The organism is Bradyrhizobium sp. ISRA436, from assembly GCF_029910015.1.
Classification (GTDB): Bacteria; Pseudomonadota; Alphaproteobacteria; order Rhizobiales; family Xanthobacteraceae; genus Bradyrhizobium.
In genome coordinates this window covers 5,457,310-5,514,980 of the sequence record NZ_CP094519.1, presented here as the reverse complement: position 1 = coordinate 5,514,980, position 57,671 = coordinate 5,457,310, and the positions used below count along the sequence as shown (strand labels likewise).

General features: G+C 59.5%; 41 protein-coding genes and 2 pseudogenes (1 of these 43 running past the window's edge). 23 read left to right on the top strand and 20 right to left on the bottom strand.

The features are described 5' to 3' along the window. Positions 1 to 222: 222 nt before the first annotated feature. Positions 223 to 1,815 carry an acyl-CoA dehydrogenase family protein gene (locus MTX23_RS25935; RefSeq protein ID WP_280973047.1) on the bottom strand — a complete coding sequence of 531 codons (1,593 nt, stop codon included), beginning with the start codon at positions 1,813 to 1,815 and terminating at the stop codon, positions 223 to 225. A gap of 1,237 nt (positions 1,816 to 3,052) precedes the next feature. Here MTX23_RS25935 and MTX23_RS25930 point away from each other — a divergent pair. Both MTX23_RS25930 and MTX23_RS36435 read left to right on the top strand, forming a co-directional pair. Beyond that, positions 3,053 to 3,802 (top strand): hypothetical protein, encoded by a 750-nt coding sequence (locus tag MTX23_RS25930; RefSeq protein ID WP_280973046.1) that lies wholly within the window; start codon positions 3,053 to 3,055, stop codon positions 3,800 to 3,802. 557 nt (positions 3,803 to 4,359) lie between these two features. Beyond that, a complete protein-coding gene (locus MTX23_RS36435; protein ID WP_348637515.1) occupies positions 4,360 to 4,629 on the top strand; it encodes an NEL-type E3 ubiquitin ligase domain-containing protein in 270 nt (89 codons plus the stop codon). Between the two features lie 659 nt (positions 4,630 to 5,288). On the opposite strand, the pseudogene MTX23_RS25920 reads toward MTX23_RS36435, so the two are convergent. Then, positions 5,289 to 5,823 (bottom strand): annotated as a pseudogene (locus tag MTX23_RS25920) (IS5/IS1182 family transposase); the annotation flags it as partial. Positions 5,824 to 5,879: 56 nt separating this feature from the next. Here MTX23_RS25920 and MTX23_RS25915 point away from each other — a divergent pair. From MTX23_RS25915 to MTX23_RS25900, 4 genes and pseudogenes are all read left to right on the top strand, one after another. Further along, positions 5,880 to 6,086 (top strand): annotated as a pseudogene (locus MTX23_RS25915) (enoyl-CoA hydratase); the annotation flags it as partial. Between the two features lie 154 nt (positions 6,087 to 6,240). Further along, complete coding sequence (locus MTX23_RS25910; RefSeq protein ID WP_348637514.1) at positions 6,241 to 6,399, top strand: hypothetical protein; 159 nt, start codon at positions 6,241 to 6,243, stop codon at positions 6,397 to 6,399. A 245-nt stretch (positions 6,400 to 6,644) separates the two neighbouring features. Continuing rightward, complete coding sequence (uppS, locus tag MTX23_RS25905) at positions 6,645 to 7,415, top strand: polyprenyl diphosphate synthase (protein ID WP_280973044.1); 771 nt, start codon at positions 6,645 to 6,647, stop codon at positions 7,413 to 7,415. Positions 7,416 to 7,816: 401 nt separating this feature from the next. Further along, positions 7,817 to 8,917: a hypothetical protein gene (locus MTX23_RS25900; protein WP_280973042.1), complete on the top strand. Its 1,101-nt coding sequence runs from the start codon at positions 7,817 to 7,819 to the stop codon at positions 8,915 to 8,917. Positions 8,918 to 9,116: 199 nt separating this feature from the next. Here MTX23_RS25900 and MTX23_RS25895 read toward each other — a convergent pair whose 3' ends face one another. Together MTX23_RS25895 and MTX23_RS25890 are read right to left on the bottom strand one after the other, a co-directional pair. After that, positions 9,117 to 9,359, bottom strand: coding sequence for a hypothetical protein (locus MTX23_RS25895; RefSeq protein ID WP_280973041.1), 243 nt, complete (start codon positions 9,357 to 9,359; stop codon positions 9,117 to 9,119). A gap of 3 nt (positions 9,360 to 9,362) precedes the next feature. Continuing rightward, positions 9,363 to 9,491, bottom strand: coding sequence for a DUF6516 family protein (locus tag MTX23_RS25890; protein WP_280973040.1), 129 nt, complete (start codon positions 9,489 to 9,491; stop codon positions 9,363 to 9,365). Between the two features lie 158 nt (positions 9,492 to 9,649). Here MTX23_RS25890 and MTX23_RS25885 point away from each other — a divergent pair, with 158 nt between their 5' ends. Together MTX23_RS25885 and MTX23_RS25880 are read left to right on the top strand one after the other, a co-directional pair. Further along, the gene (locus MTX23_RS25885; RefSeq protein ID WP_280973039.1) at positions 9,650 to 9,964 is read left to right on the top strand and encodes a hypothetical protein; all 315 of its coding nucleotides are present in this window, start codon (positions 9,650 to 9,652) and stop codon (positions 9,962 to 9,964) included. Positions 9,965 to 10,660: 696 nt separating this feature from the next. Then, positions 10,661 to 10,867 carry a hypothetical protein gene (locus MTX23_RS25880; protein ID WP_280973038.1) on the top strand — a complete coding sequence of 69 codons (207 nt, stop codon included), beginning with the start codon at positions 10,661 to 10,663 and terminating at the stop codon, positions 10,865 to 10,867. Between the two features lie 934 nt (positions 10,868 to 11,801). Here the strand turns inward: MTX23_RS25880 and MTX23_RS25875 are convergent. Both MTX23_RS25875 and MTX23_RS25870 read right to left on the bottom strand, forming a co-directional pair. Then, complete coding sequence (locus MTX23_RS25875) at positions 11,802 to 13,280, bottom strand: peptidase S10 (RefSeq protein ID WP_280978193.1); 1,479 nt, start codon at positions 13,278 to 13,280, stop codon at positions 11,802 to 11,804. A gap of 979 nt (positions 13,281 to 14,259) precedes the next feature. Further along, a complete protein-coding gene (locus MTX23_RS25870; protein WP_280973037.1) occupies positions 14,260 to 15,135 on the bottom strand; it encodes a sulfite exporter TauE/SafE family protein in 876 nt (291 codons plus the stop codon). A gap of 1,716 nt (positions 15,136 to 16,851) precedes the next feature. Between MTX23_RS25870 and MTX23_RS25865 the strand changes: the two genes are divergently transcribed. Beyond that, a complete protein-coding gene (locus MTX23_RS25865) occupies positions 16,852 to 17,394 on the top strand; it encodes a hypothetical protein (RefSeq protein ID WP_280973036.1) in 543 nt (180 codons plus the stop codon). 291 nt (positions 17,395 to 17,685) lie between these two features. Here MTX23_RS25865 and MTX23_RS25860 read toward each other — a convergent pair whose 3' ends face one another. Next, positions 17,686 to 18,852 carry an acyl-CoA dehydrogenase family protein gene (locus MTX23_RS25860; RefSeq protein ID WP_280973033.1) on the bottom strand — a complete coding sequence of 389 codons (1,167 nt, stop codon included), beginning with the start codon at positions 18,850 to 18,852 and terminating at the stop codon, positions 17,686 to 17,688. A 1,039-nt stretch (positions 18,853 to 19,891) separates the two neighbouring features. Beyond that, positions 19,892 to 20,191, bottom strand: a complete 300-nt coding sequence (locus MTX23_RS25855; RefSeq protein ID WP_280973032.1) for a hypothetical protein — start codon at positions 20,189 to 20,191, stop codon at positions 19,892 to 19,894. A gap of 1,424 nt (positions 20,192 to 21,615) precedes the next feature. Between MTX23_RS25855 and MTX23_RS25850 the strand changes: the two genes are divergently transcribed. Beyond that, the gene (locus MTX23_RS25850; RefSeq protein ID WP_280973030.1) at positions 21,616 to 22,314 is read left to right on the top strand and encodes a Crp/Fnr family transcriptional regulator; all 699 of its coding nucleotides are present in this window, start codon (positions 21,616 to 21,618) and stop codon (positions 22,312 to 22,314) included. A 338-nt stretch (positions 22,315 to 22,652) separates the two neighbouring features. On the opposite strand, the gene MTX23_RS25845 is transcribed toward MTX23_RS25850, so the two are convergent. Together MTX23_RS25845 and MTX23_RS25840 are read right to left on the bottom strand one after the other, a co-directional pair. Continuing rightward, positions 22,653 to 22,874, bottom strand: coding sequence for a hypothetical protein (locus MTX23_RS25845; protein ID WP_280973029.1), 222 nt, complete (start codon positions 22,872 to 22,874; stop codon positions 22,653 to 22,655). A 59-nt stretch (positions 22,875 to 22,933) separates the two neighbouring features. Further along, positions 22,934 to 23,389 carry a phasin family protein gene (locus MTX23_RS25840; protein ID WP_280973028.1) on the bottom strand — a complete coding sequence of 152 codons (456 nt, stop codon included), beginning with the start codon at positions 23,387 to 23,389 and terminating at the stop codon, positions 22,934 to 22,936. Positions 23,390 to 23,978: 589 nt separating this feature from the next. On the opposite strand from MTX23_RS25840, the gene MTX23_RS25835 reads away from it, so the two are divergent. Both MTX23_RS25835 and MTX23_RS25830 read left to right on the top strand, forming a co-directional pair. After that, a complete protein-coding gene (locus tag MTX23_RS25835; RefSeq protein ID WP_280973027.1) occupies positions 23,979 to 24,218 on the top strand; it encodes a DUF3551 domain-containing protein in 240 nt (79 codons plus the stop codon). 1,082 nt (positions 24,219 to 25,300) lie between these two features. After that, positions 25,301 to 26,134, top strand: a complete 834-nt coding sequence (locus MTX23_RS25830) for a Crp/Fnr family transcriptional regulator (RefSeq protein WP_280973026.1) — start codon at positions 25,301 to 25,303, stop codon at positions 26,132 to 26,134. 773 nt (positions 26,135 to 26,907) lie between these two features. Here MTX23_RS25830 and pabB read toward each other — a convergent pair. Together pabB and MTX23_RS25820 are read right to left on the bottom strand one after the other, a co-directional pair. Then, positions 26,908 to 28,317: an aminodeoxychorismate synthase component I gene (gene pabB / locus MTX23_RS25825; protein ID WP_280978192.1), complete on the bottom strand. Its 1,410-nt coding sequence runs from the start codon at positions 28,315 to 28,317 to the stop codon at positions 26,908 to 26,910. Between the two features lie 88 nt (positions 28,318 to 28,405). After that, positions 28,406 to 28,777, bottom strand: a complete 372-nt coding sequence (locus MTX23_RS25820; RefSeq protein WP_280973025.1) for a Dabb family protein — start codon at positions 28,775 to 28,777, stop codon at positions 28,406 to 28,408. A 1,003-nt stretch (positions 28,778 to 29,780) separates the two neighbouring features. On the opposite strand from MTX23_RS25820, the gene MTX23_RS25815 reads away from it, so the two are divergent. Next, on the top strand, positions 29,781 to 30,935 hold the full coding sequence (locus MTX23_RS25815) for an 8-amino-7-oxononanoate synthase (protein ID WP_280973023.1): 1,155 nt from the start codon (positions 29,781 to 29,783) through the stop codon (positions 30,933 to 30,935). 1,552 nt (positions 30,936 to 32,487) lie between these two features. Here the strand turns inward: MTX23_RS25815 and MTX23_RS25810 are convergent. The 6 genes from MTX23_RS25810 to MTX23_RS25785 form a co-directional block, all read right to left on the bottom strand. Next, positions 32,488 to 33,231, bottom strand: a complete 744-nt coding sequence (locus tag MTX23_RS25810) for a carbonic anhydrase (protein ID WP_280973022.1) — start codon at positions 33,229 to 33,231, stop codon at positions 32,488 to 32,490. A gap of 10 nt (positions 33,232 to 33,241) precedes the next feature. Further along, complete coding sequence (locus MTX23_RS25805) at positions 33,242 to 33,985, bottom strand: thermonuclease family protein (protein ID WP_280973021.1); 744 nt, start codon at positions 33,983 to 33,985, stop codon at positions 33,242 to 33,244. Between the two features lie 1,187 nt (positions 33,986 to 35,172). After that, positions 35,173 to 36,525 (bottom strand): oxygen-independent coproporphyrinogen III oxidase, encoded by a 1,353-nt coding sequence (hemN, locus tag MTX23_RS25800; RefSeq protein ID WP_280973020.1) that lies wholly within the window; start codon positions 36,523 to 36,525, stop codon positions 35,173 to 35,175. Positions 36,526 to 37,141: 616 nt separating this feature from the next. Further along, positions 37,142 to 37,774, bottom strand: coding sequence for a hemerythrin domain-containing protein (locus MTX23_RS25795; RefSeq protein ID WP_280973019.1), 633 nt, complete (start codon positions 37,772 to 37,774; stop codon positions 37,142 to 37,144). A 509-nt stretch (positions 37,775 to 38,283) separates the two neighbouring features. After that, positions 38,284 to 39,120: a universal stress protein gene (locus MTX23_RS25790; RefSeq protein WP_280973018.1), complete on the bottom strand. Its 837-nt coding sequence runs from the start codon at positions 39,118 to 39,120 to the stop codon at positions 38,284 to 38,286. A gap of 755 nt (positions 39,121 to 39,875) precedes the next feature. Continuing rightward, the gene (locus tag MTX23_RS25785) at positions 39,876 to 40,253 is read right to left on the bottom strand and encodes a hypothetical protein (protein WP_280973017.1); all 378 of its coding nucleotides are present in this window, start codon (positions 40,251 to 40,253) and stop codon (positions 39,876 to 39,878) included. Positions 40,254 to 40,605: 352 nt separating this feature from the next. Here MTX23_RS25785 and MTX23_RS25780 point away from each other — a divergent pair, with 352 nt between their 5' ends. Further along, on the top strand, positions 40,606 to 40,809 hold the full coding sequence (locus tag MTX23_RS25780; RefSeq protein WP_280973016.1) for a hypothetical protein: 204 nt from the start codon (positions 40,606 to 40,608) through the stop codon (positions 40,807 to 40,809). An 873-nt stretch (positions 40,810 to 41,682) separates the two neighbouring features. Further along, positions 41,683 to 42,168, top strand: a complete 486-nt coding sequence (locus MTX23_RS25775; protein ID WP_280973015.1) for a hypothetical protein — start codon at positions 41,683 to 41,685, stop codon at positions 42,166 to 42,168. 2,659 nt (positions 42,169 to 44,827) lie between these two features. Here the strand turns inward: MTX23_RS25775 and MTX23_RS25770 are convergent. Then, positions 44,828 to 45,343, bottom strand: a complete 516-nt coding sequence (locus MTX23_RS25770) for a MarR family transcriptional regulator (RefSeq protein ID WP_280973012.1) — start codon at positions 45,341 to 45,343, stop codon at positions 44,828 to 44,830. Between the two features lie 782 nt (positions 45,344 to 46,125). Here MTX23_RS25770 and MTX23_RS25765 point away from each other — a divergent pair. From MTX23_RS25765 to MTX23_RS25735, 7 genes are all read left to right on the top strand, one after another. Further along, the gene (locus MTX23_RS25765) at positions 46,126 to 47,361 is read left to right on the top strand and encodes a sulfotransferase (RefSeq protein ID WP_280973011.1); all 1,236 of its coding nucleotides are present in this window, start codon (positions 46,126 to 46,128) and stop codon (positions 47,359 to 47,361) included. A gap of 275 nt (positions 47,362 to 47,636) precedes the next feature. Then, complete coding sequence (cysD, locus tag MTX23_RS25760; RefSeq protein ID WP_280978191.1) at positions 47,637 to 48,536, top strand: sulfate adenylyltransferase subunit CysD; 900 nt, start codon at positions 47,637 to 47,639, stop codon at positions 48,534 to 48,536. Beyond that, complete coding sequence (gene cysN / locus MTX23_RS25755) at positions 48,536 to 50,422, top strand: sulfate adenylyltransferase subunit CysN (RefSeq protein WP_280973010.1); 1,887 nt, start codon at positions 48,536 to 48,538, stop codon at positions 50,420 to 50,422. The genes cysD and cysN overlap by 1 nt, the downstream gene beginning before the upstream one ends. A gap of 753 nt (positions 50,423 to 51,175) precedes the next feature. Beyond that, a complete protein-coding gene (locus tag MTX23_RS25750) occupies positions 51,176 to 52,156 on the top strand; it encodes a zincin-like metallopeptidase domain-containing protein (RefSeq protein WP_280973009.1) in 981 nt (326 codons plus the stop codon). A 203-nt stretch (positions 52,157 to 52,359) separates the two neighbouring features. After that, the gene (locus tag MTX23_RS25745) at positions 52,360 to 53,427 is read left to right on the top strand and encodes a toprim domain-containing protein (RefSeq protein WP_280973008.1); all 1,068 of its coding nucleotides are present in this window, start codon (positions 52,360 to 52,362) and stop codon (positions 53,425 to 53,427) included. Between the two features lie 435 nt (positions 53,428 to 53,862). Then, positions 53,863 to 54,051, top strand: coding sequence for an amidase family protein (locus MTX23_RS25740; protein WP_280973007.1), 189 nt, complete (start codon positions 53,863 to 53,865; stop codon positions 54,049 to 54,051). After that, positions 54,045 to 54,764 (top strand): amidase family protein, encoded by a 720-nt coding sequence (locus MTX23_RS25735; RefSeq protein WP_348637579.1) that lies wholly within the window; start codon positions 54,045 to 54,047, stop codon positions 54,762 to 54,764. The genes MTX23_RS25740 and MTX23_RS25735 overlap by 7 nt, the downstream gene beginning before the upstream one ends. A 463-nt stretch (positions 54,765 to 55,227) precedes the next feature. Here MTX23_RS25735 and MTX23_RS25730 read toward each other — a convergent pair whose 3' ends face one another. Beyond that, positions 55,228 to 56,067: a methyltransferase domain-containing protein gene (locus MTX23_RS25730; RefSeq protein WP_280973006.1), complete on the bottom strand. Its 840-nt coding sequence runs from the start codon at positions 56,065 to 56,067 to the stop codon at positions 55,228 to 55,230. Positions 56,068 to 56,363: 296 nt separating this feature from the next. Here MTX23_RS25730 and MTX23_RS25725 point away from each other — a divergent pair, with 296 nt between their 5' ends. Continuing rightward, positions 56,364 to 57,671 carry the 5' portion of an adenylate/guanylate cyclase domain-containing protein gene (locus tag MTX23_RS25725; RefSeq protein ID WP_280973005.1) on the top strand. 438 nt of this gene lie beyond the right edge of the window, so only the first 1,308 of its 1,746 coding nucleotides appear in the window; it begins with the start codon at positions 56,364 to 56,366; its stop codon lies beyond the right edge, outside the window.

Sequence of the window (57,671 nt, the reverse complement as noted above, 5' to 3'; positions counted from 1 at the left end):
TCCCGGTGGCGAGCGTATCAAGCGCGTCGGCGCCTTGACTGCGTCAAGCGGGCGGACGTTCTGGCCCAAGGCAATAGTGCAGCAAGCTGTTGCACAAATTCGCCATTCGACACGCCTCAGCGAAGGCGCTCATGTCTTTAACGTTTCGGGCAGACAGCCTGGTCAAACGAGGCCGAAGTCGTCTTCGGCCGGCCTCCCTCGCTCCCCTTGCCATCTGGGATGTCAGACATACTGCACCAATTTGAGGTAATCGTCCGTGAGGACTGGTGAGCGGATGGAAGAAGCCGCGTCGTGAAGGAAGGTATTCAGAGTCCGGCGAGCGCGAATGCGGTCTTCGAAAGATAGCCGCTTCGGCGCGCGAGTACGGAGAATCGCTAATTCGGAACTGACCAGGTCCGCTGCGGCCGCCGAACAATCTGAGGCCGAGAAGCAACCGGCAGACATGACAGCTTGTGCCAGTCCGAGTGTGGTGAGCCAACCCGCATAGACGAGTACGGCGCCGTCTGTCTCATTGAGCCCAGACAGATCCTCAATTGCAGCAGCGTGGACTTGTGCCGCACCGAGAGACCGAAAGAGAGCGGCTATTTCGTCACGTGTGGCTCGAGAGAGAAGGCAGCGGCCGAGATGTGATAGCAGCGTCTCGGTCGGACCTTCGAAGATGCGGAGAATGCGTGCGTCTCGATAGATCTTAGCGACAGGCGTTCCCTCATCGTAACCACGTCCGCCCAGCAGTTGGACGCATTGATCAGCGACGAGGCCGCACCACTCTGACGACAAAACCTTCGTTGCTGACGCAAGGTGGACGTTGGGTGCGCCCTGCGTTGAGACAAGTCGGCAGGATGCAGCCAGCATTGCCTTCACGATTTCCCGCCGCAGTACCATCTGTCCAAATAACTGCTCGATATAGCTGTTCTCGAGCATGCGCAGCTTGCCTAGTCGACGATGGCTTGCATATGAGGCTGCGACCTGGATGGCGCGTTCAAGCGCTCCAAGGCCCATGGCTGCCACACCGATGCGCCCGCGGTTCATACTGGATGCTGCCGCTCCCCAGCCGTCCTGATCGCGAGAGAGCACGTAAGCACTCGGCAGCTCGACGTCGTGGAACTCCAGGGTATTCTGAATAATTCCGCGTAGACCGAGCGTGCGATGCTCGTGCGTGACCTTTAGGCCAGGAGCCTGCCTATCAACCAATACGCCAACGACCCGGCCTTTCGCATCGGGACCGGAAGCGCGCGCAAAGCAAACGATCCAACGAGCCCAGTCAGCGAGGCCGATCCAAATTTTGCGGCCAGAGACGCGAACTCTATCTTCGTGCATGAAAGCCGAAGCCTCTATATGTCGCGGGGCGGAGCCAGCTCCAGGCTCTGTTAAAGCGAAAGCGCAAAGGTCGCCGCGTGTTGCGCCCCGCATGACCTGCCTCTGTTCAGGGATATGCGGTGCCGCTTCGATGCAGGGCAAGGCCAGGAAGTTATGGATCACGAGGGTAGAGGCAGCCGAGACGTCGAAGGACGCAGTGGCGGAGATGAGGTCGATGGCGTCTTGCAGGGGAAGAGCTAGCCCGCCATGCTCTGTTGGTGTCGTGAGCCCGAATAGCCCATGCTTTGCCAATACGCTGTGCAGGGTCGGAGGGAATGCTCGACGGTCATCCGCGTCTGCGAAATTCAACTGACTGAGGTCATCGATCAAACGGGAATATAGGGCAGTAGGTGCACCAAGTTCAGACGTGCGTTCCTGCGCCTCATCGCATAAGGGATAAGCTTGAGTGTACATAGCCATAAGAGCAGAATGATTGCGTGCGCGCTTCGTGCCAATCATCCGCGTGGCTAGCTCGTATAGACATTGGTATAGATGGATGCCAGCGTAACGTAAGCAGGCTATCCCGGATCGGGATTTATCGCGAATGCTGCTGGGCTGGCTTCAAGATGCCTCTTGCACGACGAACCCCAGCGTGTTCGCGACCGCGCAGTACCGCACGGTGCGCACCAGGGGCTCGTTGTGCAGACCACCGCCAGGCTGATGGTGTGATCGCCGCGTCAAGGATCTGGGGCAGCTCAAAGACACGGATCAGTTGCCGAAGCTCACTGCAGACGTCAGATTCGGATGTCGGCGAACCAGCCGCCTGAATAACCTCGTCACCTAAGATCCCGTATAGAAACCAGCGAACTGATTGGCGGCCAGCTCAAGTGCAAGACATTTATCGCAACTTCGTGAATCGCTCGACATGCCCAATTGCCATGGAGGCCTGTGGCCACGCGAAGGTTGATTACGTCGAGCCACGTAGTATCAGAGTGATGGCAGAAGGCTGGGAGGATCCGAACTATTGGGCGAGGTGGACGTGCGTACCGTTCCTCACTCGTCAGCTTCTCGAAAGCTCCCCTTGCAAAAATCTAGCCGAAACGACCCAACTCGACCCATGCCGAGATTTCATTGACGTTATGATCTCCTGCGCGAGCAACGACTATTGGAGCAACAACCGGGTGACTTTGACGCACACTATCCGCGGGCGGCGGCCGACGCCATTCCCCCGAGCGCCTCGGCGCGCTGTCAGCGCCGCTTCGAGGTCTGCGCTGATCACCTCATCCTCCGACTTCACCTCGCCCCGAGCTGAAGTGCTGGGTTCTTCACGGACGACCAATGAGGCTGGTCAGCTGATCGACAGCTAAGCCCTCTAGCATACGAACATCTCTATCCAGACAAGGGCCAAGTTTGATGGGCTCACCAAAATCTGGAAGAGAAGGACCTGCCCCCCCCTCAACATACCGAACCGTTCGAGAAACCAGATCCGATCATTTTACAGACATTTGCGCGCGTCTCGATTTCTGACTCGTGACTCGCTCAAATCGGATCAACTTTGTTGGATTGATGTCGATAAGGCTACCAAAGGAAAAATGGAATGGACCCATTTCACAATGTCGACCCATCCGCGGCTCGGACAAATTACGTCGAGTCGCAACAGGAAGAGACAGGGCAAGCAGACTTTGAGCGGCGGCTTAGAGAGCCTCAGCCAATCCTTCGAACATCAGCTTCACCCGGGGCTGGATCGACCCGCACTGTGACGGAAGGCAATGTGAGAGCGCAGTCTATCCAGGAGAACGAGCGGTGCGCAGCTGCATCCTTTGTCAGAACGCGCGCTCAGCTTGCCGCAACGCTGACCTGCGCAAACGTTGCGGAACTCAGAAGAGAAATCGAACTTGCTGCGCAAAGATCAGCACAATGGTCAAGCGCGACCAGGCCGTCAGCCAGCGGCGTCGATAGTGGTCGCGTTTACGACGACGTAGTGGCATCGTCGTACGCGGAGCTGCAGCGCTTTCAAGACCACGCCAGCCATTGCAAGCCACATGTGCTGGACCGTCAAAGCGCGTTGGACCATTTGCGTTCCATGGCGGCTTTGCGTTTCGACGCCGCTCCCTGGAATATTTGGGGAGGCCAACAACTTGATCTGGGTCGCGCAGCGGCAGAGCACATGAGAGGGGACACCAATTCTTCACCTTTTGTATCACTGTCCGAGGACGCTTCACAACTGCTCGTTTCGCCGGACGATGACGACGGGTATGGCGCCAAAGCAATCGCGGAAAACGCGAACGAGTTGCACACTTACACGGTGCCGAGGGTCACCACTTGGACGGCCGAAGAGATCGTCAGGATTCTTGAGGACGGGACTGAGAATGATGAACCCAGTCTAGCATGGGTGAGCGATACCCCAACTGAGGAGCGGGAGGTACTGTTTCTGGGCGGGAATCTGGATGACTATCGGACCGCTAGCGAATCGAATCCATACAGAAAGTCAGAGACAAGAGGCTGAGGTAGAAGATCCAGAGAGGCGATATGTCTTGTTGCGATGCTCGAAAAAATCGGAAGCAGCGTTTGCGGCATCTATGATAGTCCGATCGAAGTGGCGAGCGGTGGAGCTGGCCGCGTACCGCACTTCGACAATCAGAGTTTCCCCCGAAGCCTGTACCGTTTTCAGATTCGCCGCGCTTGTCGTCGGACTGAAGACAGGGTATTTCGCTCGCCAAGATCCCAATATAGCACCGCTATAGTCTGCAGAGCTTCATGCGCGAGTCTGACGGCAATGCCAGCAGAGCAACAACGAGCTTCGCGCGACGGTGACGCAGTCATCATTGCACGAGGTGTCGCAGACCAATCTGACGACGGTCATGCGTGGCGACGACTATGCCGGTTCGCAGATCCTTTTCTCGTTTGAACCGATGGAGGCCGGGCCCCTGCCGCTACACGAGGGCGTCGCAGGCTGGTTGAGCAGGTCTCCAGCATGGCCGTGTCATATTCCGTTTGGGGGCGCTGGACGAAATAGCGCGCTAGTGCGCCAGAGTGTAGCCCTTGGCCGGTCCGAGCCGATCAATGATATCGAGGTCTACCTCGCCTACCAGACCCCGTTGCGCGAGCCATTGGAGCTACGTGCGCTTTCTTACTGTCTCTCACGTCGCCCGAGACGACGTTGCCGGGGCCATGGCGACGGTGCCGGGCGAGGAAGCTAGAGGCTTTGCGGACTATTTGGCTACACGTTGGCATCCTTGGGGCACCGTGCTGAGGCGCATTGCCTCGGATGACCATGCAGAGATGGAAGATCGGCTCATCGCGCGATGGGCGATGAGTTTCAAACTCGCCTGAACCAGCGGCTCGCTGAAGAGGGTCTGACGGGCGACGCCGCTGCCGAGCGGACGCTTGACCTCAAATCGTCAGTGAGATCGCCCGGGAAATCAAAAGCAAGGTCATGCTGCCGGGCGGTTGGGAGGCTTAGTGTCGAACTGTAAAGATCGGCCAGACCCATGATACAGATTGCTGTCATGAGATCGCACCCCTACGCAATGACGGCCCTGCCGAGGTGATCGGCTACGGAGGCATCGTCTATCGGCGATGCCATCGTTACTTAAAGGGTGATGGCGACTGAAAGGTACATGGCTGCGGTACGCCTATGTAAGGCTTCGTACCGCAGTTGTACCTTGGCAGGAGCGCCTCGCCATCCGCTTTGAAGAGGAGCAGCTCCGACCTCATGGGCCGAAGGAACTTAAGGAAGAACGAAAAGCCCCAGCACGTTCTGCGAGCCGTGGAAGCCAAGGTGCTGAGGCCGTCGTAGCCTTATCCAAGAGATGCAAACGGATAGGCGGCGTCATTGTGCATCGCGAAGTCGATTCATCAAACCGGCGGGAATGATTATCTCGCTGGCTTGCCAACCATCCGAAAGCCAAGTCTCGCCGGACGTTTGCCCGTTGGGTTCACGGCGGACACAACCATAGACCCTTCACGCCGAGCGCGACGACACCGTTTGGCTTCTGCCCTGAGATGAACATCCTGAACTTGTAGTCGGGTGGCGCATCGTGGTCGCGATAGCCTTTGTCGAAAACGAGGCGCTCGATGATGTTGCCGATCAGCGCCTCCATGTCCGGATCACGGTTTTGAGCGTGTGGCCGTCATAGGGGTTGCCGGGCAAGGCCTTCACATGGGTGACGAACTGGCCGCCGCAGGCCGGCGATAGCGTCGTGGCGACCGAGACCTTGACGCCGAACTCGTAGGGCCGGTGCACCTTGCCTTGCCGATGCACTCTACCTCCGGCGCGTGCAGCGAGTAGACCTTCGGTCCTCGCTGGCGCTGCTTCTGGTCAAGCACCCCTCGCGCCAGCGCCAGCATGCGGTCGAGCGCGATCTCATGAAGCAAGCCGACGCTGCCTTCGAGCTTGCGGGTGATATCGCGGATGACGCGGCCGAGATAGGTTCGCAGCGTCCTCAAGGCCCGGTTGGCGCGCTTGAACTGCTTGGCGTGGGCATCGCGCTGGTGCTTGATCAGGGCGAACTTGCCCATCGACAAACATAGTATGGTCGGTGAGCCCGCCAGCCACGGTTGAGGCGACGCCCATGGCCCCGCTGGAGCTTGCCGAACGGGTCGCCGCGAACGCGCCGCTGACAAATTTCGCGGTGCTTCAGGCGTTGCCGATGATCGCGGAGGCCAATCCGCAGACCGGGCTTTTGATACAATCCCTGATGGCGACCGTCGCGCAGAGCGACAAGGAAGCCAAGCGGCGCATCCACGCGTTCCTTGATCGCAAGACCGCTAAGGTGAAGCCGACATGAGCGCAAAGCCTGATAGGCCTTCGCCGCTCGCCGGCGCGCATTTGCTTCGTCCGATCTCGTTCGGCAATCCCGAGATGACGGTCGAGCGTCGCGCCGACGGCACGATCTACCTTCGTCCGAGTCCTACATTCGCAAAGCCGAAACCGGAACGCTCGTGGTCTATGCCGACAAGATCATTCGCAAAGAGACGAATTCCGAGACCGGCGACGAAGCCGAACGGGCGATTCCTTTCATGAAGGGCTACACGGTCTTTAACGCTGAGCAAATCTACCAAGGGATGTGCAGGGTAGGTTCTGAACGTCGGTCGCTCTGAGGTTGGCAGTGCCGCTATTCGAATTTTAGTTCTATGGGCATCGCCGCAGTCGCGTTGGCCGGCGGCGGCGGAGCAATCGCTGCCCCCCCCCCATAGCTGGTAGTTTGTACCTGCCGCTGAATAGTTAAGATACTAGGAAGACCGTTCAATGATCAAGCGACGGTCACGCCGAGCTATCCCGCCCGAGCGCGCAATGCATTCGCGAAGGAAGCCTCTTGTCTTCGTGATCAATTGAGGGAGCGCTGATGATGCAAGTCACCGCTTTGGCTACTTCCGACGCGTGCGCGACGAACCGGGGCGATGCGCAGTTGTCCGATCGACCCGTAGCGATTCGGCATCTTGCCGTCATCCTCGACGGCAACCGGCGGTGGGCGGAACGACTCGGCCTGCAGTCGATCGAAGGCTACCGGGCAGGGGGACGCAACGTTCATGCCCTGTTATCGTGGTGCAGCGAGGCCGGCATTCCGATAGTCACTCTATGGCCGCTGTCCGCAGAAAACCTCACTCGCGATCCGGAAGAACTGCACGCACTGCTGACCGTCATCGCCGATGTTTTTGAGGAACTTGCATGCAGCCACCTCTGGCACCTGCGCGCGATCGGCGACCTGTCCCGTCTTCCGCCCGATGCGGAGCGCCGCATTCGCAACGCCGAGTGCCATACTGCAGGCATTGCCGGGCTCGACGTGAACATCGCCGTCGCATACAGCGGCCGCCTCGAATTGCTGCATGCCATCAGGACGCTGATCGCGGACCACCTCACGGCCGGCACCGTGGACACGCTGCAAACTGACCTGGGTCCTGAATCGATCGCGAGCCGGCTCTATACGGCAGGGCAATCCGATCCGGATCTCGTCATCCGGACGTCCGGAGAGCAGCGGCTGTCGAACTTTATGCTTTGGCAGTGTGCGTTCTCCGAGTTTCATTTTACGCCGGTCTGTTGGCCTGATTTCAGCCGCGCGGATTTCGAGGAGGCGCTCACGGTCTATCGGTTGCGGCATCGCAGATTCGGGCAATGACGTCTCCCTATCCCGAAGGATGGTTCGCGATCCTGGCCAGCGACAAGATCCGGCCGGGCGAAGTCGCCGCCGCGGGTCTGATGAACGAGGACGCATGCTCTATCGTACAGACGCGCGGGTATATGTGACGTAGTGTCTGCACCTCGACACGCATTTGGGCTACGGCGGTTGCGTCGACGGCGAAGATCACCTCGTCTCCCTGTTCCACGCATTCGCATACGACAAGCAAGGCGCATGCGCACGCACGGGGCGCGGCGACCGGCCGCGGCGCGTCTCGCTCGGGCACCGCCGGCCCGCGCACGAAGTCAACGGCCTGCTGTACATGTGGCATCGCCATACGGGCTCGCCGCCGGCGTAGAAGCGACAGAATCGACAGTAACGATACGTCCCGGAGATCGCATATGAATCAATCGGCACATCCGAGCAATCCCGAAAGCAGGCTCCTCCCCAACAGCACACTGCTCGGCAGCAAGCTGCGTCTTCCAGCGTTTTACTATCCGTTTCCGGAGGAGCGCGATCCGAATACCGACGCCGTGGAAGCGGAAGTCGTGGAATGGGCGGTCCGCTATGCGCTCGTCGGGCGCGGCGGCAAGGGTGAAGCCATGCTGCGCAGCCTCGGCCCAGCCGACGTATGCGGCCGGATGTATCATTGCAGGAACCGCGAAGCATTCCTGGCTGCATCGATCTGGAGTGCGTGGATGTTCCTGGTGGACGAGCACTTCTGCGAGACCGGCGCGTATCACGGTTCGCCGGGCCGACTTGCACAATTCCACCTCTGGCTAAGGGCGATCTTGACCGATCCGGGCGGATACGACTGGCGGTCGATGTACCGGGAGATTGTCCGCGGCCTTCCGGCTGAATATGCCGAACTTTGCATCAGGACGGGAGAGGCGACCACCGACATGGCGCAACGCATCGAGAAGGTGAGCAGCCCGATGCAATACGTGCGCTGGATGGAAAGTATGACGTGCTATTTTCTCAGCACCATCTGGCAGCTGGGACTCGACATGAGCGGGCCGCCGCCAAGTGTGCAGGAGTATTTGCTCGGCCGGGCCAGCTTTTCCGGCGCGCCACCTACCTGCGCGCTGGCCGATATCGTCGCCGGATACGAGGTGCCGGCCAACGAGCACCAGCGCGTCGAGGTCAGACGGCTACAGACTCTCGTGGGTATCGTCCTCAGTCTATGCAACGACGTCATGTCGTTCCCCCGCGAAATCGGCGTAATCTGGAATCTGCCGAACATCCTGATCGCACAGGGCATGTCGCAACAGGAAGCTATTACGAATACGGTGCGCATTCACAATGATGTGGTCCGCGAGTATCTAGACCTGGAGGCGCGGATCACGCCTTGGTCGGGTGCCGAGCTTCGGCGTTTCCTCCACGACATGGGCACGCTGATGCGTGGTCACTACGACTGGGCACGCCAGCAGAAGCGTTATGCCGCGACTGACAACTATTTCTTCGATGCTCCGGTCGAACCAGACGAATTTCGGGCCGCCTGAACAGGCCAGCGCACGGGCGGTCGGACGTCAAAGATAATTGAGCAGGGACGGCATTGTCTGACTGCCCGGTTCAACCTGACTATTGATACGGGCGGCGACGTCACGCCGCCATCATGTCAAACTCGACATGCACGCGGTCATAGGGGAATTCCACACCCCCACTTTCGGTGCGCTCCAAAATCCCCGCAGCAGGGTCACGTCAGAGTGGAACCCCCTTGAAGTCACGATCGACCCGACGTGCGACTTCCCGGATCGTCAGGGGGCCGGTTCCGGTCATAACGCGCACAATTTCCATGCGTTTGGGCGCAAGCACTCGCCAAAGATCGCTGACGCTCTCGAACGAAATTCGGTCGTCGCCGGCTTTACGCTGCCCGTGCGCACTCGCCAGGATGCGGCGCATCACGTCGCTTTGTGTCTCGACGCTCAGGATAACCGTCCGCATGCTCTATCTCCGTTTATTCACGTCGCGCGAAAAATCCGCCAGCAGCCGCTCCAGCCCACGAAACGCATATGGGCTTTCCTTGCCATCCAGATGGCGATGATCGCCCTTGCCGCGTTCATTGTCGTAACGCACGCGTCAGACGCCGTTCACCACATAGGCGAGCTGAACTGAAGCGCTCATTCACGATGTTCCAGTCGATCAGCGCTGCCGACCGCACCCGCGGATGACCCATGTCGATGATCTGATCAAGCGGCGGAAGCAACAAGTCTTTCTGGCGATCATCCCGCGGCTTGCTCATCGCAATTCGCAATGTCGACGACGCCGTCAGGGAATCACGAATCGCCCAAAAGCAAAACCAAAAACGCAAGAAAGCGAGGTCCAATATCCCCCTTTCCTACAAAATTGAATGCTACATCAAGACCAATTCTGCTTATTTCTCAGATCAATCCGCATTCTTCACGGACGACTCATTGCTTGAAGAAAATCCAGTCCTTGCGACTGTACCGAGCGGCGAGGATTCGCGCGGGCGCGCGGCGCTTGTCGCCAACAAGGCCCGCGCGGTGCACTTCGAGCCAGGCATCCGCAACACACCGCGAATAGCCTAAGCTCACATCACTAAGGCGCCGCGCGACCGCGAGAATTGCCACCCAACCCCGGCAAGGCTACGAACGATTCGAGTTGCAATGAAAACCCTCGGCGGCAAGAACCGGCGCGCCGCCGCCTCAGCTCGGAAAGACAAAATGGGCATTGGCGCTTGCAGTCAATGCGCTACAAGATCGGCCGCCCTCAACAACTATATCGCGGCGATGGCAAGTTCTAGCCGGGAATGTAGTCCTGTTCCCTGCCAGCATGCCACCGTGCTCGAGTCGGTCGAAGCCGTGTGGTGCGGCCTGCAGCGCAGCCGAACAAAAGAATGGAATTGCAGCGATCTCCCCAGTCGCCATCTTGGACATGAAGAAATTGCTTGTCCATCTCATCACGGAAGGTGACGTAGGGCCGTTGGCAGCACACGTCGGGCCTCGAACCAATGCAACTCACTGGTCCGGTGCGGACGACATAGTCGGGGTTAACACGTGATGTTCGATGCTCCGAGAAATGCGTCGGCCATTTCGGAGCGGAGCGAGAGGCAGACCATAAGCAGCGTCGCTCGTTCTGCGCGACTTAAGATCAAGGCGGCCGCGATGTCCGAGCTTATCCATGCCGTAGATGGACCCAATCAAGAAAATCAATTTTACCACTTGTGGCGTAGTCATATAGTCCTTGAAGGACGGCTGGGGCCAACCTAGGGAAGCGACTCTCGAATGAAAAGATTCGTGTTTGTGACTGCGAGCGCCCTCGCGCTTGGAACGGCGGCGGTGCCGACTTTTGCTGCGAAGGTTGCCGCGCAACGGGTCACCACCACGGTGCAGGTAGCCGATACGTCATATCCTCAATGCGCGGATGACCCGTTGGACGGTATCTGCGATCTCTTCTTTTGTTTGACCGATCCGTCGTGCGTGCAGCATTAATAACAGAAAACAAACCAAGCAGAGAATAGGATGGAGGTCTCGTGCACCGGCCGCTCGCGGGGACAGCGGCCGCGTCCTCTTCGCGTACGAGGGTGCGCTGCTAGATGGTACAAGGTGCGCCATCTTCAGTGTCTTCTCAGATGACAATTCCGCCCGACTAAGCCCACAACATAAGAGACAGCAAAGTTTGCGGATACTGCCGTTACTTGGGCATGTTGGTACTCGCCCGGCACTGCGGTCGGGCTGGCCGAGAGCGTAGGTGTGCGTAAGGACCCCTAACGTCCGGACCGTTTCCCGCGCTGGCCATTCCGATCGAGAGCGCCCGGCCTTCCCAACGATACTCGATTGTGCGCTCAATAATCATATTTAAACACCATCGAGATCGCGCGCGCTCTTGAGCGGGCTTTGCTGTGACACCGGAGGTCGCAGGCCAATGGTGCTTTCAGAAAAGGAATGGACAGCGTGAAAAGGGATTGGGCAGGCGTCACGCCCCGTACGGGCTGACTACATCAAGCGGGATCTCATCGAGCCCCGCTGGATTGGCTCCCGGCCGTAGCGCGAAGCACTGAATATGCGCCTCGCCGGGCAGGATGCCTCCCGGTATCAGACCGGGTGCTCGCCGACTCGCAAGATGAGCCGGAACCTCCTGTCGCTTGCAATTGCGGCCAGCGCAGTGCTGTTGAGCGCACTCGAGTGCGCGCCAGATCGGAGCGGAATTCCCATCGAGACAGACAAAACCGTTCGATGGCCGGAATCTCAAACAGTCCAGGGCACTGCTGGATGATCAGGCACAAATCCATCCAGGACCGCCTCGATTGCCCGAAGGTTCTGGCTGGGTCTGGCGTCGGAACAGGCGCCAGGATTCGGCAGCACTAGCGCAAGATTGAAGATGCTTGTGGAGCGCGAGCTTGCCTGTGACGAGGTCCTGGTCGGCTTACTTCATCATCGCCTCGACTTCCGCACGAAAAGCCTGGCGCGAGGCGTCCCGTGAATAGAACATGTGCCCGCCCGGAAACACCATAAGTTTGACACGCGGTGTGGAGGCAAATGGCGGCAATTGATCAAGCACGATCTGTGATCCGAAATACGGCGTGACGAGGTCAAAAAGGCCATGCGCGACCAGCAATTTCATCTTGCGGTCCGTTGCCAGGATCTGGCGCAGCTCCGAAAGAGACTCCGGAGGGCTACGGCCGAAATCCCAAGCCGGCCGGACCGTGTCGTTGAGCAGCTCATAGGACCCATCCGGTCGCCAATTAAGTTTGCGCGTGAGGAGATCGACGGTGGCGCTGGTCAGAGGCGCCAGGAGCGTATCGCTCGAGGGATCGCCGGACAGCTGGAAATCGAACTCCGGATATGGATCGAGGCCACGCACTGAGGCGTCATAATTGCCGATTAACTTGCCGTTCTTACGGTCGAATTCACGGCGGAACTCGGCGAGCCCAAAGCGGCCCGCGAGCCTGCGACTGACCGCTTGGTCGATGCCGGTCAGCGCCGCGGCCTTGTCGGCCAGACGCGTGGTCGCTTCCTTATCCGCCTGGCCTTTGATGAGGTCGACCAGAAATTCGCCGCGAGCATAAGCTTCTACGTCGGCGAGATCGGCTCGCTTCACCGGGCTCTCGGCTTCACGCATGGTCGCGACATAGCTTGGTAGCCTTGCGACGTATTGCAGTAGGCTCGTGCGGGCAAACTGGCTGTAATCGAATGCTGGCGAGACCATGATCAGGCCCTTGATGCCTATGCCCTGCCGCGTCTGCAATTGGTGGGCAACCTTTGGCCCGCGAATGCCGCCATAGCTTTCACCCGCGAGATACTTCGGCGACAACAGCCGGTCATGCTTTTCGAGCCAGCGGCGAACCACCAGCGCGAGCGCGTTGACGTCGCCCTCAACGGAATAGAGCCGCTTGCGCACATCCTTGCCGGTCCCCACGAAACGGCTAAAGCCGGTGCCCACGGGATCGAGAAACACCAGATCGGTGAAATCGAGCCAAGTTTCTGCGTTTGGCCTTACTTCCGGCGATGTCGATGGCGTGACCTCGTCAGCATTGATTGGCAGCCGCCACGGTCCGGCATTGCCGAGCTGCAGCCAGGCCGATGATGAGCCCGGTCCGCCGTTGAAGAAGAATGTTACCGGGCGAGTGCCGCGATCGGTGCCGTCAAGCTGATAGGAGGTGTAGGCGATGTCGGCCTGCGGCTTGCCCTTATCGTCAAACAAGCGGATGGAGCCAGCGGTCGCGATGAAAGAAAGCGTCCGCCCAGGGAGCTCAAGCGTATGCCTGGTGCTGGAGTCCGGCGGCAGGCGATGCTGCTCGGTCGCCGACGGCATACTCGGCGTCTGGCCGGCGCCACCATTCTGGCCGTCCGCCGTCGTGATCTGGGTAGGCGGCGGCGGATCTGCGGCACGCGCGCTCCCCATTACACCGCAGGCAAACAGGATCACCGCAAGAGACGTGCGGTGCGGCGCGGTCAATTGCATCGAGTTGCTCCTGTCCCGACGCGCACTTTGGTGCGCGTGGCGTCTGTCAAACCAGCTCTAACCACTAGCTCAGGCCGGAAAGCAACAAACCTACTAGATCCAGTAGTCATCACCATCGTCAGATGCTCTATCAATCACGATGATAACCTGTCGCTGGTAGGCGACGAACCGAATGGGCGTAACGATCGAATAGGTTGGATGAGGACAGCCAGCTACAGCCGACCCGTACGAATGTGAGATTTGGAGCTGGCCCGTGGATCACCATACCGGCGGACGGCTTCTGCAATCGTCGAAAGAGAAAGACCTGACAGACGACCGCGCTCAATCACAGGTCGGAGGCCTTGCACAACGGCGGCAACCGCAGAAGCGGCCTACATGAAGCACCGCTAAACCGACAACCGCCAGCGGTTAGCACCGAATCCCCGATCGCTTGTGCGAACGGCCGCCGGACCAGAAAGCGCGCCGACTATCGTCAACCTGCCGATCGTCTTGCCGACGATCGCAGCCGTCAGGGGACCGACTACGATTGCGGAGCGTTCGTGGTGGATGGCACGTGGGCACTGATTCGCCGATTGGCGCAAAGACGACGGCCAGCCGTGCCACAGCTCGACAACCTCCGCGCCGATCGGCGGCCACTCCAAAACCTAGTCAGGGCTCATCCGGCTTGGACTGATCGAGCTGGCTGGAACGGCTCTCGCCGATAGATCGGCAAAGCGCCGTACATAATGGTTGTAGACGCGGACCGTCTGGCAGTCGTAAACGGAAGGGGACCGGCTCGTCGAGCGGTCCGAGGCTCGGACCTGCCGGTTCAAAATTAGATCGTGAGTGCCCTGGCAATCACCGTCGAATGGACGGCGATACTTTGGCCCATGCACAAATAACGCGACCTCATCGCGGCGAGGTCGGCCCCGATGCCGCGTCACTTGGCGAAACGATTGTCCCGTCTGGGCAAGGGCGCATGCGCCATAAAGAACGTGTACAGCAAGCAAAGGTCGATCAGCATCGTGGCCGCCATGACGCCATAGGCCCATGGGCTTTCCATCAGCTTCAACTCGATCAGCACCCGCGATAAACCGAAGCCAACGACCCATGCATCGAAGCTCATGCAGATGCGGCGGAAGGTCTCCGCATCAATCCGCCGGATGACATAGGATCCCGCCGGGATACCCAGCACGACGCTGGGAACAAAAACATAAAGCAGGCTCGCGCTTTCCGAGACGAACAGGCCGAGCTTGTAATAGACGATGGCAGTCACGCTCGATTCCACCACGCGAACCAGCGCAAGGCCGGCGCGAAACTCGTTCTTGACCAAGCCCTGGTTGTTGAACAGCATCGCCAAGGGAGGGCCGGAGATGGTCGTCACGGAATAGAGGACACCCAGCATCGAACCGAACGGCAGACCTATCAGCCAGTTCGCCCTGATCGAGCGCCGCCACCCCGCCGCCTGCAGCAAGATCAGGGGCAGAATACCTAAGTAGGTAGCGAACTTCATCCAGCCCGGCTGAAGCGAGGCCAGAACATAACCACCAATCGCAATGCCCGGTAAGAGGCCGAGCAAGATGGGAAGCACCCGTTTCCAAACCGCCCGGACACCGTTCAGATTGATCAAGAGGACGTAGAAGTTGACGAAGACCTCGATAATGACGATCGCGGGATTGAGGATACGATTGGTGTAGACAATGAGGGCAAGCGGTACTGTGAGGGACGAAAAACCATAACCGATGGCTCCGTTCACAAAGGCCGCAAAAAAGGCCGTTGCGGCCAGAAAGATCGCGGCGGCATCGAAAGGGGGCATTTCGTTAGCCTTCAGTTTCGGGTGGCGCCGGACAATGCGTTACGCCACCAGGACGTGGGTATTCATCAGGCTCGCAGCGGCTTCATATCACTCGCAAATCAGCTCCGGTTGGCCTTCAAAGTAGCGGGGGCTGCGGTCAAGCACCGAACCTCAATAGGTGCGCCCGCTGCCAACTCCAGATCGATCACAACATCCTGGGAGACGTGCGGTGTTTCCCACTACCTGACCAGGACAACTCAGCCAATATGGGGCGATATCTTTTTTTATTGTTTGCGATCGAACCCTTTACAGCCGTCCCTCGTATCGAAATCTCCAGATCGAGCTGTTACGGCCTTCGCTGCATCGGTGACCGCTGATTTGGCTCAGCCCTCGGGATTGGTCGTCCATTCACATACGCTCCATGATGGGTCCGTCGGTCCGCTTACTGAAGGCGGGCTCTTGCCGTCCAGTGTCGGACGACCGGCCTTTAAACGGACGTATCCAAGCGCTGAGTTATACAGGCAACGTGGTCTGAGGTTGCCGAAAGCAAAAGCTTCTCCTCTGAGAGCCAATGAGGCAACGAAAGTATTGCTGTATTCGTTGAAGGAGCATGACTTCTCTCCTGGCGCGTGACCTGTCTCTTGGACCATCTCGAAGGCATCGACGTCTGCTCGCAGATCGCCGATCTGCCGATCCGCTTTCTCGTGCAGCGGGATGCCGACGCTCCGTCGGTCCCATCGCGGTGGCAATTTGGACTATCGCTCGTAGGCCAATCCTATCGGCGCGTACCAGAGCGGCGTCCATCAGCTGCGCGGGGTCGGGCATCATTTTGAGCCAATGTTCGACCTGGATTGAGAGGCCGGCCGACACCAAGTCGGCACCCGGGCTACTCTGTTCAGCCGTGTTCGGTTGGAGAGGTCTTATGTCAGAAACGATCAGGCTCGCTCTGCCGCGCCTTGCCGCGACGGCGAACAGGATTCCACGTCCGTTGGGGTTGGAGCAACCAGTATGAGTCAGGAAGACGCCGCTCCATCAGCTACCAGGATTAGTTGGGGGATCCTGCTCAGGCTCGGCGGAGGAAAATCACGTGCTGCAGGCCTGGAGGCCCCTGCATGGCCGTGTAGTTCACGCCGTGAATGGTGAGATTTGTCTGCGGCTGAGACGGGTTCGGCAGGACGTTGTGCAAGCGCATTCCTTCAATGAGGTCTGGCGGCGCCCATTGGTCGCCATGCTGCCAGGGCCCGGCGAGGCACAGTGATAGATTAGGCGGGGCAGGCGCCGCGTCAGCCGGTTGATATGGCGAGCCCAAGATCGACTCCTCGAGGCTGTGCTCCCAGCATGCCGAACTTGGTTGATTGACGCTTGGCGCTGGCAAGTGAGGCATTGAAGGGCCGCTCTGCCAGACGTTTGCCGCACCCCAGCTGTCGGCTGGCAACGGGCCGGCTTGATCCACCGCCCGCCAAAGCTCCTCTGGATCGAAACTTGCACTGGCGACGGAATGGTCTGCCCCTCCGCCTGGCCAGACCCGCCCGCACCGCGGGTAGCCTCGCCGAGCTCACGATACTCTCGAAGCGCCGTCAACGCGGCCTTCATTGGACGGTTGTTCGGGAATGACTTGTTGGCGTGAGCGAGCAGCGAGTTGTGACCGAGTGCAGCAATCGTTTGGCCGGGCCCGAGGGAATTCGCCAAGCTTTGAAGAACCCCAGCATAATTCTGGGCAGACGTCGATTTCCATCCATGACGCTCAGCGCCTGCCCGGACCGCAGCGTCGATGAGGCTCTTGTCGTCCGCAGAGAGTTCATATCGCCGCTCGTCAGCGGATGCGTCGGGCTCGCGATATTTGCGAACCGCCGCCAATGCAGGCCTCATGGCTGTGACGCGCGGAAAGACCTTTTCGGCATGAGCGACCAGAAAATTGTGATCGAGCGCATCAATCGTTTGACCCCGAGAGTCGAGATCATTTCCCAATTTGCGAAGAGCAATCGCATAACCCAGGCACGTCTTTTCTTTCAGAGTCCCGTGCTCGGCCTAGGCCTTGATCGCGGCCTCGATCAGGCTCCGGTCTTGGTGAGACAGATGAGGATACCGGTCCAGAGGCGGCGGAGCCGCTGCGATGGGAGCGCTATCGGCTCGGCGCGCCCGGTCCAGGTTCTGCTCAAAGTCCTCTTGCCCGGCCTGCTGTCGTTCCAGCATGGCGTGGTACATATCCCGCCACCCCGGGTCGAATGGATTGAAATTGTGCGGGTCCATTCTCACCTCGTACGTTCGCAGCACGACTAGCCAGTCTAGTCGTGCTAGCTTTCGACAAGCTGACGAGCCCGCCCTTGCGTCCGGATTCAATTTGGCATTGTGCTACGGCAGGAGCACTTGGCGCGAGGAGACTTCGTGAGTTGGACCCGGCAGGCATTGCGCGTGAAGCGGTTGCCGAACAGGGCATCGCGCTGCAGACCGCTTCATAGCCCAGACCCGGCAACCCCGCAGGTAAATGGACAGACGATTGGGGATGCCCCCATGTTGATCTCGCAAGCGTCTTATCGCGCGAAGGGCGGAAATGTTCGCAGAAGAATGATTTTATAGAACGCCCGGCTGCGCCGGATATCCGAGCAAGAGTCGGCCAGCGCTCTGAAGTGTTCCCTCGCTGAAGACCGCATGCTGGGCCACCACGAAACTGTCACACATCGCACGCGCGAGATTGCTCGTCGTGTACACCGAACCGGCTCCAGCGAGACCGCAGGCGATCTTGCAAACTTCGGCGCTCTGCCGCGCAGCGTTTGTCGCGGCTAACCGCATCAGCATCGCCGTGTTCGGATTGATCACGCCGTTGAGCGCTTCGTTCCACAGCTGATCGGTGGCCTCATAGAAGAAGGAGCGGGCGGAACGCAGCATGGCTTCAGCTCTGGCCATCTCCAGTTGAACGTAGCCACGCTCCGCCATCACCGGCGCTCCAGTGATCGAGGTACGGCTTCCGGCCATGGCAATCACCTCGTCCAGCGCGGAGCGCGCAATGCCGACGCCGACGATCGCGTGCGCCTGGGCCGCGAAAACCACGGACGGATAACGGTAGATCGGCGCATCGAGCGTCGACGGACCGCCGCGGATCAAGGTCCATTCCTCCGGCACAACGACATCTTTGACAACCAAATCGTGGCTGCCAGTGCCTTGCAGGCCGATGACGTCCCAATTGGGGCGAATTGTCACCTTCTCGGCCGGAATGACGGCGATACGAGGAAGGCCATCGACTGGATCACCTTCCACCGTGATGCCGACGCCGATCATCTCCGCACCGGGCGAGCCGCTGGCGAACGGCCACACGCCATTGACAACAAAACCGCCGATGCTCCGCTTGGCGGGCTGTAGCGGGAAAAGCGCACCTGCGTAGACCACGTCGGGGCCATTCGCATATAATTCGCCAAGCGTGTCATCCGGGAGAGCAGAGAGATAGCACGCCCCATCACCGAAGCTCGCCACCCAACCGGCGGAGCCGTCCGCCTCGGAAATGCGCTCGATCAGGCGACAAAAATCGGCCGGAGTGCGCTCCTCGCCGCCGAAACGTTTGGCGACCATGGCCCGATAGACGCCAACGCGCTTGAAGCCGTCGATGATGTCATCTGGAACCTTCTGTGCGGCGCCGAACTCGTTTCGACGCGCACGGATCTCGGCGAGGAGCGTCGACAGGGTGTCCTCGGCTGCAGCCGTAATGTCAGTCTCTCGCGTGATCGTCCCTGGCGGCGCGTTCATAGCTGGTCCTCGATGGCGTGATGCGAGTGGCGCTGCTGCACTGCGTCTTGGAGCGGCCGCGCACGTTTTGTCATGGCTTCCCAATTGGCGGTTTCACCAAGCGCCAACTACGGCAGCCCACATCTGTGAACGTCTGGTCGGTGACTGCGAGACAGCCCCAGCCTGCGGATCCTTTACAGTCCTCCAGCAAACGACGTGCCATCGTTCTGGCTGCGTTTGAACGGAGGCGGGACCACGTGGTTCGGTCTCCTCAACGGGATGCTTGCGCCTCAGTGTCTGATTCAAGGCATAACGCGTCGTCAACCGGACATCGTGAATTGAATTCGGCTGGCCTGCATCCCGGCCGGGGGATCTACGCGGCGGGGTGGATTGTAAGTTGGATCGTCGCCAGCTCCGATCTCTGGGTATTGCGGGATCACTGTGACCTGCAAAAAAGCCGTCGCCAGTGTCAGAAACCTTCGCGCGGCGCAGCGGGGTCCGGCATCTTGGCGAAAGCGTTGGCCGATCAGCCGAGGGCGGAAAATAGGCACAAAAAAGCCCCGCCGAAGCGGGGCCCAAGTCTGGGAGTGAGCAGACATCGCCCGAGCGATGCATAAGCGAGTGGGTGCGTTGTCGGTGCTCAAATTTTGTACAGAATGGACTGATGTGAAGCCGACGCCTGGCAGGCGTGTTCTGGTAGCAACATAACGGTACGGTCCGTGCCACGTCCCACGATCCAGATTTGCCGCCCCCAGCGGAGATCACTTAGGAGGAGGCCGCAGGCTCGAACTGAGCCTTGGGTGGCCGATCCGGCTGGTCATGTTACCGCAGGCGGATCGTGAAGCCTGACCAAACTCGATCATCGGTTTCCTCGTCGCGACCTCGTTGCGTGCCGTCCTCGACATCGTCCACCTGGTCAATGAAGGCGCAGGTGTCCGACCCCAACTAGGTTGGACTTTACAAAGGGGCGTTTCTGGTGGTGGCCGTGCCAGTGGGTCGTCGTCGCACAAAAACCTCCGGCCGCAGCGCGGCCGGAGGTTCGCGGACGTAGGCGTACGCGTTATTGGCGTTTGCCGCTTACCGGCGCGCCGCTGGTTGCGGAATCGCCAACTGTCCCCTTGTGCGTGGCGGTGCCGGCCGCACCCTTGGTGTCCTTAGTCGATTTCGTCGACTTCACGCCCATCTTTCCACCCGTGGCGTGAGGCTCAGGGGCCAAATCCTCATCTTCGCTCATGCCGCCCTGGATGCTCTGCGCGCCATTGCGACCCTTGGTGTCGGCTGACGGACCTTGCGCAAGCACAGGGCCCGCAAGCAAAGCCGAAAGGGCGCATGCGATCACAGAGGTCTTCACTAACGTCATCCTTGTCTCCTGGATTGAGTGTTTTGCGAGGGAACGATTTGATGATTCCCCGCGCCATTCGCCTCCACGGACCGTCACATCGCGTCAATCGTGCGAACGGCGCGGCTGTCATAACAATCTGCTTCGTGTGGTCATCGTTGAGTGATTTTCAGGCGATTTCGCGGAATTACTCATCTCACTTTGCGGCGGCACAGAAGTTTGCGTGCAGCAACGATCGAGAGCGTCTTGTCGTGATCACAGAGCATTCAGCTGGCGTTCACCTTGCATCGCGACGGATGGCCAGCGAGGACCTTCGTGAAGTCGGGCCAGGGCCGGTTTATCAAGCGGGGTCACCTGCGACCGGGCAACGTAAGCATAAATGTCCGCCCATCGATCAAGCCGATTTCGGCGCGCCGGGTGCAGGCTGAACCCGCGATGCGCTGAAAGGAAAGCTTTGACAGTTCATGGACCCCGCCAGGCAGGATGCTCGATCCGCGCCTCCGGCTATACGAGGGCGGTCGCGTTCAGACCCTGCGTGCGCCGCGCGCTTCTTGCGCAAACGTGCGGCCGCTCGAAGACCTACCAAATTCTGCGAGCGCGATCGGCTCCTTGGCGCCACGGAGGGACCAAGCCATTCTTGCCGCGGCAAACCAATAGTCGAGTGCTCACGCGGTTTTAGTGAGTTCGGTTGCCTTCACGTCACGACCGCAGCTCTTGGAGAGCAAGTCCAAGCTGGCGGCCAGCAGAGCGTTGGTACGATTCGTTCCAATCTGGAGCTGCGGAGACACGTTCGCGTAGGAAGCGGGATCTTCCGTACGTTTCGTGCGGCGCTCATCGGAGCATTTATCTTGGGATATGGCAGCAGAGTGCGTCTGAGCTGGTGTGACCATTATTTGCGCAATGAGAGGTTCAATTGCGATCCTAATCCGATTGGTCCATGACGCGCGGCACATAGTACCGAAGCCGCGGGAGTGATAACGAGCATCTTGCCCGACTTTCTTCGTCGCCGGAGCACACCCAAGAGGGTTTGGCGCCTTCCGGCGGCGGCGGAGATCGCAATCGACAGGATTTCCGATCGGCCGCTTCCTTTGAGGTTCTATGTGGACAAACATCCGATCAATAACAATACGGGCGCTAATGTTCGACCGTGACGGTGAATTCTGGCCTCAACTTGCTGTCTATCTCTACGCTGTGGGCGTGGCACTGTCTGTGTTGTATGGCATTGGTCAACTTCTAACGACGAGCTCGCTTGACCTTGGATGAGCGGGCGTCAGGTATCTTTTCCGTATGGGGCGCAGGCGACCTCAACGAATGAGTGACGGAAGCGCGCAAACGGGATCTGCTAGCATCCGGGACATTGCAATGAACGTACCTCTTCCTCTGGGCTCTTGGCGGCAGGCAAGCACCCTGTGACCAGGGCCTCGACCAATATCGGGAATCGGCTTTTGGCCGCACTGGCGCCTGCAGACTTCGGTTTGCTCGCGCCCCATTTTCGCAACCTGTCGTTGAAGCCAAACGCCCTGCTGGTTCGATCAGGCGAAGAGCTCGATCAGGTCTATTTTCCTCATAGCGGCGCCGTAACGTTTATGATCGATATGCCTGACGGCCAGACAGTCGCCACCACGTTGATCGGGCGGGAAGGCGCGGTCGGGCCGTTGCTGTCCATACTTGGACACTCGCAGTCTTCAGTTACCGCCATCGTTCGCGTGGCCGGCACCGTGTCGCAGATCTCCGCCGCAAAGTTTCGGTTCGCTTACGCGCGAAGTCCAGCCATCAGGCACGTTGTCGAGCTTCACACTCGCGCGCTCTTCCTTCAGCTGCAACACGTGGCTGCCTGCAACGCGCTGCACCCTGTGGAGGCTCGTATCGCACGCTGGCTTTTGCAGCTGCGCGATCGCGTTGCGGACGACGTCCTGCCTCTCACCCAGGAAGCACTCGCGCAACTGCTCGGGGTGCAGCGGACGACGGTGACGCTGGAGATGAGCAAGTTGCGGGCCGCCGGTGCCATCAGGTCTGACCGGCGGGGGATGATCGAGATCGACCGGCCGCGGCTCCAGGCCTCGGCTTGCGCATGCTACGCGCTGATGCGTCGTCGGATCGACGGGATGTATGCCGAGGAGGGGGCAACGTCGCGGTTTGAGTAGGCCTCACCACAAGGCTGCTCCAAGGCACCGCCTCTTTCGACGACTGGCGAGACGTCCCTGTAATCGGAACGTCGTTGCCGGAAGGTGAGGAGAGGCGATCAGCGGCCTGTCGCCTCACCCCGTTTGGCGCGATCCGCAGATGCTCGTCGAGCTTGGCAATCGCGCGTAACACTTTGGCCACCTCGCGCAGCTCGTTGCGCGTGGGACCCGGCTTCATCCGCCGTGCCCCTTCAAGAAAGTCCTTGGCCTGCAGCCGCCAAGTAGACATTGCGGTTGAATTTGCGTGTCGGCCATGATGTCGGTTCCATCGCAATCGTTGACCAAGCAGAGGACTTTCCTCAGACGAACGACTGTTGGGGCTTGGCGGGGCGGCACGGCGGCAAGGTGTTCGGCTCGTCGACCCACGCGTCCTGCGCGAACCACATATGATCGGCGCGGCAGATCGGGCAGTGGGTTCTGCTGAAGAAAACTGCGCTACGCCGAAAACCCTCACGATCGATCGTGAGGCCAGTCGGGATCGCGCGTCCGGTCTGCGGGCATTTGACCATCACCATACCCATGTGAGCCTCCTTGGATTTGGTTCTCGTGATTGAAACCGTCCGATTGGAGCAGCGCCACTTTAGCTGGGTTGACACAGAGCCTTCGTGACGCTCTTCCTCATCGGCTCTGCGGTGTCCTTCGCAAGTTTCTGCGCAAGCTCCAGGAGTTCGCGGTTCAGTGCCGATGTGGTCTCGAACGACCTGCGCGCCTCAGTTGCGGACAGGATGAGGACGTCCGTCACTGATTTGCTCTCCAGGAGATGGGTGAAAAAATCGATCGCGGACGTGGTATTGGCGTTGGAGAGTTCGATGACCTTGAGGCCATAGTCAGTTACGCTTCTGGCGTTCCGTGAGTACGTTTCACGCAACGTCGCCGCCATCTCCTGCGATATGGCCTTGATCTTCCTGCAGGCGTCTTGAGCGCTGGCGATGCTCTCAGCGGCGAGTTCGCCAGTTGTGGCTGGCGACGTGGCTCTCGGGAGCGTGAACAACGACATCGCGAAGCCGTGTTGTCCATTTGGTTCGCTCTCACTCATGGCGCCGTACCTTTCTCAAGCGAATACACATCCCGAGATTGCGGTCGCAAGACTGTCGCGGAGGCGGACGGTAGTTCCGCTCCGATGTTCGGCTATGAGCTGAGCTTCAATCCAACACGGATGGCAGTATGCTCGGCCAAACTCACACTGTCTGTTGGGTTTCCGACGCTTGTCCGCAAATTATTCTTGGAGAAGTCAAGACATACAATCGTCATATCTACAGAATGATTCGAAATTGCAGATAACCGGCGCGACCTGGCGCATCAATTTGGGCAGTGTGGCAGCCACGGCCGCGTCGATCAGTTCATGATTGTGACGAGCGCCCGTGAGCTAAAGAGTTCATCATTTATCTCTGACGGGGGAGGCGTTCTTCAAACATGTACCGCACGTCTGGTCAGGGCTGAGCTACGGTGTTGGCAGGCCTCGCGCGCGAAACTGGCCGGCCCCGCGGCAGAAAGCTGGCCGAGCGGATCGTCATATCGATTGACGGGTGAGACTTGAGTCGCCATCTTGAGCGAGCGGTCGATCTCGGTTCAGCGAATGGCTCTGTGGCCGCCCTATCTGATCGACCAGGACAGAGGAGCTCTTCATGCGCCGTCTTCTGTTTGTATGCGCTGCTGCCGCGCTGGCAGCGGCCGGATCAACTTCCGCCGCCGCTCGAGATTATCCTTACTGCCTGCAGGGGCGGATTTGGGGTTATCCAGGCAACTGCCAATTCGCAAGCTACGCGCAATGCATGGCGACGGCTTCCGGCACGTACGCTTATTGCGGCATTAATCCGAGGTTTGCCTTTGCGCGCGAGCGTCGTGTCTATGGGCGGCCCTACTGACCCAAATGCTCAGCGGTCAAAGCTGGTCGAGGGCATGACAAGCCGGCCTGCATGCCGGCTCGCGGGGCAAAGCCATCCTAGTTCTGCCAGTTGAGCAAGGGGACATCACCCCGACCCGCTTGGCGGCCAGCGGCATAGATCTTGAACAACTCGACTCCAAACGCGCCGATCGCATCGGCGTCCGTGCGACAGCGTCACGATCGACCGCGGTATCGACGGACGAGCGACGAGTTGCCCGGAGGTCAACAGAACGAGAAGCGCTGCAGAGTTTCTCGCGCAACACAAGGTATGTCGAACCTGATCGGTGCGAAGAGTACCGTTGCCGTCGAGGAAGCCTCCAATCGGCAGGATCGTTAAGAAGCGAGCGTGCATGTGATACACTCCACCTGGAGAGAACGATGGGTTGATCGCGGCCCGTTCTTGACGTTGATCGAGCCCGATGACGCGAGATGCCAAGCTTGGTTGCGCCTTGCAACGTCAGGCAGCCCTTCGCGATTCTCTTCTAGAACGATGGCATCAACAGCCATTCGCCCTGCGAATCGCGCTCACGCTGGTGCCAGAGCGTTCTCGGTCTGTCGGACAACCCCATGCGGGCTTGGGACGCCGCGATGTCGTCGTGCCCCGATCATCTGCGGCGCCATGGAAAGCTCCTGAGATCCATCCGCCAGCTGTACGAAACGATCCAATCTGAGGCCGGGATCACACACTCCGCCCAGAAGCTCGATTGTTTGTACCCGACGTACGGTGTTCGTCGGAGCATTCTTGTCTTGCGCAGGTTTTACATCAATCATGACTGAACCATGACGACAAAGTCTCCATGAAGCATCAACAATGACAGACGAGCGCGATGAGCTGGAGCGTTGCAAGCAAGAGAATGCGCGCCTCAAAGAGCTGGTTGTATGGCTATCCGAAATTGTCTTACGCGACGTCGTAAAACGCGCGGAAGAGCCGAACTGCCGCGAGCCTATGGCGCAGCGCGATTTATCGCCTCCTGACAAGAGGGACCCGGCCCGGCCCTCGTTTCGGTAGAGGCCGGGCTACTGACTGCGTGATGCACAAAACCGCTCGGCCGGAGAGGGACCATGACCGACCACGTGTCCGCCGTCGTCGACGCGCCTGCCGGTTCCAGAAATGCAGCTCGCAAACCGGTGTACGGCGCATGGCCGATGCCGCACCGGCCCTTTGCGACGCGTAAGAAGCGGCCTTTTGTCGAGAATGCGATCCTGACGAGCCTCCCCCTGCGAGACCGTACCGCGATCGGAAAATGCCTTGAGCCGATTGTGCTGAAAGAGCGCATGATCCTGCAAGAGCCGAAAGGACATGTCGAGCACGTCTACTTCATCGACTCAGGGCTCATCTCGCTTAGGGTTGCCGCGGGGGGAAGCATGCTTGAAACGGCGGTCGTGGGCTACCGGGGTCTGGTCGGCGGTTCGTTCTTGTGGGGAGGGCGTCGTTCGACGCATCAATCGGTTGTGCTCTTTCACGGGCGCGCGCGCAGGATCCCTGTTGAGGATTTGCGCCGGGTGATAAAGGGACGTCCTGTGATCCGAGATCGCCTCTTTGAGTACGTTCAAGCGCTGACGTTTCAATGCGTTCAGACGGGATTGTGCGGAGTTCGGCATAATCGGGAACAGCGGCTCGCGTCCTGGCTCTGTTTGGCGAGCGATGCTGCCGAAGCCCGCATGCTGCCCGTGACGCGTGACTACCTTTCCAACGTCTTGGGACTGGGTCGTGCAGGCGTCACGGAGACGCTGATCCGATTCGAAGAACAAGGACTAATTCGCAAGATACGGGGCTTTCTGCAGATCGACGAGCGCAAGAAACTCGAGCAAGAAGCCTGCTGTTGTTATAAGCTTGTCTCAAGCGCCTACGTCTCGTGTCAATCTGCAATCTCGGCAGAAGAACCAGTTGGTTAATCGAGGCCAAGGCGCTCTTCTTCAATTTTTCAGTTGATTGGCTTGGGTCGCGATCCGTCTCAAATGCTTGCTTAAGCGGGCTGGTGAGCTGGGCGAAACATGCGCGGCGCGAGGACGACCTTGGTGTGGTTGACGCGCGCTCCTCGCGGACGAGCCGCCCGAAAAGCTGAGACGGGCCTGGGATTTTCCGAAAATCTCCTCGAGGCCAGCGAGGTGGCTGATAGGGTGATGTTCTTGCTGACGTGGACTCGCGACGTCGTCACGAAGTACACGTCATGCTGCACACGCGAAATCCGGCCTTTTAGCTTTTGCGGAAATCTTGCTCAAGTACGAAGCCAAAGTGCGATGCTGAATGATCCCAATCTCATCGCGCTTTAGGGGCATCCGCATTCGAACGGCGCGGGCAGGAGGCGCACCCTCGCGGTTATGGGCCACGATTGCCATCGCTCATGCGAGAGTTCGTCGCGTTCGAAGATCTTGGCGCCGGGATAGACCCGCCCGGCGTAAGCAACAACCAACCCCCGGTCCTGGGTCTCAACAAACGGCGTCCGAAGCGGAATCGACGTCGGGGATTTGTCGTGGAGCGAGAGTGGACTCCCGTCGGAGGCTTGAGATGGTGGCCGTCGCGGCCGATGCCTTAGTGATGCGGTGCCTTATTTGAGCATCTGTCCATCTGCCGGTCCTCTTGCCTGTGTTCTGGCTGATGTTGCGTGCAACCGAATTGCTCCAGGGAAGGTTTAAGGACCCAGCAAGACGATTATCGATGATGACAGTCACAATGTGGCGGACGTTTCAGCACGAAACGCGTCAAATATCCGCTGCGCCTTGGCGAGCGTCTCCTCGTATTCGGCCTCTGGATCCGACATCGCAGTTATCCCGCCACCTGCGTGAAACACGGCCAGACCATCGTCGATCGTGACAGTTCGAATCGCAATGTTCGTGTCCATCTGCCCATTGAAGCCGATGAAGCCGATTGCCCCGCAATAGACCTCTCGTGCCACTTGCTCGATTTCGGAGATGATTTCCATTGAGCGCACCTTCGGCGCCCCGGTCACGGAGCCGCCGGGAAAGCAGGCCCGAAGCAGGGCGACTGCATCCTGATTGTCTGCCAGCTCACCCGTAACGACGGACACGAGATGGTGTACTGAAGCGTAGGATTCGAGGTTGCACAGCGCCGGAACGTCTACTGAGTGCGGAAGGCAGACACGTGACAAGTCGTTACGCAGAAGATCGACAATCATAATATTTTCCGCGCGGTCCTTTTCGGACGCGAGAAGCAGTTCGGCGCGGCGCCGGTCCTCTACACAATCCGTAGACCGCGCACACGTGCCCTTGATGGGGCGCGTTTCGACCTGTCGTCCGTCAAGCTTGAGAAAACGCTCCGGCGAGCTCGATGCGATGGTCAGCTTGCCGTAACGCAGCAGAGCTGCAAAAGGCGCCGGGTTCAACGAACGTAGCTGGGAATAGAAAGTAAGTGGGTCGAATAGACGCGACACCCTGGCGCTGAAACGTTGCGCGATATTCGCTTGAAACAAGTCACCAGCCAGGATCAATTCGATAACGCGCTGTACTGCCGCAATGTATCTCGCGCGGCTGAAGTTCGAACGCCATGCGCCCGCTGTGCCAGGGAGCACAATTCGCGGCGACCGTGGCCTGGCCAGCAATGCAGCGAACTCATCGGCTCGACGGCGCGCACGTTCGGCTCGTCGCGCGGGATCCTGCTCTGGCCATCCGGTCGAGACGATCCAGCATCTCTTGTCGCGGTGATCGAAGCTGACGACCACGTCATAGAAGTGCAGGATCGATTGGGGCAAATGCTGACCGGCAATCGCCGGCGCCGGCAATCGCTCCAGTGTCCGGTTGAGATCGTAGGCAAGAAAGCCGGCTGCGCCTCCTTGAAACGGCGGCAGATCGGGATCGTGCTCCTGCGGATACTTGGCGAGAAGGCTGCGAAGCACTTCCCATGGGTCGCCATCCAGGGGCTCTCCATCGTAACTTGCCTGGCCGTTCTCGACCACGTAAGTGCTGAATGGTTCGCAGCTCAGATAAGAGTAACGTCCGAGCAAGGTATGCATCGCTGCGCTATCGAGAAACGTCAGATGCGGTCGGTGCGCCAGGCAGCGCATTGCGGTGACAGGCGCGATCCATTGCAATTCTCGGATGTGCGTTGAACGATTTGTCACGAAAATCACTGGCGACCGAGGCGCTTCCATTGTGAGTCCCATCCCAAAGCGAGAGCGCCGCTCGCCGGGATCCCGTAAGTCCTTGACGTCAATTGTCGGGTGGTCGCTCGCGTGTAGGCGCGGTGCGTCGGCAAAGTTGAATCATTCCTCCTATCGCCGCGTAGCGCGCATCTGTGGATACATTGTAGTCGGCCGCGAACCGCAGCTCCCGAAACGGCCTTACCAGCCTGATCGCCTGCTGGTACAGGCCGTGCGCTTTGTAGGCCGCGAGCTCCGTCTCGTTGTTGAACTCCGCATAGACCACGACGTCGATATCGTTGTCGAACTGGTCGGTCTTGCGATTGTGAGCAATCTCGATGCGGCGTGCATGCGGGATTGTGGTGAGTACCGCCAAGCCTTCGATGAGCTGATCAAGCCGAGCCTCATCCTTGGCAGCAAACAAGACGATGTGACGAATCATGGGTGAGGGAGCTTCTGTCGCAGATCGGTCAGATAACTATCTTGAGATCGACGGCTTCGCAACGCCGCTCCGGCCTGGCGCAACACGCGGGATGGCGGTTGGTGGTTCGAGACGACGAAGTGGGCGGTCGCGTTAGGAAAGATATAGTACGTATCGTACGTTTATGATGCGATTAGGTCACGACCGCTAAGTGCGGGCGCATTTGTCCGTTCTGAACGAAGTTTGCGCGCGCATAGCGAAGCGCAATATGCCAACAACACGACGCGGAGTGCGGAATTGCCCGCGCTATTCTCTGGTTCTCGTCCTCTCGGCGGCATTCGGGAAAGGCCCTTTAAGGTGCGAACGATCGAGGGTGCGGACGTCTCTGCATGGCGCTGGCATTGAGGTACGCGGCGGGGGCGGCACGGCATGGGCGAGCGTGTCGATGGTTGCCTCGGCATGTTCGCCCTGCTTGCCGATCCGCCTTACGCAACGAAGCCAATCGTATGCCGATGAGCGACGCTGCCGCTGAGCGCCTCGATCCGACCGCACCGGCACGCTTGCTCGCGACGACCCAAACCCTGACGCATCCGGGCACGCGTCCTCGTCGCCGGACGTCAGTTCATGACCGATGACGTGCAGGCGCTGCGCGTTTTGGGACGGCGCGCATTGGATCTTCTTGCAAGTTCGTCGCGTGACAGAAGCCGATCTGCACTATCAGGATTCGATCCATCGCGGTGCTCAAAGCGACAGGATACCTGATCAACAAACACGCAGAAACCGACCAATATCGAAGCGAAGCGCACCCTGTCATCGATGTAATCAAGGTGTGCCCAATGATTCCAATCAGACCCGAATGGTGGATACACGAGTTGCGGCATCCGCAGAGAGGTGAACGCGCGAGAGAGCGAAACGTGCAGGGCCCTGAGTTGTGCCGGTTGACGGAGACAATTGTGGATCTTTCATCTGTCGTTTTGCGGCCATGAGGCCGTCATCGCGATGATGGCATCGGGCGGAGTGAGCAATGAACCCAACCTACATCGGCAAGCTTAACCGCTATGTCACGGCCTTGGAGTCCCTGAAGGACGATGACCGGCTGCGCGGGCTGAAGCCGCGCACAGGACTCGATTTTGCATCGAATGATTATCTGGCACTGGCGAGCGCGCCGCGCATGAAAGAGGCTCTGTTCGCCGCGCTTGGGGCCGGCACGCCAATTGGCGCAGGTGGATCGCGGCTCCTGCGCGGCAATTGTGAAGAGCACGAAGCTCTTGAAGCTGAAGCGGCGCAGTTCTTCAGAGCCGAATCAGCCCTTTTCTTCGGCGGCGGTTACATCGCCAATTTTGCTGTTCTGACAACGCTGCCGCAGCAAGGCGACCTACTTGTTATCGATTCGCTCGTGCATGCCAGTATCCATGAAGGCGCGCGAGCCGGTCGAGCCAAGTGCCAGATAAGCGGCCATAACGAGCCCCAGTCGGTCGAAGACACGATTGGCCATTGGCGCGCCAAGGGCGGAATGGGGCGCGTCTGGATCGTGGTGGAAAGCCTGTACAGCATGGACGGCGATTTTGCGCCGCTGAAGGATCTGATGGCAATCGCCGAACGACACGAGGCGTTCCTGGTGGTGGACGAGGCTCATGCCACAGGCGTTTACGGCAAGCAGGGGCGAGGGCTCACCGAGCCCTATGAAGGGCGAGAAAATCTCGTGGTGATCCACACCTGTGGGAAGGCGCTTGGCGCAGCGGGCGCGCTTGTCACCGCCTCCGGTGTACTGCGTGACTTTATGATCAATCACTGCCGACCATTCATGTTCGCCACCGCGCCGTCACCCCTGATGGCGGTCGCCGTGCGGGAAGCACTGTTGATCCTGCAGGAGGAGCCTGAGCGGCAGAAAAAATTGGTCGATCTGATGGAGTTCACGCACCGGGAACTCGCTTTGTGCGGCCGCCCGACCACCTCGAACTCACAGATCATTCCTTACGTTGTGGGCGACAACGCGCGCGCGATGCGGCTAGCCTCTGCGCTGCAGTCGCGCGGCTTTGACATCCGTGGAATACGGCCGCCAACCGTGCCCGTGGGAACGGCCCGGTTGCGAATCTCCCTGACGCTTAACGTCGGACAAGACGATGTATCCGATATGGTTGATGCCTTGGTCGAAGAGACGTGGGGTGACGCGCGGTGAATCCGCTGATCGTGATCATGGCGCTGCCGCCAGAGCGACACATCCTTCCATACGTCCAACAGCTCATCCAATGGCGACGAGATACCCGTGACGAGGCAGCTCAATGATGAAGCCATGCGTTGCGCACCAATGTTGTCCCGTGGGCACGGTGCGATCGACGCCTTATGGGAGGCCTGGGCTGGTAAACAGCAGCGACGTCGATAGAAAACCGAAGGAAATGGCGTTTCTGCACGTCCCCTCTCACTGATCCGCATCGGACCCCGCGTCGGAGCGCGCAGACCCCAGAACTGGCGACAAAACCCAGCGGACACGTGAACGTCGCTACCGGAGTTAACGGAGCGTCCCGATAGGACTGGACCATGAGCGGTTGCTGAACCGGACCGGCAGAGGGATGACGGCAATCGTGCAGAATGCGCTCGTGGATCCGTCCGTATCGTACGCCGGGTGTGTCGCTTTCGCAACGTCGTAACTATTCCACTCGATCGCAAGCTGTTTTTACTTCACACCCGCGGAAGTTCCGAGCTTATGACGGGTCCAAAGTCATGGCGCGAGGTGGACCAGACCGCTTTTGGCGTCGGCGGTCCCTTCGTTTGCCTGATGCGGGAGAGCCTATCCGAATGCCAACGCGAGCATCAATCTTCCTCACGTCGGTGGGCTGGGCAGCTGTCGTGGTCGTAATCCTGCTCTATCTGGTCTTCAGTCCAGGCTGACCGCTTGATCCTGAGCAGGATGATTTGTATCGACGGCAACGGCAGATGAGCCACGAGAATATTTGCCAGATTGTCTCGCGTCGGCAAGAAACTCCATGGGGACAATGGTATCGAGCTCACCCACCCGTCCGCGTCGATGGGCTATGATTGGTCGATCTGCGAGGATGAATTCAACCACGTCGCTGAATGGATGTTCCGATGGAAGGTGGTGCTCAGACTCGGGTCGATGATGCTGATTAGTTCTTCATACGGTAACAGTTGAGGGCCGGCCCGCCGGACTGATCCGGCGCCATTCATGACGTTATGAACGAAGCGGTCTCCGCGCCGGGTCTGTCCTGCCGGGTTGGAGTGCACTCGATATTCGGCGGCCGGTCAAATCCAACGTGCCTCGGCGCAATCTGCCGCTCCAATCAACTCTGTTGGCTAGGGCGCATTGACGGCAGGTATTGACGCCGTCGGCCGTGGCGCGAATCTATCTTGGTACTGGCCCCGCGTTGCCAACATCACTACCAAGAGTACGAGGAGGATTAAGAGCCCACGCATATCAAAGCTTACTCCTGAAGCTGTACTGTAAGTGTGACGCAGCCCACGTTCGGCGCGTTGGCCTAGGTTGTGGCGAGAAGAGCCTATCGCCACACCCAATTTTGTAAGGCCCGCAACGGGCGAGGGCTCCTCGATCGAAAACTCGGAACTCGAATATCTCCTGTCTTCGCCGCAAGAGGGTCAAAGATCTGTTCATGTGGCTGCAACACTGCGCCAAATCAAATGGTCGTTGTGCGTGGCGCGGGTGATCTTTGAGTGTGGTCGTTCGCAGTCGCGCGAAGCAACGTCCGATGTCCGCGTCAGTTCAGCATATCGACCCTGCCGGTGTCGAGCCGATAGAGGCCGCCTAAGACCTTCAGCTTGTTCTGATCAACTGCCGCGTTCAGGATGGGGGTTGCCGTTTTGAGCCTGTTGACGTTATCGATCACGTTTTGCCGGATCGCATTGGCGAACACATCGCCGCTTTGGTGGCGAGATGCCTCTACCGCGGGCCTCAGAGCGGTGACGAGGGACGAAATATGCCCCGGCGGTGGCTTGTTGTCCTTGAGCGAGTTGATCGCGGCGTCGACGGCGCCGCAACGGTCATGACCGAGTACGAAGATCAGCGGCGTATGCAGCACGGCCACCGCATATTCCATACTGGCGACGGTGTCGTCGTTGGCGAAATTGCCGGCGAGGCGGCAGACGAACAGATCGCCAAGTCCGCTGTCGAAGGCAAGTTCAGGTGCTATACGAGAGTCGGCGCAGCTCAGAACCGCCGCATAGGGATTTTGCCCATCGACCAATACTTCGCGCTCGTGCTTGAAATCGTTGCGGCGCGATACGCCCTGGACAAAGCGGGCATTACCTTCCATGAGCCGCTTTAGGGCTGCGTCCGGCGAAAGCAAGTTATCCGGCTTTGGCGGCGCCTTTACGTCCTTCGCATCAACAATGCTGTTGCCAAGCAGCAAGCCGACAGCCGAAGCTGCGAGCAGCATCAGGGAACGACGAGAAGGGGCGATCGCGATCGGACGAGACATATTTGGGGAGAGGTCTGCACGCATATGGGTCATCTTATCGCGCGGCTTTGCGCCAACCAGTGGCCTCGGCCTCCGCTTCGCTGCAGAGCCAGCGCTCATCCGGTTTCTTCGTCATGTTGATTTGTCCGTAACTGAGTTGTCCGGGCAAGTGATAAACGCGCTTGCCCTTGCCGTCCACGGTGCCCTTTATCAGGCATTCGGGTGAGGGCGGGTCCGACAGCAAATCGGGTCCGAGCAGCAGTTCCTGAGCGTTGGTTGGTACCGAGCTCGCGCCGACGATGATCGTCGCTTTGTTGCGGTGACGCCAGTCCCAAGGCGCGATGAACGCCCCCGACCACAGGCCTGCATAGGCATTGCTCGCCACAACTTCATAAATATCGTAGCTATGGGTATATCGCCCCAATGAAAGTGCCCAGCCCGACCGTACCATCCAAGCGCTCACGTCTTCGCCTGCGATGAAGCAGTTGCCGAGCGACCTGCCGTACTGGTCGACACCTGTGGTATGACAGTCCCAGAGTTGGCCATTCGAATGCTTGATAAGTTCATCGCGGGCCTTTATGCCGCAGGCCCATTTCTGGCCATGGACGTCGAGGCAAATCTGATCTGTTTCCGGCGCGTCGATGCCCGAGATCCGAATTTTGGTTTGCTCGATCTCGATCGTATTGCCGTCGATGACGCGCGCCGGACCGCTGAGTTTCGCCGCGCAAACCGGAGCTGCGGTGACAGCGAGCAACGTCGTGATGACAACGCAGTGCTTCATCACAACAACCGTGTGCATTTGACCGATCCGCTAGTAAACACGTTCAATTCGGCCTTCCCATCGGGCCGCTTGATGGCACCATGTCTGTTATTCGGCTTGCGTTGCATCCCCATCCGGCGTCCTGCTTTGAAAAAGCGCGCGTATGAGTCCTACGCCCTGACGCAACGTGAGGTTCAAGGGATTTATTCCGATAAAGAAGTGGCTCCCTCTGCTCCGGAACCGCGACCTCGTGAATTTCGGCGCGTTCGCAAAAAAACGCCCGGCCGCTGTTCGGCGGCCGGGCGGAAGTGAGCCCGGGAGGAGCGACGCTGTTACACATCGCGCCAACTTCCATCGGTAGAGGGAGGGCTACCGACGGCTCGACTACGGCGAGGGCATTCGCCGTAAACTGTGGTCGCGAAAAACCCGATGGCCGAGCGAAATCGGGCTCGGATCAGTCTGGCCGACTTGGACAACGTCCCGTGAAAGTCAACCCGGCCTTTGCGTGCAACAAAGTCGGTAATGGAGTCTGTGTCTCCTTCGCGTAACCTTGGATGGCTGTCGCGTCGTTGGGAACGCCGACGACACGTCACGAGCCGGCCCATTGTCATCCGGACAAAATGTGACAGTGAACGAGCAGAGCATTCGCGTCAGATCCACCAAGGAGGTTGCCTTCATCGTTCAACCGACTTGACTGCATTGGACATTGGATCAGCGAGCTCGACTGTACGACCGCTTGGCGCCGGAAAATCGCTGGTCCGATAGTCGGTAGGCTAGACGCAGTTGAGACGTGGCTCAATTGCGCGGCGGTATGCGGCCAATATAGAATGGGTTTGGGAACATATACGAAGGTTTGCGACGTAAACCGTTCTTTGGCGGCGCGGTGCGCTCGACCAGCGGGCGTCGACATGGCTGACCGTGCCTGGATCGGTGCAATCGGAGCTCTTTTGCTGACAGGCTTGTTGAGTTGCTCGACGCACCTTAAGTGCGTCCGGGGACCATGAGCTCGTCCAGAATCTGCTTTGAAATGAGTGAGTGAAGCGCGAAGGTCCCCTTAACGGGGTGGGCTCTGCAGGAGCCAGGCACTTGCTTCTGCGACAGATACGATTGTCCTGCGCCGGAACGAAGTGGTCTGCTGGATGTGCGATCAATTTGTGCGCCGAGCGCCTCTTTCAGCGACTGTCTGGAGACGGTCGTCCTTCTGGACAGGACGGTGGCGAGTCGAGTTAAACCGCCCGAGTGTGGGGAGCTTCCGAACGAGGAAGATGAGCGTCGAACGCCGAGGCGACGCTTCTGACAAGGAACTGTGCACCGTCGCTGACGGTAAGGCGGTCACCGTCCATGATCACGACGCCGTCCGCGACAAGCCTGTCGAGCCGAGAACGGTCGATGATGGCCGATTCCGGATCCTGGCCATGAAGGCGAAGTATTTGAGAAAGATCGACGGACATGTCGCACATGATCCTTTCGATGATCTCGGCGCGCAAGCGATCGTCCTTCGAGAGCAGGTAACCCTTGGCGGTTGGGAGCCGATCGTCGATGATACGAGCGAGATACTCGCGTATCGCGACGGTGTTCTGGACAAATCCGTGGGGCAGGCGACCGATCGCACTGGCGCCGAGACCGATGAGAGCGTCCGCTGAATCGTCCGTATAGCCCTGGAAGTTCCTCCTCAGCGTGCCTTGCCGCCTCGCCAGAGCCAGCTTGTCGTCCGGGAGGGCAAAGTGATCGAGGCCAATGCGTACGTACCCGGCATCGACCAGAACTTCCGCGATTGTCTCGGCTTGGAGGTGCCGTGCGACGCTGTCAGGCAAAGAGGCTTCGTCGATCTTGCGCTGATGTTTCTTGAACGATGGAACATGACCATAGCCAAAAACCGAAAATCGAGCCGGCCGCAGCTCGAGGCACCTGGCTACGGTGTTCCGGCACGATGCGACGGTCTGCACGGGAAGGCCATATAACAGGTCGAAATTGATCCGGTTCACGCCGGCACGGCGCAGCCACTCGACCGAAATTGCGGTCTGTTCGAAGCTCTGCCGGCGATTGATGGCGCGCTGCACCAAAGGATCGAAGCTCTGGACGCCAAGGCTCGCTCGATTGACCCCGCAATAGCCCAGCGCCTCCGCCATCGGCTCTGTCAACGTCCGCGGATCGATCTCGACCGCGATCTCGGCACCAGGCAACACAAGGAACGAATAGCGTAGCGCGCCGACGAGATCAGCGAAGGTTTCGGGCATCATGATCGTCGGAGTGCCACCCCCGAAATGGACATGAGAGATCGACAGTTGCTGACCGATGGCTTCTGCGACGAGGTGGGCCTCAGTGCGCAGCCCTGCCGCATAGGTCGCGATCGGTTCGCTCCGCTTCATGACAGACGTGTGGCACCCGCAGTACCGGCACATCGAGCGACAGAAGGGCACGTGCAGGTAGATCGATGCCGACTGCCGGCTCCGCAGCGACTTGAGCCATACGCGGTAGTCTGATTCCCTGATCGACGACGAGAAATGCGGAGCTGTGGGATAGCTGGTGTAGCGCGGTAGCCGGTCCTGCCCGTAGGAGTTTGCCAGATCCGGTCGCATTCGGTTTCCTTTCTTTCTCTCCGGCGCGACTATCGGACTTGCGGCAGACGATCATTGCGCTTGCTCAAAAAAATTGCCCGGCGTGCCCATGCAACCATCCTCAAGTCGGGATCGGCTAGGCGATGACCACACGGCGCATAGATGAGTTCGCGGATGAACTGACAAGGTACGAGCGATATGCGCGTGCTACCAAGGTACCGCAGTTCTCGTGGCGGCCCATTCGCGCCTGTCATCGCGCAGAGTGGCCAAAGCCGTTCGCGCCCCCAGCATGTTCGGTGAGGCCTGTCCGTTGCCTGCGTCGGATCGCTTCGAGCCGCAAGTGACAGCGGTTCAAGGCAGGCCGTCTCGATCCGCCGGGATCGCTCTTCGTCCGTTCGCCGACGTCGTGGGCGTCTGTCTTGACACGCCATCCAGCCGAGGTTTGCCAACCGGCGATAAACGGGCATGTCGTGAGGAACTTGGAGGCGCCTTCGCGCATGCAGTGTGGTTATAGGCAACGATGCCCATCCGGCTTGGTGTGATGTGGTCCGGCGCGGGACCCGAATATGCACATTCTGCGACAATCGCCGAAGTCGCCGGTTTGCAGTTACTTGACATCGCCGAAGATGACCCGCCGTCAAGGCAACGGCCCGTTTGCCTCGGTGCCGCCGCGTGCGACCACCGCCATCGCGGATGAAAGCGCGGCCGAGCGTCGTTCGGCTTCAGCCTCTTGCGCGAGTTCCAGAATGTGCGCTCTTAGCGCGTCGGAAATCGCTTCGGCATCCTCACTAAATAGCGGATCTCCATGATCGTTGAGGGCGGAAGCAGCGTCCGCCCAATCCTCAGCTGATAGCACCTTGAGGGCGGTGGGAAAGAGATCCCGTTCTTCCCACGTCATGTGATGTCGCTCGTGCATTATAAAATTGCGCACAATGTTGCCGACATCTTGCCGAAGGATCTCTCGATCTGCGAGAACGCCATCGATCGCTTCAGCGAGATGATGCAAACGATCAGCGCCTTCGTGATGCTCACATGTGATGTCTCCGAGGCTTGCAGCCGCATCCGGATCACGGATCTTCAGTTTGGCGAAGATCAAATCTTCCTGCGGGTGATGGTACAGTTCCGGGTAGACTTCGAAGTAGCTGATAATCGCGCGAATAACTTCATAGTCGGGACGATCCCCACGTTCAAAAATATCCAGTTCGCGCTGAAGCGCGTTGAGGAGCAGGTCGATATTGCGATGCTCTCGACGCAAACGATCGACGATCATTGTAGTGCTCCCAGGCAAGAACCTTCGACTTAGACAATGTAAGCTGAAAGCGATTGTGCCCAATTGCGCTGGATCAAGCCCGATCCGAGCCGGGATCCACCGGGCGCTGCCAGCCTAAATCGCAAAGAGGAGGCCGCAGTTCACCAGCCGTTCCGTCGCGCGCAGATCAGCTCAGGCCAATTGCGGTGCAGCAGGAAAACCGTCGACTTGCCAATCAAGCGAACGTTCCTTAATGCAACACGCTGCTTGGATGAGCTGATCTGGGAAAGGACCCGTCGCCTGGGTCCGCATGGCAGCATCGCAGCATCTGATCGATGGGTCTCGATCAATCGCTCGTGACGAAGAGGAAACCTGAGTACGTCCCGTCGGATCGACGGCGTCGCTGATTTGGTTCGCCGACGCTCATCGGCCATTAGCTTCAGATGCCCTCGATCGTGATGACTCATATCTGGCTGGCGCTGGGAGCATGCAGGAGGAAATGGCGGAAAATCGCATGGATGATCCCTCGCTCAGTGCGACAGTAAGGTCGGGACGGTCATTGACCGAAGCAGATCGCGCCTCATACGGCCGAGGAGCTTTCCGTGCAGCCAGGAGGAGCTGCACGCGCTCATCACTATGAGATCGAAGATATCGTCCATTGCGCGCGAGAGGATCGATTGGAGCTTCGACCGGCGCACCGGGAGGACCGAGGTGACCTTCGCCGCGAGGCCCAGCCTTGCCAGATGCGTTACCAGATGGTCGCAGGAGCTTTCGGGCGAGACAGTGCCGCGGCCGGTGACCATGATGATGGTGAGAGCATCGGCTTTGCGCAGCAGCGGCATAGCATCGTGCACCGCGCGGGCTGCCAGCCGGCTGCTGTCCCAGCAAATCCCGATTCGCTTGGCTGAAAAAGGGCTATGAAAGGCGTAAGGCATGAACAGGACTGGACCTCCGGCCCTAAAAAGGATCTCGCTTGGCATAACGTTATCATAGCTGTCGTGGTCGCTCCGCGGCTGTGTGACGATAGTCACGTCGTGGACGCGCGCGCTCGCGCAGAGGAGCGCGCGCGCCTCGGATGGGACCGCACTGACCGCGCGGGTCGCGTAGGAGATGCCGGCGTTCCTCGCCTCCCGATCAAAGACGCGAATCGCCGCCTCAGCTCGCTTCAGCGCCCGGTCGTGCTCGACTTCGAAAATCGAGGTGACCGGTGCGCCGCCGGTCGCAATGAGGGGCATGATCGTTCTCTCGTATCCGATCGCCGTAGCGTCGAGATGGGCACCCGTGCTGACGGCGAGGGAGATCGATCCGTTCAGCGCAGGACGCACCGGAAGTTCCGTGGGAATGTGGACCAGTATGGTTCCGAACATTGCCCTTCTCCTAACATGAAAGGACGCGTTGCCCGTCAGACCCTGGCCTTCGCGGGGACAGTTGGACGTTTTGCATAATCGTTTGCCGACTTCGTTTGAGCGAGATCAACTCGGCCGCGGCGTATTTCTTGCAATGCTCTGATGCCGAGTAAGGAGAACCGGCATGATGCCTGTCGCATTAGTAATCGGTGGAGCTGAGAAATCGAGACCCGTTCCCGCGCGTCATGGGTGGCGGCTCGGACGATGCCCCACGATGCCGTCAATTCAGACCATGCGATGGGCGATCGCTCGGGCAGGCGAACTCTACGGTGGCAAAATCGGTCGAGCGCAGCCACTACACGCGCAATGTCACCCCAATCTGCGGGTTCCGGCGTTGTGATCGACTGGCTGCGTCTCGTGCATGTCAACACAGGCCTGCTGGTCGCGATAGCTCGCGATTCATGCAAACCGCCATTCTGCCGCAGCACAGATCGGACAATGAGGCCGACCCGGAAAGCTCGTCGGAGCCTTCGCATTCCTAGCTGCCGACGTGTGGTCGTCACGGGCGCGCTGTTTGCCACGGAGTGTCGACGATGTGGCCGAGGCATTAGACATCTACGGCGTTGCTCAGGTCCCGTCGTCGCCGCAGGAACCGCAATCGGTGCGTCAGCGGCAGTAAGGCTTGCGGCGGCAGTGCTCCGATTGAGGGAGTAAACCGCGAGAGGGGATATTGGAGCCAGTTCATGAGCGGAATGACAGTTCGAACGCATGTGCACTCAGTCATCTGGATCGATCACTTCATAGCCAAGATATTTTCTGTCGGAATGACAGGCGCCAGCGCAACGGCCGTGCGTGCGCGTTTGCCATCCCAGCAGCTGCATCACAAAGCGAATACGACCGGCCCTGGCTGCATCCATGAAGATCCCACATTCTTCATCAGGGTCGGCGAAGCTGTCGGCGGCTGCACTGATCTGCTCATCATTGGGCCAGGTGCCGAGAAGACCGACCTTATGCACTTTCTGATAAGGGCGCGGCCGGACCTCACCGTGCACGTTGAGCCGTGCGATCGGCCGAGCGACCGGGAAATCGTGGCATTGGGACGAAAGCGATTCCACCTCGACTGAATGTAGGAGAGCAACCAGAAAGTCGGCCAAGACACGATGAGGGTGGTGCCCGAGTACATCGAGCCGATCAACCGCGAAATTTCGAATGGGGGCGGTCGGCACACTCTCGAGTGAAGCTCTCACTGGCGGGATAATGAAGAAGTTGCAGGTGGCTCGGGGGTAGCTGAGGATTGTGCCGCGAACCTCGCCGCTCTCAATTGTCCTTGGCTTGCGCCACTCGTGTTTCAAGGCCGTGGCGAGCGATCTAAATTAGCGCGGTGCTCGGAACTCGCCTGGTGCGATCGTGCCGATTGCATTGCGGCTTCAAGGGTGGCAGTCGAGCCAGCAGATGCGTCCCGATCCGCGGTGATGACATCCGATGCTATTCGCACCAGACGCGCCAATGGGTGGGCTGCACGGCGACGCGTTCTCCCGTCTGTACCTTGATCCAGCCACCGAAGCTGCGGCGGCAGGGGAAGACCAGCCGGTGAATGATGTTCCCCTCGATCACGGCAATCTCCAACACGCGATCAAAGGGCGCCGTTTCGATGCGTTCCCAAGTGAGATGGCGACCGGCTCCGCGGTGCCGTTCATCGTTGCTGGTTGACAAGATCAAGCAATCTTCCGGGCAGTGCGGTCCGCATCGCCTGTCTCGCCCGCGATGGCAAGACGCAACCGACCCATGTTGCAGGTCAACGAACGTCAAACGCGGCGTAGAATGGACGGCGGCGACGAGCCGGCGAGGCTAGCTGGATGTCTCCGCTGAATCGGCCGGGGCAGTGCAGCCATCTGAGCGGATGTGATGATAATGACCAAGATCAGACCGATCGACGCCGGGAGAATGTGTATCATGAATGGTGTGTCCTATGCGTTTTAAGCGTGCCTTCATCCCCCCGCGTGGTACCTTATCAGGCCGGTGCGCAATCGGATTGAGCGAGATCAAAATCTCGAATGCGCAATGATGTGAGGATTCTGGTGGGAAGAGAATCGAAGGAGAATCGCACTGGTTCGCTGTAGATCAGGGCGAGACGTGTGGTGACGTGGGCTGCGAAGCAGTTGGCGGATTGATTGCTTACCGCGGATTGTCGATGGTCTTTCCGGCACTGGTCGCGGCCACAGCTATGAGCACTGAAGAACCGAGTCTCGGCGGCATCGTGTAGGCTCGCATCAACCTGATCACTGGCTATGCGATCGCGGCCGCTGAGGGGCCCTCAAGAGCGACAACGCGTTGGTTTTCAGTTGCTCGCGAACATGAGATTAGGGAGACTTCTCTGTCGCCAATCCTTGTTGGCCAGCGGGGCTATCGCCACCGATAGACGGGTTTTTGTCACCAGGGAACGTAGCTAGCTCGCTGTCGCCGCAGATGCATTTCGGTGGGCGTTACCCGGGGAGTTTCTTCCCGCAAGTCGGGGTCCTATTTGATGGATGTCAAAAACCAGCCAGGCTCGGGCAGCTAAAGCAAGCTTGAGAAGTATCGCGCATGGTTACTCAACCTGCACATATTCGTGGTTCTGGACTGTTCAAAAATCTGCTCCGCAGGTTACGGGCGAGCCTCTCCCAGCAATCAGAATTGGCTTACTTGAGCCGGCAGGACATCGACTTTATCGCGCGGGAGCTTAATCTCTCCACGTCCGATTTTCGAGCGCTGGCGCAAAGTCCGAGCTTGCCCGAGCTCTTGAGCAAGCGTCTCGCGCGTGCCGGCGTTTCCGAGGAATCGCTTGCCTCCGCGCAAGGCGACGTGTTGCGCGATCTTCAGCGCGTATGTGGACTGTGCCACGCCAAGGCCCGATGTGCGGCCAGCCTTAAACGAGAGAAGCCGGCAAGTGCCGTGAAATACTGCCCGAACGAGGCGACGCTGCACGCCCTCGCTCGTGAGGCGGACAACACCTGCAGTACGTTGGGGATTGATGCCAATCCGTCGTGCTCGGGGATACGATCCGATAGCCATTGTTCGATCCGAAGATGAGCGGCCTGGCTGTGCCCCTGCATCGCCCAACTTGTGGGCCAGTGATCGCTTAACACTTTACGCCACGGGTGCTGAGCTTGCCGGTCTTTGGAGTCAGCTCTGATCGGCTCTGGGCGTCTTATAGCGCAATGGACAAACCTGGCGTTCGGCGCCAACGCAATTGTCGTGGCCTCGATATATGGGCTCGAGTCGATCTGCAGCGCCCGCTTCGTGGGGGCTCGTACTAATCTCCAAGAAGCGCGCTGAGGGGCTTGACTATTCGTAGCGCTGTTCCATCTGATCGGGCCGCACATCGACAATATCCAGCGCCGCCGGACTGTGCTCAGATCTTCGGCATCATGCTCTCGACAACGCCGTGGATACCATCGTGAATGACATGATCAACAGCGGTGCATCGGTTGCGTATCGCAAATCCGCAATCGTTTACCCCAAGGCGTCAATCCGGCCAGTGCGCACTTCCGGGTCTCGACGAACGCCATCATGGTGTGCATGTCCGCGATGTGAGCGCGCGGAAATCTTTCGGACGCGTATCAGTCGGATCCGTCCCTGCACGGTGGACGAAGGTCAGGAATCCGGTGACGAAACAAAACGCGGATCGGAATCAGATGAGGAGACGGTCCAGGCGCCCGCGGTATGCTCCGATGAGCAAAAGGATTCGTCGGCTCGCCCGGAATAGGCGGGGCTGAAGCCGAATATGTTCCGTGCGAAGGTTGAATCGGCGATACCGCATGGAAGGGCCAGTAGTCGACTGCGTGGATACTCGTGTTGTCTCCGCGCCTGTTACTTCGTCATCGCGGCGGGGAGAAGCGCTTGTTCAGCGGCACATAAGTTGTATCCATTTCGCAGAAATGTCCTGCGCCATGGTTATGATGCCTCGCATCTCGTGTGAATCGTGCCGGTTAAGTAGCTGCACACAAAGTATATCACAGCAAGGCTGCATAGTTATATGGTGTATGTGTGAGCGGTGATCCAAACTACAGCGTGCGCTCCTGTGATTCCATGAGACGGGCCCATCTCTCAAAAAGGCGTCCAACACGATGGAAAAATGAAGGAAAGAAACAGGGAACTCCGGGGTCGGATCATTTTCAGGCGTTGTGCGATTCGTCCTCGCTCAATAGCGAGCGCTGCCCTGTTGAAGCCCGTAAACGCGGATTGCTGCGTTTGCAAATGCGTAGCCAAGTCGGGCCGAAACCTGACGAATTCACGCAACGCCGCAGCTGCCATTGATAATCGCTTTAGCTCTTGGGTCGCCAAAGCAGCGCGAGTTCCTGTGATTGATCGTCTTTTATGGGTCGTCGCTGCGGAAAAGTTGTGCTACAAGCCGCTCCTCTGAAAGGAGCATCTACTGTGAAGCAAGCAAAGAAGAAACGCGTTAAGCGGCGCGAGTGGACCAAGGCAGATATCAAGGAGCTCAAGGCCCATTCGAAGGCTCGGACTCCGGTCACAAAATTAGCAAAGATGACCAAGCGTACTGTCGGTGCGCTACGCCAGAAGGCCTTGAATCTCGGAATTGGACTCGGACATCTGCGATAGCAACTCCGTGTCGCGGAACAGAGTAGGGCGGCTCGCGAGCCGCCCTTGTGAGCGATTGGAGATTGTGTCTTAGACCTGACTGCAGACTGCGTTGTTGTCCGCCACTCGTCCTCTGCGTTGTCCCGCACCATTTTCTGTTTGAGCGGGGTAATCCTGGAAACCTGCGGACCCCCTGCCGTACATTGTTGAGTGGTCGAATTGCGAGCGAAGCAGCTTGCTTATCGGCTTCCTCACAAGCGTTTCGTTTTCTTCACATGCTGCCGAGTAATTTGCATCGCCGCGGCAATCGGAATGCTAAGGTTCACGGCGGCGGGGAGGCCGGCTTCGCTGGCCGTATCAGTGCAGCAGAGATGAGAGCATTGCTTCGCCGTCCATGCCGAGTTCGTCGTGAAATTCAGGATCGCACGAAATAGATCGATGTACCCAGTAAGCCAGTAAGAGGCTTCCGGATTCCATCCAGGAGACGCAAGCGGCGGGCGTATGACGTTCCCGCCGGGGTTCGGCGCAATAGTGCTGCACGGCCAATCCCACTTAGGCTGGAGGGCCCATATCCTCGAGGTTGAGGCGATTTGCTGATACCGCCAAGTGCGGATCCAATGGTTTCCGAAGACCCCGAAATCCGGCAAGGTGCCAGAATGGCGGAGCAATGTGATCGCCTGACCCGAATGCACCGGCTGTTATCTTCAGCCGATGCTTGCATCGACTCGACGGGATAGCAGCCTTCCGCGACACTAGGCCGAGGCGTAATGCGGCAAATGCTCAACAACCGTCGTCAGTCGCGCAGGCTCAAGAAGAGACAAATTCCGGAGCCGGCCATTCATCGAAGAGCCCGGTGGACCTGAAGTGTAGGTGAAAGCAAGCGCTGCGGATGGGTCTCCTGCTCGGTTTAAGTCCCTCGACGTCCCGGACGATACAGTGCACTGAGTAGCAACAAGAAAAGTGCTCGCGTGGCTTCATAGTTGGCGGCAGATCGGCTCCGTCCTGAGCATGTCATAATCGGCGCACCATCGATCGTGCAAACTGACCACAGCCAGCGTCGTCTGCGTTGCTTTAACAAAACGTCGAAAGTTGAAAGATCGGACACGGCATTTGTCCTCGTTATTTCTGAGGATCGTGCAACTGGTCCTCAGAACTCCAGGGCGATTTTCAAGCGAGCCTTTTCCAGACGACGCCTGACGGCGGCCAGCTTGCCAGCGAACTCGGCGAACTCCGCAGCGCTGAATTCGCCGAAAATGAACTCATCCAGTGCCTTCTGTTGCGTAGCAACGTTCGCTAGATGCTTGTAAGCTGTTTCCGTCAGCGACAGCCGCACAACCCGAGCATCGCTTGTGCAGGACTTGCGACGCACCAGGCCCTTTTTCTCCAGTGCCTTTGATTGGAGCGTGACGAATGAAGCGTCGGCGTGTATCAGCTTTGATACCACATTAACGGGAACACCATTCTCTGCCTTCAAATCTGCCAAGCCGACCAAGACCATCCACTGCGGCCCGGTAATGCCAAGCGCGTGCGCCAACAGTTGACGAACGTCCTCCAGGCATCCGTTGATGGATCTGATCTCCCATGAGAACTTTCGCACCATCTCCTGATGTTCAGCAATGGTACGACCCCGCGCTTTCGCGGAGCTGGGCGGATCCGACAGCATTGTAAATCAAGATGTCCTTCTCGATTGTTCTCTTACCGCGAATTGGGCGTGTGGGTAAATGGCAGCTTGCGGAAAGCGGATCAAATGCTTGGTACGATCTGGACGGAATAAGGGGCTGAACGGCACGCGATGAAGGAGGCAGCTGTACCTGCAGGCGAGTTCGCGACGTATACTAGCATCGAGCGTGCCTGCAAGCTCCTCGTGCGTTGACCTGGAGTGGGTATCCACGCGGAAGGCGATCTCGTTCCGCCTAGGTGAGATGCTTGCGAATATCTCGCGGCACCCGGCTTGTTGGTGATGTATCGGCTGGGCCTCCCGCGTGGTGAGTTCCTTGCATCGTAGCGCCTCGTCCACGCATCTCCGATCGTGTCGACCGTCTCTCCGTTCGACTAGCTAGCGATCTTGGAAGCAGCATCGAGGGCCGAGTCGTCCCGACAACAGATCCATGCGGATGAGCACTTGCGCGATAAACGTTCGTATAGTTTTTCGAAGCGATTCTATATCGGCTACTTATCTTCGTAGAATTGAACTCGCCGTTCTGTCTGCGTTAGCTCTGTAGGCCATCGGGCGATCCCGGGCCAGGACCTGAAATTGCTGACATCCGGCCAGGTCATCCGAGTTTGATGGCTCCCGGATGAAGAGTTGCAGCCGAAATCCTTCGTGCACGATGGCTCGGTCCGAGCGGTCCGCCTGTGTAGAATGCCGCGGCCACCATCATTTCTTTCCGGTGGGGAAGGGGTGGGCTGCGCTTGCGCTGTCCAAGGGGCAGAGGGAGCAGTATCATGAGCCGGGATGTTAATTGCGCACCTGCAGTCTGTTTTCTTCTCGGTCTTCCACGGTCCGGGACGACGCTGCTGGCGCATTTGCTCCAGCAGCATCCGGATATTGCGGCTCCGCCTGAACCTTGGCTCATGCTGGCGCTTGAGGCATTTGGCAGGTTGCGCCACGGTCATCCGGCTGGGTCATCACTGATTGAAGCCGCGGCCTCCGAATTCCTGGGTCGTATCGACCGCAATATGGTCAGCCGCGCTTTTGCAGATGCGGCATACGGTCAATATTTGGCTGCCGCGGGCAAGCGCATCATCATAGATAAGACCCCCCGCTATTGGATGGTGCTCGAATTTTTGGACGCGCTTTATCCGGACGCTCCGCAAATCCTCCTGATGCGCAATCCCTACGCCATTGCTGCATCCCTGAAGTCGACATGGGGAATTCCACTTCAGGCAGAAAACACTCGATCCGTCAGCGTCTCGTCTCTCGCTGATCTTATGCTCCGTCTACCCGACGGTATTGCGTCGGCGCTCGCCGACCTGGTTCTGGGCCTGCCCCGGCTCGCGGCGCACCGCGCTCGCCTACAGACGCAGGTCGTGCAGTATGAACTGCTGGTGGCACGTCCGGAGCAGGAAATACAGCGCCTGGTTGCTGGCCTCGGCTGTGAACCAATCAGCATTGGGGCGACTATGGAGCAAGCGGGCTATTTGCTGTCCAGCAGTTTTGGAGATCGAAAGATCCTGGAAAGAAGGACCATCGATGGCGGCTCCGTCCACGCGTGGCAAGCCCAGTTGAGCATCGAAGAAATGCAAACGGTAACCGATCTGGTCGGCGCCGAGCTCATGATAAAGCTCGGTTATGAGGAGGAGCTTCGGCATGCGCAACAAGCTGGAATCGTGGATAAGGGACGTGACGTAACTGAACTATATCGCCGGATATTTCGAATCTGGTGGGATTTGCGCACGTCCTCCGGCTTCCCAACCAACGCCGGCGAATTGACCTCCGTGGCTCGGCAGGCTTCAGACAATGCTTGCTCCCCGGAGTCGCAGCAAACATCCGAGACCATAGTCGAGGCGAGTGCGCGGCTGGAAGCTGCGATGGCGGCTCCGTTGCGCAACGCACTTTCAGCCTCTGAGGCCGCTCGAGGTACGCAAGTGGAGGCAATTCGCGATCGCGATGCCACGATCGCGGCGTTGCGGGCCGAGATCGTGCGGCTCGAGCAAAGCCTCAAGGGAATCGAGCGATGACCGATAGGCTTGCCATCAAACTGAACGACCTGACCTTTTGGTGATCGTTGTCTCGCGACGAAGCATGTCAACAAAACATCCGATGGGCTGGTCGTGGAGAGCAACGAAGGAGCGGCAGGACGTCCAGATAACTAGCCTTGCGACCGTCGCGGTATTTGACCCAATTGAAAGCCACGCGATATAGCACACCCGATCGCCGGAACGGCTGTGCGGATCGGAGCAAGTACGTCAATACGGGACTGAGCGAGCAGAGATCCTGCATCGAAGAAAGACATATGCTGCCGAAACATCTGCGCCGACTCGAAGCTGAATCGATCGAAATCATGCGCGACGTGGTCGCCGAGTTCAAAAAGCCGGTCATGCTCTATTCGATCGGAAAGGACTCGAGCGTCATGCTGCACATCGCGATCAAGGCCTTTTATCCCGCGAAGTTGCCGTTTCCCCTGCTTCACGTCGACACGACCTGGAAGTTCCGCGAAATGATCACGTTCCGGGATGAGACGGCCAAGCGGCTCGGCGTCGATCTGATCATCCATGTGAACAATGAAGGCATCGAACGCGGGATCAACCCGATCGTATCCGGTTCGGCTCTCCATACCCAGGTGATGAAGACCGACGCTCTGAAGCAGGCACTCGACCTCTACCAGTTCGATGCAGCCTTCGGCGGCGCACGACGTGACGAAGAAAGGAGCCGCGCAAAGGAACGAATCTTCTCTTTCCGATCAGCGCGTCATGTGTGGGACCCCCGCAATCAGCGGCCGGAGCTCTGGAATCTCTTCAACACGCGAATTCGTCAGGGCGAAACCATGCGCGTGTTCGCGCTGTCGAATTGGACCGAGCTCGACATCTGGGAGTACGTCATGTTCGAAAAGATCCCAGTCGTGCCGCTCTATTTCGCTAAGCGAAGGCCTGTCGTGCGACGAGGCAGTGCGACGATCATGGTGGACGACGAACGGTTGCCGCTTGAATGCAACGAAACCCCGGAGATGCGGATGGTCCGGTTTCGCACGTTGGGGTGCTATCCCCTGAGCGGAGCCATCGAGTCAGACGCGACCACGATCGAGGGCATCGTCGCGGAAATGCGCTCGGCAACGGCGTCGGAGCGTCAAGGACGCCTGATTGATACCGATGAGGCCGCTTCGATGGAAAAGAAGAAGCGGGAAGGCTACTTTTGATGGCTTCCACAATGACAACTGCACCCGTTGAGGCCGGAACAAAGGATCAGCTGCGATTCATCACCTGCGGTTCCGTAGACGACGGAAAGTCGACGCTGATCGGACGCCTGCTGCATGACGGCAAGATGATTCCCGGCGATCAGCTCACGGCGCTGGAACTCGATAGCGCCAAGCACGGCTCGGCCTGCAATGACATCGATTTCGCGCTGCTCGTGGACGGGCTCGAAGCCGAACGGGAGCAGGGCATCACGATCGACGTCGCCTACCGCTTCTTCACGACGTCGCGGCGCTCCTTCATGGTGGCCGACACGCCCGGGCACGAGCAGTACACCCGCAACATGGCAACCGGCGCCTCGAACGCCCAGCTCGCCATCATCCTGATCGATGCGCGCAAAGGCGTGTTGGTCCAGACCCGGCGCCACTCCTTTATCTGCTCGCTGCTCGGTATTCGCCATATCGTGCTAGCGGTGAACAAGATCGACCTCGTTGCATACAAGAAGGAGTGCTTTGATCGGATCGTCGGTGAGTACCTTGGCTTTGCCGCCGGTCTTGGCTTTACTTCGATCATTCCGATCCCGATTTCGGCCCGCTACGGCGACAACGTCGTGGACCGCTCCGCGCATACCAAGTGGTACCATGGTCCATGTCTGCTCGGGCATTTGGAGAGCGTCGATATCCAGTCCGACGCCGCAAGCCAGGCTTTCCGTTTTCCGGTCCAATGGGTGAACCGACCCGACTTGGATTTCCGTGGCTATGCCGGGTCAGTAGCCTCGGGGAGTATTTCGGCGGGAGACGAGATCGTTGTCGCCGCATCCGGACGAACGACGCGCGTCAAGCGGATCGTGACCCAGGCGGGTGACCTGCCCCGAGCCGAGGCTGGCGATGCCGTCACCCTTACGCTGGAAGATGAGATCGATATCAGCCGTGGCGATCTTCTGGCGCGGCCAGGCGAGCGGCCGAAAGTCGCTGATCACTTCGCCGCTTATCTGATCTGGATGGACGAGGAGCAACTCGTTCCGGGACGCAATTACATCCTGCGGATCGGATCGCAGACCGTGGCCGGCAACGTTACCGCAATCAGGCACCGGATCGAGGTCAACACATGTGAGCACCTCGCAGCCCGGACGCTTTCTCTCAACGAGATCGCATTCTGCAATGTTGCGACCGCATTGCCGGCCGTATTCGATCCTTACGATGTCAATCGGAAAACCGGATCATTTATCGTCATCGATCGTTACACCAATCGTACGGTTGGCGCGGGCATGATTGCGTTTCCGCTGCGGCGGGCCACCAATGTTGCCTGGCAAGCGGTTTCGGTGGGCAGGAGCGAGCGCGCCGCACTGATGAATCAGAAACCTTGCATCGTCTGGTTCACTGGCCTGTCAGGCGCGGGAAAATCGACAATTGCCAACCTCGTCGATCAAAAGCTGTTCGCAGCGTCGCGCCACACCATGCTGTTGGATGGCGACAACGTCCGCCACGGATTGAACTGCGATCTTGGCTTCAGCGAGGCTGACCGCGTGGAGAACATCCGGCGCGCCGGCGAAGCCGCCAAGCTGATGGCCGACAGCGGCTTGATCGTGTTGTGCTCGTTCATCTCGCCCCACAGGGCCGAACGAGATATGGTGCGAAACCTCGTTGCTGAGGCGGAGTTCATCGAAGTCTTCGTCGACACGCCGATCGAGGAATGCGCGCGGCGCGATCCTAAGGGTCTGTATGCAAAGGCGAGGTCCGGAAAGATCAAGAACTTCACGGGCGTCGATGCGCCCTACGAAGCGCCGACGAGGCCCGAAATTCACCTCAGGACCGTGGGGCAGACGCCCGACAAATTGGCGGAGACTGTCGTCGATTTCTTGGCGGCGCGCGGAATCATTGGCGGTCGCTAGCATCGGCACGCCCTGTAGGTCCATCACCGATTTTGCAGCACATGACTATCACCGGCATCCTGGCCCGGTCGGGTCGACTCGGGTTAAGCCGTGCTCATTGATCAGACGAACTGGCCGAAAGGAATAAAATGGTCGCACCCACCCGTGGACTGCCGACTTCCGGTTACGTGCTCGAAGTCGACGGCCAATTGAAAGCCGAATTCTCGACCCGAGATGGAGCCTGGGCACGAGCGGAGGAGCTTAAGGCGCGTCGTCCGATGCTTCAGGTCAGAATCTACAACACCCTGACAAAGGCCCGGGAGGAAGTCCGGCTTCCACGCGCTTGATTGTTCCGTAGACGTGTTTTTCCGCGCGTGCGGCTGGCGCCGCACCGGGCTCTCGAACCGAGCCACGCAGCGTCTCGGGCCAGCCGGCGTCGATCCCTCGCGCACCAATGAGGTATCCCCGTCGTGACTGGGCCCGGGCGATGACCTTCTGCCATACGCTGTGAACCACTTCGGGGAGAAGCAGTCGGTTCCGAATTCTCGCGACCGGCGGCGCCATGCTGGTCCTTTCCTCGTGGCCTCGTTTTTGCCGGCCGCTCGGCCGGAGCGCGAACAGATAGACGGTTCAAGAGGCAGGCTGCCGGTCTGCCCGCGAACAAATCGGCACCGAGGGCCGCAGCTGCAGAGCAGAGTGAGAGGAGCGCCCGCTTCGCCGTGACGGGTTTGTAGCCGCGAGAGAGTCTCGCGACGCCCGTCGCGGAGACTCGCGATGAAGCGAAATCCTTCCCGGGCGCGCGCCGGCCAGGACCGGGCCTGCCTCTATGACGAAATCACCGATAAGATCATCGCCGAACTCGAAGCCGGCCATGTGCCGTGGGTTCAGCCCTGGAGGGCGGCGACGGACGGGGCGCCGCCGGCCATGCCGAGAAACGCCGCCACCGGACGCCGCTATGGTGGCATAAACATCCTGCTTCTCTGGAGCGCAGCGACGGTGCGCGGATTCGCAGCTCAGAGCTGGATCACCTTCCGTCAGGCGCTGTCGCTTGGCGGTCACGTCCGCAAAGGCGAGCGCGGCGCTACTGTCGTTTATGCCGATCGTTTCGTTCCGGCCGACGAAAAACGCCGTGCATGCGAGGCCGGCGATGAAGCGCAGGCGATCCCGTTTCTGAAACGTTTCACTGTCTTTAACACGGATCAGTGCGACGACTTGCCCGCGGAGATTGCGACGTGCGCGACACCTCCACCGCCGGGTATGATCGAGCCGACCGTCGACAATCTGATCAAGGCGATCGGCATCGATTTTCGCATCGGCGGCGACCGCGCCTTCTACGTTCCGGCCGAAGACTACGTGCAAGTGCCGCCACCGGCGGCCTATTTCGAACCGATCAATTGGCACCGCACAGCCTTGCACGAGATCGGTCACGCCAGCGGCCACCCCTCACGCCTCAATCGTGATCTCAGTGGTTCATATGGCACCAGGAAGTATGCCTTTGAGGAACTGATCGCCGAACTGAACGCGGCTTTCTGCTGTGCCTCGCTCGGGATCACGCCGACTGTCCGGCATGCCGATTACATCGCGTCATGGCTTGAAGTGCTGCGCGAGGATAATCGGGCCATCATCCGCGCGGCAAGCCAGGCCAGCAGGGCCGCGGATTACATTCTCGGCTTTTTGCCCGATTCCGACGTGGACATCGCAGCAGAAGGCACGGATTCACGTGGCTTGAAGCCTCACTTTACGGGCGAAGAGTGAGAGGAGGCGGGCGGGTTTCCGCGACGGGTCGGAGGTCGAGAGAGAGGCTCTCGGCTGCCCGTTCTGGAGAACCGAAATGATGATGGCTGTCCGAAACGACTACGGCGCGTTCGGCGTGCTGGCGCCCGGCAGGCAATATCGAAACCACGCGGCAACGGTTGTGCAAAGTTGTCAAGGAGCATCGGTAAACGGGAGGTCCGGTGATGCCGCGTGACGCTGCCGAGCTGGCGCGCCGCCTTGCCCGTGATGCCGAGGCGGTATGCCGCCATTACCTGTCCAACGGACGGCGCCAGGGCCGCTACTGGACGGTGGGCGACGTTCGCAACACGCCAGGCCGGTCGATGTTCGTCCGGCTGAGCGGACCGGAATCCGGTCCCGGCGCCGCCGGGCGCTGGACCGATTCCGCCTCGACCGAATATGGCGATCTGCTTGACGTGATCCGCGAGAGCTGCGGATTCATCGACTTCCGCGACGTCGCCGATGAGGCACGACGCTTTCTGAGTCTGCCGCGCGCCGAACCGCGCCGCAGCCCAAAGCACGTGGGCACGCCTGTCCCCGCCGGATCGCCGGAAGCAGCGCAGCGGCTCTTCGCGATATCGCAACCGATCACAGGTACGCTCGCGGCAGCGTACTTGCACCATCGCGGCATTACGACGTTGCACGACACCGCATCGTTGCGCTTCCATCCGCGCTGTTACTACCGGCCGGATGAGCACAGCACAACCGAGACCTGGCCGGCGATGATCGCCGCCGTCACCGACCTTGAGGGCAAACTCACCGGCGCGCACCGGACCTGGCTCGACCCTGACGGATTCAGCGAGGCGACGCTCGGCAAGGCGCCGATCGACACGCCACGACGTGCCATGGGCGGTCTGCTCGGCCATGCCGTCCGCTTTGGCGCGGCCGACGACGTCCTCGCTGTCGGCGAAGGCATCGAGACGATGCTGTCGCTGCGCTGTGCGCTGCCTGCCATGCCGATGGCTGCCGCGCTCTCGGCCAACCACCTTGCCGCCTTGCTGCTTCCGCTGACGCTGCGCCGCCTCTACATCGCCCGCGATGCCGATGCCTCAGGTGACATGGCGCTCGCGGCATTGACCGAACGCGCCGAAGCGGCGGGCATCGAGGCGCTTGCCCTGTCGCCGCAGACGGACGACTTCAACGAGGACCTGCGTGCATTCGGCCTCGGCGCGCTGCAAGCGGCACTGCGCATCCAGCTCGCGCCACAGGAGGTCGTTCGTTTCATGCTCTTCACTGAGGCCGAGGCGGATTGACCGATCGGCCTCCGGCGCCGCCGGCAATTGGGCAGATCATGTCGTGTTGTAGTGTTGCGGACTGCCGTCCATATTGGACGCTGGAGCGCACAGCCGGATTTGCCCACCCCTGCCGACTTGCGCGGTGCAGCAAGTCGGCAGCTATCCGGGGTACACGGGTCGTGGCACTGACGCATTCCGGAAGGCAGCACATGACCCAATGCGGGCCTCCCTATCAATGCTATAATATGGGCATTCACTTAGACGGCGGAGTGAGCACACTGTGACGGCTCGAGAAGGCAACACGGCTAACGATAGCCTGATTGACCTTACGGCAACGGCCGCAATTGACTTGATGCGTCGAGGCGACGTCTCTGCGGAGCATTATGCGAAAGCTCTGTTGGAGCGGGCTCGAAGTTTTCTGACCTTAACGCCTTTCGAACGCTTGATCCCGAAATGTTGCTCGAAGCTGCTCGCGCTGCCGACATAAGGCGCAGGGCAGGCGGCGTGCTTGGCAAGCTGCACGGACTGCCCATCCCCGTGAAAGACAGCATCAACACGCGCGACTTCCCGACCTCCAATGGCACCCGTGCCTTGCGCGATTTCAGGCCCAAACAGAACGCAGCCGTTTCGAGCCACTGCTGACCGAGGGCGCAATCGTGATGGGAAAGACAAACCTGCACGAACTCTCGTTTGGCTGGACAAGCAATAATGAAACCTTCGGCAGTGTGTGCAACCCCTATGACCGCGCGCGGATTCCGGGCGGCAGCAGCGGCGGATCGGCCGCAGCGGTCGCCGCGCGCATTGCGCCACTGGCAATCGGCGAGGATACGTTCGGGTCGATCAGGGTGCCGGCAACATGTTGCGGGCTGGCGGGCTTGCGGCCGAGCTTTGGTCGCTACCCCGGTCAGGGCATCATGGCGCTGACCGACAACAAGTTTGATCAGGTCGGTCCGCTGGCGCGCGCCGTCGTCGATCTCCTTCTGTTCGATCGCGTCGTCACCGGCGACGACACGGCGCCGACCGCGACGCCGTTGCGCGGTGTCAGAATTGGCCTGTCGTGCGATCATCTCCTCAGCGGCCTCGACCCGGAGGTCGGGCGCGTTGTCACTGAAGCGTTCGGCAAGCTCCGTGAGGCCGGCGCGACGCTGGTGGAGGTCGCCACCCCCGATGTTGTGCGGGCGGCTACGGACATTGGAGGGACGATCCTGATCAGCGAACTCGTCCAGGGGGTCGCGAGGTACTTGCAGGAGCAGGGGACTGGCCTGACCCTTCGAGGCAATGTTTGCGCAAGTCGGCCCTTCGATGAAAACATACATCGAGACTCGAGCGCTGCCACCGAGCAGACCCAGTCGTGAGGCTTATGAGGCAGCGCTGGCCAGGCGCGATCAACTGAAGGCTACCGTCCGCGATTGGTACAGCCAACACAATATTCTGATGCTTGCACATCCCGTGGTCATGGGTCTCCCACCGAAGATGTCTGACCGAAGTGAAACCGAGGTCGGCGGACAAAAGTGTCGCGATCGGGCGCAACATCGCCTTGGGAGTCTGTGCAAGCATGTCTAGCTTGGTTCTGCCAGCCGGTGAGACCCCCAGTGGTCTGCCTGTCGGATTGGAATTTGACGCATTGAGCGGACAGGACCGGGAGCTGCTGTCCGTCGGCTTATCGCTTGAGGCAACGTTGGGCCGCGCCAACCGGCCTCCTCTGTTGGGGTAGCCGCCTCGCCGCATGGATCGTTGTAAGTCTCCACGATCGACCCAACGAAATGCTATGCCAAGCGACCGGCATCACGTTGCTCCATCGGAAACAGATCGGATCTATTACTGTCGCGGCTTTACCCCGCTTCCAAGAATGGCAGGCATGGGGACCCGGAAGCGGTCCCCGTTTCGGAACAGCTGATCCACGCCTTCAGCGACGGCGACGTTGATTGCCGAGAGAGCAGCGCTGTCTTGAGCAAGAAGAAGGGCCCTTATCCTTACCCCTCCCTGCAACGCCAGATTGACCAATCCGGTCGCAGTTTTCAGCAGCAGCGTCTGAGCCACAGTAGTTGCAGCGACATCGGAGAAGTCCACTTGCGCAAGCGCGGCCTTCATATCCTCCGGATCGCCGAACTGGAAGAAATCGGGACCGTGCGGCAGGGGAACGTCAACACGCCCGTGAGCTTTCACCGTCCCCAAGATAAGGCCGAAGCCATTGGCTGGTGAGGGTCGTTCCCAAACGCTGATCGCCACGCGGCCGCCGGGACGAAGGACACGATACATTTCCGCCAAAGCGCGGTCCGGCTCGGGCACATGGAGTAAACCGTAGCCGCAAACAACGGCATCGAACATATTGTCGGGATATGGCAAATCTTGCGCGTCCCCTTGGCGACAATCGACCGAAGGAGCGTTCCGGCGGGCGGCGGCGACCATGGCCTCTGAAAAATCGACAGCTGATACCTTCGCACCGCGCTCCGTAGCAGCCAGCGCGAGCACGCCGTGTCCCGTGCAGACATCGAGCACGTCACATCCGCGAATGACCCCAGCTGCATCGAGCGTGACATCAACCGACTGCGCCGTCAGCGGACCAAAGACAGCTTCGTAACCCTCGGATACTGCGTTCCATCCGCTTCGTTCAAAGTCTCGAAAAGCGTCCGGCTCGTTCGACACCTGAATTGGCATGTTCTGAACCCCGATCAGAGTTTCTTGGTGGCGTTTAGAAAGAGCCGCGGCAGTCGAAGATATCACCAACCAGAGGCAACGAACAGAAGCTGGGAGGTATCGGTGACTTCGGAAGGGCGACTGACCATTCCTGGCCCAACTCGGACCTCCCGAGTTGAGCGTTCCGCGCTGTGGTCCCGGCAAAGTGCCATTTGAGGCAATCGGGCTCCTGCGATTACCGCTCACATGTCGGCAACAAAATGCTAGGGTACCCCTTGTGCCAGCGGCGTGGTTAGTCTGGTCGTTTAGAGGGCGCCTTGACCGAGCAGCGGGTTCAAAGGCGATTGGCGGCGATTTTGGCCGCCGATGTGGTCGGTTACTCCGCGTTGATGCAACGCGCCGAGGAAGCCACCTATTCCGAGTTTGAGCGGCTCAAGCGGGAATTGATCGAGCCTGGCCTCTCCCGCCACGAAGGGCGGCTCATCAAGACAACGGGCGATGGTGCGCTCGCCGAGTTCGCGAGTCCCGTTGCCGCCGTGAGATGCGCGGTCGAGATCCAGGATCATCTTGCCTCAGGCAGCAGCCCCCTAAGGTTACGTATCGGGCTGAACCTCGGTGACGTTATTGTTGGGCAGGACGGAGACCTTTATGGCGACGGGATCAACATTGCTGTCCGGCTAGAGGGTGTCGCCGATCCCGGCGGCATCCTGATTTCCGAGAAGGTGTACAGCGAGGTCGAGGGTAAGCTGGACGTTGGCTTCGAGGACCGGGGTCAACAGCACCTCAAGAACATCTCCAGGCCGGTCCGCGCTTTTGCTGTGCGCGCGGGAGCGTCTGGCGGGCTGAGCGACAGGCTGAGACCGCCTCCGCCACTCGCGGACAAGCCGTCCATCGCGATCCTGCCGTTCCAGAACATGTCCGGCGATCCCGAGCAGGAGTATTTTGTCGACGGCATCGCTGAAGACTTGCTGACGACTTTGTCGAAAATCCAAGAATTGCTGGTCATCGCACGCAATTCGAGTTTCGTGTTCAAGGGACAGGCGCGGGATATCCGCGAAATCGGGCGAATACTTGGGGCTCGCTACATACTGGAGGGGAGCGTTCGCAAGGCCGGCAATCGCGTGAGATTGTCGGCACAGTTAATCGACAGCCTGAATGGCAGTCATGTGTGGGCCGACCGTTTCGAGGGCGACCTCGAGGACGTGTTCGAACTTCAGGACCGGATTACGCAGGACATCGCTGCCGCGCTCGAGGTCCGGTTGACGCTTGGCGAACAGGTGCGGGTGTGGCGCAAGCGCTCCGGCAGCCCGCTGGTTTACGAGCATTTCCTCAAAGGCCGTACCCTGTACGTCAATTTTGCCAAGCACACTCATGCACAAGCGCGCCTCGAATTTGAACGGGCCTTGGCCATCAACCTTGACTATACTCCGGTGCTTTACCTGTTGGGGCTCACATTAACCGACCAGGTTCGCTTTGGCTGGGAAAGAGACGAGGCGACAACCTACGAGGCGGCGATGGAGTGTGCTGCCCGGGCTCTGGCGGCCGACCCAGACAGCTACATGGCATACGTGGTGATAGGTTATGCGCGGTTGTTTCAACACCGGCATGATGAGGCTTTGGCAGCC

Bases quoted from the DNA above. Each gene is read 5' to 3' on its own strand.
- MTX23_RS25935 (WP_280973047.1), bottom strand. From the start codon at position 1,815: ATGATTGGCACGAAGCGCGCACGCAATCATTCTGCTCTTATGGCTATG.
- MTX23_RS36435 (WP_348637515.1), top strand. From the start codon at position 4,360: ATGATATCGAGGTCTACCTCGCCTACCAGACCCCGTTGCGCGAGCCAT.
- uppS (WP_280973044.1), top strand. From the start codon at position 6,645: ATGATGCAAGTCACCGCTTTGGCTACTTCCGACGCGTGCGCGACGAAC.
- MTX23_RS25900 (WP_280973042.1), top strand. From the start codon at position 7,817: ATGAATCAATCGGCACATCCGAGCAATCCCGAAAGCAGGCTCCTCCCC.
- MTX23_RS25895 (WP_280973041.1), bottom strand. From the start codon at position 9,359: ATGCGGACGGTTATCCTGAGCGTCGAGACACAAAGCGACGTGATGCGC.
- MTX23_RS25880 (WP_280973038.1), top strand. From the start codon at position 10,661: ATGAAAAGATTCGTGTTTGTGACTGCGAGCGCCCTCGCGCTTGGAACG.
- MTX23_RS25875 (WP_280978193.1), bottom strand. From the start codon at position 13,280: ATGGGGAGCGCGCGTGCCGCAGATCCGCCGCCGCCTACCCAGATCACG.
- MTX23_RS25870 (WP_280973037.1), bottom strand. From the start codon at position 15,135: ATGCCCCCTTTCGATGCCGCCGCGATCTTTCTGGCCGCAACGGCCTTT.
- MTX23_RS25865 (WP_280973036.1), top strand. From the start codon at position 16,852: ATGACGCTCAGCGCCTGCCCGGACCGCAGCGTCGATGAGGCTCTTGTC.
- MTX23_RS25860 (WP_280973033.1), bottom strand. From the start codon at position 18,852: ATGAACGCGCCGCCAGGGACGATCACGCGAGAGACTGACATTACGGCT.
- MTX23_RS25855 (WP_280973032.1), bottom strand. From the start codon at position 20,191: ATGACGTTAGTGAAGACCTCTGTGATCGCATGCGCCCTTTCGGCTTTG.
- MTX23_RS25845 (WP_280973029.1), bottom strand. From the start codon at position 22,874: ATGGGTATGGTGATGGTCAAATGCCCGCAGACCGGACGCGCGATCCCG.
- MTX23_RS25840 (WP_280973028.1), bottom strand. From the start codon at position 23,389: ATGAGTGAGAGCGAACCAAATGGACAACACGGCTTCGCGATGTCGTTG.
- MTX23_RS25835 (WP_280973027.1), top strand. From the start codon at position 23,979: ATGCGCCGTCTTCTGTTTGTATGCGCTGCTGCCGCGCTGGCAGCGGCC.
- MTX23_RS25830 (WP_280973026.1), top strand. From the start codon at position 25,301: ATGACCGACCACGTGTCCGCCGTCGTCGACGCGCCTGCCGGTTCCAGA.
- MTX23_RS25820 (WP_280973025.1), bottom strand. From the start codon at position 28,777: ATGATTCGTCACATCGTCTTGTTTGCTGCCAAGGATGAGGCTCGGCTT.
- MTX23_RS25815 (WP_280973023.1), top strand. From the start codon at position 29,781: ATGAACCCAACCTACATCGGCAAGCTTAACCGCTATGTCACGGCCTTG.
- MTX23_RS25810 (WP_280973022.1), bottom strand. From the start codon at position 33,231: ATGCGTGCAGACCTCTCCCCAAATATGTCTCGTCCGATCGCGATCGCC.
- MTX23_RS25805 (WP_280973021.1), bottom strand. From the start codon at position 33,985: ATGCACACGGTTGTTGTGATGAAGCACTGCGTTGTCATCACGACGTTG.
- hemN (WP_280973020.1), bottom strand. From the start codon at position 36,525: ATGCGACCGGATCTGGCAAACTCCTACGGGCAGGACCGGCTACCGCGC.
- MTX23_RS25795 (WP_280973019.1), bottom strand. From the start codon at position 37,774: ATGATCGTCGATCGTTTGCGTCGAGAGCATCGCAATATCGACCTGCTC.
- MTX23_RS25790 (WP_280973018.1), bottom strand. From the start codon at position 39,120: ATGTTCGGAACCATACTGGTCCACATTCCCACGGAACTTCCGGTGCGT.
- MTX23_RS25780 (WP_280973016.1), top strand. From the start codon at position 40,606: ATGGGTGGGCTGCACGGCGACGCGTTCTCCCGTCTGTACCTTGATCCA.
- MTX23_RS25775 (WP_280973015.1), top strand. From the start codon at position 41,683: ATGGTTACTCAACCTGCACATATTCGTGGTTCTGGACTGTTCAAAAAT.
- MTX23_RS25770 (WP_280973012.1), bottom strand. From the start codon at position 45,343: ATGCTGTCGGATCCGCCCAGCTCCGCGAAAGCGCGGGGTCGTACCATT.
- MTX23_RS25765 (WP_280973011.1), top strand. From the start codon at position 46,126: ATGAGCCGGGATGTTAATTGCGCACCTGCAGTCTGTTTTCTTCTCGGT.
- cysD (WP_280978191.1), top strand. From the start codon at position 47,637: ATGCTGCCGAAACATCTGCGCCGACTCGAAGCTGAATCGATCGAAATC.
- cysN (WP_280973010.1), top strand. From the start codon at position 48,536: ATGGCTTCCACAATGACAACTGCACCCGTTGAGGCCGGAACAAAGGAT.
- MTX23_RS25750 (WP_280973009.1), top strand. From the start codon at position 51,176: ATGAAGCGAAATCCTTCCCGGGCGCGCGCCGGCCAGGACCGGGCCTGC.
- MTX23_RS25745 (WP_280973008.1), top strand. From the start codon at position 52,360: ATGCCGCGTGACGCTGCCGAGCTGGCGCGCCGCCTTGCCCGTGATGCC.
- MTX23_RS25740 (WP_280973007.1), top strand. From the start codon at position 53,863: ATGTTGCTCGAAGCTGCTCGCGCTGCCGACATAAGGCGCAGGGCAGGC.
- MTX23_RS25730 (WP_280973006.1), bottom strand. From the start codon at position 56,067: ATGCCAATTCAGGTGTCGAACGAGCCGGACGCTTTTCGAGACTTTGAA.